Annotated in this window: 39 protein-coding genes and 2 riboswitches; all 39 genes read left to right on the top strand. The window is 30.3% G+C overall.

Going from position 1 to position 44104, the window contains the following annotated elements:
- The first annotated feature begins 154 nt into the window (after window positions 1–154).
- The 39 genes from FYJ83_RS12620 to eno all read left to right on the top strand — a co-directional run bounded on the left by FYJ83_RS12620 (window position 155) and on the right by eno (window position 43916).
- Window positions 155–994, top strand: coding sequence for an ATP-binding protein (locus tag FYJ83_RS12620; RefSeq protein ID WP_154441004.1), 840 nt, complete (start codon window positions 155–157; stop codon window positions 992–994).
- Between the two features lie 190 nt (window positions 995–1184).
- Window positions 1185–1391 (top strand): hypothetical protein, encoded by a 207-nt coding sequence (locus tag FYJ83_RS12615; protein WP_154441002.1) that lies wholly within the window; start codon window positions 1185–1187, stop codon window positions 1389–1391.
- Window positions 1392–1539: 148 nt separating this feature from the next.
- Window positions 1540–1776 carry a hypothetical protein gene (locus FYJ83_RS12610; RefSeq protein WP_154441000.1) on the top strand — a complete coding sequence of 79 codons (237 nt, stop codon included), beginning with the start codon at window positions 1540–1542 and terminating at the stop codon, window positions 1774–1776.
- A 72-nt stretch (window positions 1777–1848) separates the two neighbouring features.
- Window positions 1849–2856, top strand: coding sequence for a CPBP family intramembrane glutamic endopeptidase (locus FYJ83_RS12605; RefSeq protein WP_154440998.1), 1008 nt, complete (start codon window positions 1849–1851; stop codon window positions 2854–2856).
- A gap of 31 nt (window positions 2857–2887) precedes the next feature.
- A complete protein-coding gene (locus FYJ83_RS12600; protein WP_195837996.1) occupies window positions 2888–6118 on the top strand; it encodes a lantibiotic dehydratase in 3231 nt (1076 codons plus the stop codon).
- 1 nt (window position 6119) lies between these two features.
- Window positions 6120–7451 (top strand): lanthionine synthetase C family protein, encoded by a 1332-nt coding sequence (locus FYJ83_RS12595; RefSeq protein ID WP_154440994.1) that lies wholly within the window; start codon window positions 6120–6122, stop codon window positions 7449–7451.
- Between the two features lie 20 nt (window positions 7452–7471).
- Complete coding sequence (locus FYJ83_RS12590) at window positions 7472–8185, top strand: flavodoxin family protein (RefSeq protein ID WP_154440992.1); 714 nt, start codon at window positions 7472–7474, stop codon at window positions 8183–8185.
- 72 nt (window positions 8186–8257) lie between these two features.
- Window positions 8258–10093 (top strand): ABC transporter ATP-binding protein, encoded by a 1836-nt coding sequence (locus tag FYJ83_RS12585; protein WP_154440990.1) that lies wholly within the window; start codon window positions 8258–8260, stop codon window positions 10091–10093.
- Between the two features lie 270 nt (window positions 10094–10363).
- Window positions 10364–10564 carry a hypothetical protein gene (locus FYJ83_RS12580; protein ID WP_154440988.1) on the top strand — a complete coding sequence of 67 codons (201 nt, stop codon included), beginning with the start codon at window positions 10364–10366 and terminating at the stop codon, window positions 10562–10564.
- 188 nt (window positions 10565–10752) lie between these two features.
- Entirely contained in the window at window positions 10753–10884 is a 132-nt protein-coding gene (locus tag FYJ83_RS20315) for a hypothetical protein (RefSeq protein ID WP_268233525.1), read from the top strand.
- A gap of 179 nt (window positions 10885–11063) precedes the next feature.
- Window positions 11064–12071 carry a CPBP family intramembrane glutamic endopeptidase gene (locus FYJ83_RS12575; protein ID WP_154440986.1) on the top strand — a complete coding sequence of 336 codons (1008 nt, stop codon included), beginning with the start codon at window positions 11064–11066 and terminating at the stop codon, window positions 12069–12071.
- A 221-nt stretch (window positions 12072–12292) separates the two neighbouring features.
- Window positions 12293–13678 (top strand): IS1182 family transposase, encoded by a 1386-nt coding sequence (locus FYJ83_RS12570; RefSeq protein WP_154440984.1) that lies wholly within the window; start codon window positions 12293–12295, stop codon window positions 13676–13678.
- A 322-nt stretch (window positions 13679–14000) separates the two neighbouring features.
- On the top strand, window positions 14001–14189 hold the full coding sequence (locus FYJ83_RS12565; protein WP_154440982.1) for a GHKL domain-containing protein: 189 nt from the start codon (window positions 14001–14003) through the stop codon (window positions 14187–14189).
- 59 nt (window positions 14190–14248) lie between these two features.
- Window positions 14249–14743 carry a methylated-DNA--[protein]-cysteine S-methyltransferase gene (locus tag FYJ83_RS12560; RefSeq protein WP_216584987.1) on the top strand — a complete coding sequence of 165 codons (495 nt, stop codon included), beginning with the start codon at window positions 14249–14251 and terminating at the stop codon, window positions 14741–14743.
- Window positions 14744–14786: 43 nt separating this feature from the next.
- Window positions 14787–16028, top strand: a complete 1242-nt coding sequence (locus FYJ83_RS12555) for an esterase/lipase family protein (RefSeq protein WP_195837995.1) — start codon at window positions 14787–14789, stop codon at window positions 16026–16028.
- Between the two features lie 18 nt (window positions 16029–16046).
- Window positions 16047–16233, top strand: a riboswitch (cobalamin riboswitch).
- Window positions 16234–16335: 102 nt separating this feature from the next.
- Window positions 16336–17313 carry an ABC transporter substrate-binding protein gene (locus FYJ83_RS12550; RefSeq protein WP_154440976.1) on the top strand — a complete coding sequence of 326 codons (978 nt, stop codon included), beginning with the start codon at window positions 16336–16338 and terminating at the stop codon, window positions 17311–17313.
- Between the two features lie 13 nt (window positions 17314–17326).
- Window positions 17327–18370: a FecCD family ABC transporter permease gene (locus FYJ83_RS12545; RefSeq protein ID WP_154440974.1), complete on the top strand. Its 1044-nt coding sequence runs from the start codon at window positions 17327–17329 to the stop codon at window positions 18368–18370.
- 12 nt (window positions 18371–18382) lie between these two features.
- Window positions 18383–19162, top strand: a complete 780-nt coding sequence (locus FYJ83_RS12540; RefSeq protein ID WP_154440972.1) for a heme ABC transporter ATP-binding protein — start codon at window positions 18383–18385, stop codon at window positions 19160–19162.
- A 101-nt stretch (window positions 19163–19263) separates the two neighbouring features.
- Window positions 19264–20076 (top strand): Cof-type HAD-IIB family hydrolase, encoded by an 813-nt coding sequence (locus tag FYJ83_RS12535; protein ID WP_154440970.1) that lies wholly within the window; start codon window positions 19264–19266, stop codon window positions 20074–20076.
- A 15-nt stretch (window positions 20077–20091) separates the two neighbouring features.
- Complete coding sequence (gene trmL / locus FYJ83_RS12530) at window positions 20092–20559, top strand: tRNA (uridine(34)/cytosine(34)/5-carboxymethylaminomethyluridine(34)-2'-O)-methyltransferase TrmL (RefSeq protein WP_154440968.1); 468 nt, start codon at window positions 20092–20094, stop codon at window positions 20557–20559.
- A gap of 88 nt (window positions 20560–20647) precedes the next feature.
- A complete protein-coding gene (locus FYJ83_RS12525) occupies window positions 20648–22267 on the top strand; it encodes a Na/Pi cotransporter family protein (protein WP_154440966.1) in 1620 nt (539 codons plus the stop codon).
- A 144-nt stretch (window positions 22268–22411) separates the two neighbouring features.
- Window positions 22412–22515, top strand: a riboswitch (glycine riboswitch).
- 299 nt (window positions 22516–22814) lie between these two features.
- A complete protein-coding gene (gene trxB, locus FYJ83_RS12520) occupies window positions 22815–23753 on the top strand; it encodes a thioredoxin-disulfide reductase (RefSeq protein ID WP_154440964.1) in 939 nt (312 codons plus the stop codon).
- 36 nt (window positions 23754–23789) lie between these two features.
- Window positions 23790–24110, top strand: a complete 321-nt coding sequence (gene trxA, locus FYJ83_RS12515) for a thioredoxin TrxA (protein WP_154440962.1) — start codon at window positions 23790–23792, stop codon at window positions 24108–24110.
- Window positions 24111–24197: 87 nt separating this feature from the next.
- Window positions 24198–25484 (top strand): glycine/sarcosine/betaine reductase component B subunit, encoded by a 1287-nt coding sequence (locus FYJ83_RS12510; protein WP_154440960.1) that lies wholly within the window; start codon window positions 24198–24200, stop codon window positions 25482–25484.
- Between the two features lie 82 nt (window positions 25485–25566).
- Window positions 25567–26040, top strand: coding sequence for a glycine/sarcosine/betaine reductase complex selenoprotein A (gene grdA, locus FYJ83_RS12505; protein WP_154440958.1), 474 nt, complete (start codon window positions 25567–25569; stop codon window positions 26038–26040).
- 43 nt (window positions 26041–26083) lie between these two features.
- Complete coding sequence (gene grdB / locus FYJ83_RS12500) at window positions 26084–27400, top strand: glycine reductase complex selenoprotein B (RefSeq protein ID WP_154440956.1); 1317 nt, start codon at window positions 26084–26086, stop codon at window positions 27398–27400.
- Window positions 27401–27529: 129 nt separating this feature from the next.
- Window positions 27530–29068 carry a glycine/sarcosine/betaine reductase complex component C subunit beta gene (gene grdC / locus FYJ83_RS12495; RefSeq protein ID WP_154440954.1) on the top strand — a complete coding sequence of 513 codons (1539 nt, stop codon included), beginning with the start codon at window positions 27530–27532 and terminating at the stop codon, window positions 29066–29068.
- A 10-nt stretch (window positions 29069–29078) separates the two neighbouring features.
- Entirely contained in the window at window positions 29079–30266 is a 1188-nt protein-coding gene (gene grdD / locus FYJ83_RS12490; RefSeq protein WP_154440952.1) for a glycine/sarcosine/betaine reductase complex component C subunit alpha, read from the top strand.
- A 170-nt stretch (window positions 30267–30436) separates the two neighbouring features.
- Window positions 30437–31543, top strand: a complete 1107-nt coding sequence (locus tag FYJ83_RS12485; RefSeq protein WP_216584992.1) for a BMP family lipoprotein — start codon at window positions 30437–30439, stop codon at window positions 31541–31543.
- 77 nt (window positions 31544–31620) lie between these two features.
- Entirely contained in the window at window positions 31621–33147 is a 1527-nt protein-coding gene (locus FYJ83_RS12480) for an ABC transporter ATP-binding protein (protein ID WP_154441006.1), read from the top strand.
- Window positions 33134–34243: an ABC transporter permease gene (locus FYJ83_RS12475; RefSeq protein ID WP_154440950.1), complete on the top strand. Its 1110-nt coding sequence runs from the start codon at window positions 33134–33136 to the stop codon at window positions 34241–34243. The genes FYJ83_RS12480 and FYJ83_RS12475 overlap by 14 nt, the downstream gene beginning before the upstream one ends.
- Window positions 34236–35213, top strand: coding sequence for an ABC transporter permease (locus tag FYJ83_RS12470; protein ID WP_154440948.1), 978 nt, complete (start codon window positions 34236–34238; stop codon window positions 35211–35213). The genes FYJ83_RS12475 and FYJ83_RS12470 overlap by 8 nt, the downstream gene beginning before the upstream one ends.
- A gap of 126 nt (window positions 35214–35339) precedes the next feature.
- A complete protein-coding gene (gene rpoN, locus FYJ83_RS12465) occupies window positions 35340–36716 on the top strand; it encodes an RNA polymerase factor sigma-54 (RefSeq protein ID WP_154440946.1) in 1377 nt (458 codons plus the stop codon).
- A gap of 163 nt (window positions 36717–36879) precedes the next feature.
- Entirely contained in the window at window positions 36880–37911 is a 1032-nt protein-coding gene (locus FYJ83_RS12460; protein WP_154440944.1) for a sugar-binding transcriptional regulator, read from the top strand.
- A 48-nt stretch (window positions 37912–37959) separates the two neighbouring features.
- Window positions 37960–38964 carry a type I glyceraldehyde-3-phosphate dehydrogenase gene (gap, locus tag FYJ83_RS12455; protein WP_154440942.1) on the top strand — a complete coding sequence of 335 codons (1005 nt, stop codon included), beginning with the start codon at window positions 37960–37962 and terminating at the stop codon, window positions 38962–38964.
- A 114-nt stretch (window positions 38965–39078) separates the two neighbouring features.
- A complete protein-coding gene (locus FYJ83_RS12450) occupies window positions 39079–40275 on the top strand; it encodes a phosphoglycerate kinase (RefSeq protein ID WP_154440940.1) in 1197 nt (398 codons plus the stop codon).
- Between the two features lie 40 nt (window positions 40276–40315).
- Window positions 40316–41059: a triose-phosphate isomerase gene (gene tpiA, locus FYJ83_RS12445; RefSeq protein ID WP_154440938.1), complete on the top strand. Its 744-nt coding sequence runs from the start codon at window positions 40316–40318 to the stop codon at window positions 41057–41059.
- A gap of 12 nt (window positions 41060–41071) precedes the next feature.
- Window positions 41072–42604 carry a 2,3-bisphosphoglycerate-independent phosphoglycerate mutase gene (gpmI, locus tag FYJ83_RS12440; protein ID WP_154440936.1) on the top strand — a complete coding sequence of 511 codons (1533 nt, stop codon included), beginning with the start codon at window positions 41072–41074 and terminating at the stop codon, window positions 42602–42604.
- 19 nt (window positions 42605–42623) lie between these two features.
- The gene (gene eno / locus FYJ83_RS12435) at window positions 42624–43916 is read left to right on the top strand and encodes a phosphopyruvate hydratase (protein WP_154440934.1); all 1293 of its coding nucleotides are present in this window, start codon (window positions 42624–42626) and stop codon (window positions 43914–43916) included.
- Window positions 43917–44104 lie beyond the last annotated feature (188 nt).

Raw genomic sequence — 44104 nt, 5'->3', positions numbered from 1 at the left:
TCTTTAGGCTACATATCACCAATAAATTATAGAAATAAAATAGCTCTGGGAATAGTAGCATAAGTACATTTAAAGGGTAAATCTTTGTTCGAAATGAATTTGTCTAAAAAAGGGTTGCCTTTCCAATCAAAAAATATTATTTTCAATAATATTAATGCCTATTTCAAGCATTTTAGTACTATTTATTATTACTGAGAAGATTTTTGCCACTACAAATACATATATTGCTTTATTGATTGTTTTAACTATTTCATTATTAATTATAGCCAATATTTTTGTTTTTTATTTATTTGAAAAACAATTGAAGTATGAAAGTGAAAAGCTTAAACTTGAATTTTTCAGGCAGCAGATCAAAGATCAGAAAAAACATTTTGAAGAATTAACTGAAAATCAAAGAAGGATTAGCATAGCAATTCATGATACTAAAAATCAGCTACTAGCAATATTAGGATATATAGAGAATAATGAAAATAAAATAGCCATAAAAAACTTAAAATTATTATGTAAGGATATTGTTGGAGGCCAAGGTTTCATTAATACTGGTAATGTAGCTGTGGATTCATTAATAAATGCAAAGATAAAAAGAATAAATGAATTAGGTATAAATTTAGAGACTTCTATTCTCTTAGAACAAAATACTCAAATAGAAGGAATAGATTTATGCATAATACTAGGTAATCTATTAGACAATGCTATTGAGGCTTGTGAAAAGATACAACTGAAAGATAATAAAAAAATTCAAATTAAAATTATTCAGGTAGAAGAGTATTTATCAATAAAGATAAGTAATTCAATATTTAACAAAGTTAAAATTCATAAAGGCAAAATTCCTACTACAAAAAAAGATAAGCTATTTCATGGATTTGGACTAGAAAGTGTAAAAGAAATGGTAGAAAAGTATAATGGACATATAAATTATGAGCAGAAAGAAAACAATTTTATAGTTAATATATTATTGCAAAATTCCGCAACGAGTCCAATGTTGCAGAAATAATGCCCAGTTTTGCAGAGTATATTGAAAGGAATATAACAAAATGATACTTTAATAGGCAGGAAGAGTAATTGAATTAATTACTTAAATGCCAAATAAAGTATCATTTTTTATACCTTATTTAACTTAGTAGGAAGATTTGTAAAAAAATATGATGAAATTACATTTCAGAGCTAAAAAGGAGATATATTAAATGAAGGACAAATCTTATATGCCTATAGTGGTACTTATAATAACTTATATAATTACTCGTGTTATTTATAAATTAATAGGATTTAGTTATAGTTTTTCTGAAGGAATATTAAATATAAAGCTGTTAATAGACCTAAGTTTATGGATTATAATATCTGTATTGATTAATACCATTTTAAATAAGATATTATTAAAATTTAAGGAGTAATTTAAAAATAATAAAGAAAAATAGTAGAGCTATTGACATTTTATATAACAAGATTGGATTTTAAATAAGATAAATATATGTTTTTAAATGTGTGAGCTGTAATAAGAGGATATTAATTAAATTTTCTATGTAAAAAAAGGAGGACGCTATGTCAAAATATGATGAATTTGATTTAGATGTGAAAAGTATAGGAATGGGTAATGAGTATAGTGTAAATAGTTGGAGTGATGGTTGGAAGTGTAAAGCTTCAGAGGAAATTATAAAGTATATTACAGAAAAGGTAACAGATGCTGCAATTGAAAGTGTGAAACAAGGTTGTGGTTCAGATAATTGTCATGGGCCTAGAACATCTATGCATAGTATAGTTATAAGAGAATATGAATAGTATATTTGTAGGAGAATAAGCGAAAAAAAATTACAGCTTTACACATTTAATTTTATAGATAAGGAGAATAACATGAGTTTGTATACATTAAACGAAATGCAAAAAGATTTAAATGAATTAGGATGGGTTTATTTAAAAGGTAGATCTATGATTTTGGTAGTAGATTTTATATTTTCTTTAATTAGTGCATTATTATCCTCAAGTGGAAGATTATCAGTAATAGAAAGTAGTTATTTTATTAATATTCGTATTAATATATCCTTTTTATGCTTATTTTTAATGCTATTATTTCATTATAGAAAGGAAAATATATTATCTAAAGACATATTTAATATTGAAGGCATAGGATTAATGACCATAATTAAAGCTTTTATTATTAGTTATCCTATTATGATGATAGGAGTTTATATAACTGATCTAATATTTACGCTTCTAGAGTTATTAGGAGTTACATTTGTATTTGACCCTGAAATATTTTCATCAGATAACATTACATCTATAGCAACAATAGTTTCTACTTGTTTAGTAGCCCCTATTTTAGAAGAATCTATATTTAGAGGGATAATATTAAATATTCTTAGAAAGTATGGAGATAAATTTGCAATCATCACTTCAGCATTATTGTTCGCACTTATTCATGGAAATATATTTCAATTTTCTACAGCTTTTACCACGGGGTTATGGTTAGGCTATTTATTTATAAAAACTAAATCTTTAACCTTAACCATATTAATGCATGCCTTATCTAATTCTTTTGCTTTGTCTTATGGAATATTTGAGATACCAGTGATTATTAATATAGCAATTAAAATAGGATTTGGATTAATAGCAATTGCTATATATTTTTATTCAGGCAAGAAGTATAAGTTGGGTAAAAATATCATACTTTTAGAAAAAAATGACCCGATTTTCTGTAGAACTAAGTCTATTGAAAAGAAACAAGAGAAACAATATCAATCAGAAATTCCTTTAGAAATCACTAGTCCATATGAATGTTTTTATGGACAAGTACCTGTTAGATTATCGCTAATGATTGATATTGCCATTATTATAATAGTTACTTCATTTTCTACGAAATAACCGATTTTTTAAAGTTATGGAGGGATTGAATATGTTTGATAAAATATATAATTGTGGAGATTTTTATATGTTGCGAACTCCAATTTTAGATTCGTCAATTTATTTAGGTTTAATGGATATTCTAAGTAAAGAAGACACATTAAATAGAATATCTCTATCCAATTTTAAAAATCATGAAGTGATAAAAGAGTCTTTAGCTATAGCAAGCTTAGATTTATATCATGAAATAAAGAGAACATATGATAAGAACATAAATAAATTGAATCAAAATCTAAGTAATTCTATTATGAAATACTTAATTCGAATGTCAACTAGACCAACACCATATGGAACTTTTTCAGGTGTTACTTGTGGAACATTTTCTGACAATACAAATATTATGTTAGCGTCTTCCAATGAACACATAAAAAGAGCTAGAGCTGATATGATATGGATATATGGAATTGTAAAAGAACTAGAAAAAGATAAGACAATACTTAATAATATTAAAGTAAGATTTAATAATCAATGTTATAGTCATGGTAATCGTATGAAAAATCCATATCGAACCAATTATGGTCAAACATATAATCAAAATGAGAACGATTCCAAATTTGATAAATCTAACATTAGATATACACAATTAGTAAAATTTGTACAAGAGTTTTGTAAAACACTTGTAGGTTACAAAGATTTGTGCAGTTCAATATTAGAAAAATATGATGATGTACCTATTGAAATAGTTGAAAAATTTCTAAGAGGGTTAATTGATAATGAATTTCTAATAACAGAGTTACGACCACCGATTTATTGTAAAGATCCATTAGATTATATTATATCATTGTTGTCTATGATGGATTCTAAAAATAATATATTACATAATCTAAAAATAATTCAATATAAAATAAATAAATTTAATCAAGAAAAGATAGGGAATGATTTACAAATATATCTTGAAATAATTAATCTCATGGAAAGTATGTATAAATCTAATTCATATTTACAGATAGATATGTCGATTGCCTGCATAAATAATTCAATTTCTAGTACTGTAAAGCAAGAGTTAGATAATTTATCGAAAGTTTTGACTATGATAGCTGAAGAATATAATGAACCTTCATATCTAAAACAGTATAGAGAAAAGTTTATGGAAAGATATGGTGTGGATACTGAGGTTTCTTTACTTGAACTTACTGATAATGATATAGGATTGGGTTTTCCTGATGATTATGATTTTAATTATTCGTATATAAGAAGTAATAGATTATTATCTCGTAGAGAAGAAAGGTTTAAAAAACTAATTAATGATAAAATTATAAAAACAATCCAAAAGCAAGATAAACAAATTAATATAACAGATGAAGAACTTAAATATGTCAATGAGGAATTTAAGGTAGATAATCTAAATTTTTCTAAGTCATTTGAATTAAATGTAATAATTACTTCGGAATCTCAAGAGGAAATAGATAAAGGAAATTTTCAACTTAATATTGGACCTAACTATGGATCAGATAAAGCTGGAAACATGTTTAGCAGGTTTAGTGATTTGCTGGAAGAGAAATACATTCAGAAATTAAATAATTTATATGAATCTGAAAAAAAGGATTGTAAGGATGACTACGTCATTGTAGATATACATGAAATGTATAGAAATGGAAGAATAAACAATATATTAAATAATAGTAGCAATCATGATTACCATATTGTATTATCAGCAAATACAAGTTCTCCTGATAGAGAACTAGATATCAGCGATATTTATATAGGGATTGATGAGAATACAAATAGATTTTATGTAAAATCAAAAAAGTTAAATAGCAAATTAAAGGTAATATCTGATAATATGCTAAACACTGCATCATGCAGTAAAATAAATAGATTACTTAGGGAAATATCAAACGCTTATGAAGTACATATAGTGAATAGACTAATAAATATAACAAATAAAGACTATAAATATATTCCTAGGATTGTTTATGGCAAAACAATATTATCAAGTGCAAGATGGACAATCTATAAAGACGACTTTAGAGAAATAGATAACTTGTCTAGATTTAAAATAGAGATACAGGAATTCATAAATAGTTGGGAGATACCAAGATATGTTTATGAAACAAAAAGTGATAATAGATTATTACTAGATTTGAAAAAAGATGTGCATATAGAGTATCTCTATAAGTTATTAAAGAATTCATTTAATCCTATTATTCTTACAGAATTAGAAGGTAACGGTTTTGATAATTTATGGGTGAAAGATAAAAAAAATATGAAATACTTTTCGGAGATTGTTGTACCATTCGTTTTAAGTAAAAAATCAGTGAAAGGGTTGCATCCAAAAGAAAATAGAAATGTATTGGAAACGAAATCCAATATAGGAATAAATAAGAATACAATATCTATTATTGATGATAAGCGATTAATATGTCCTGGAGATAATAATTGGATTTATTTTAAATTATATGGTACGAGGACAAGGATAAATGAATTAATAGGGATTTATCTAAATGAATTTTTAGAACCCTTATTGGAAAGTGGCTCTATAGATAAATATTTCTTTATTAGATATGCTGATCCTGAGCAACATATTAGATTAAGAATAAATGGGTCATCTGATATTAGCATATTTCAACTACTTCCACAAATTATAAAATGGATTAAAGATATGCAAAGAGATGGCTTGGTATCTAGATTTACCATTGATACTTATGAGAGAGAGTTGGAGAGATATGGTGGAGTGGAATTAATAACTTATGCTGAAGAAGTATTTTTTAGAGACAGCATGTTAGTTTCAAGAATATTAGGATTAAAAGAGAGAAAAAACTTTAATATAGAAGACGATATTCTAGGAATCATAGGAATTATGACGTTAATAGATAAATTTATTGATGATGTAGAAATGGAGGAAAACTTTTTATCAAGAGTTATTCAAAAAAATGAGTATAGGGATCAATTTGTAAAGGAAAGAAATAAATATATTGATACTGTAAATTCTATATTAGATTGGCAGGAGAGTAATGATTTAATTGAAATGAATGTATTAAGAGATCTTTTGATTTTAAGAAATGATAGTATTTTGAAGTATAGGAAAATGATTAATGAGGTTGATGATCTTGGCAACTTAACTAATACAAAAGCAAATATTCTTTTAACTGTTATTCATATGTTTTGTAATAGATTTATGGGGGATCGAAACTGGGAAAGAAAAATTCTAGCATTAACTCGACATAGCTTATATGCTATAAATGCCAAGAAAAGAAATATGAAAAAGTTGGTGGGAGGATAAAATGAACATAAAGCAATTAGTTATTAAAGAAAGTTGTTTTGAACTAAACGATAGCCAGCTAAAAAAGATTGATAAAATATTGAATAGATATTTTGATGATTTATTAACATCTGTTAATAAATCAGTTATAAATCCCTTAGAATTGAATGAATATATAATGACAATTGCGGAAGCTTTTCCGTTGTTTGAGGATAAAAATAAATGGTTGGAAATATCTTATATTATTATGAATGATATAAAAAGAGAGCTAATAAATCCTACTATTAACAAATCAATATCTTTATTTGGTGGACTTTGTGATACAGGATTTGCTACGTACTTGCTAAATAAGAATACTGGACATTATGGTAAATTTTTAGATAGTATAAATAAATTAATTTTTAATTATATAAAGCAGTATTTAGATTACTGTAATTCTAACTTTAACGAACTAACAATGCAACATTATGATATAATATCTGGTTTAGCAGGAATGGGATACTATATGTTATTAATTCATAAAAATGAACAAGAAAATGAATTACTTCATGATGTAATGCGATATTTGATAAAATTATCAGGTAAGCATTTAGTAGAAAAAGAAATGATACCTAATTGGCATATTAAATCAAGAAATCAAATTAGAAATGATGAAAAACTAAAGTTTCCAAAAGGAAACTTTAATTTCGGATTAGCTCATGGAATTGCAGGTCCCATGGTTACACTTTCAAAAGCTTATAGTCAAGGAGAAATTCTAGAGGGGCATGGAGAAGCAATTGAAAGTTTTATAGAGGAATATAAAAACTATTCCATTACATCCCAAGATGGAAGTATATTTTGGCCAACTCAACTAAGTTTTGAAGATTATATAGCTGGAGTGGCCAATGACGAACTCAGACCAAGAATCGCAAGCTGGTGCTATGGGAATATTGGTATCTCAAGATCTCTATATGTGGCATCAAAGAATATAGGTGATGAAAAAATGATGAAGTTTTCATTTGAAAATATAGAGAAGATAGCTTTAATGAATATATTGGATTATAATCTGGAGTCGCCAATACTTTGTCATGGGTATGCAGGGTTACTATCTATACTAAATTTAACTTATAAAGAGACTAAAAATGATAATATTAAGAATGGTATGTATAAGATAATAGATGAATTACTTAGCCTATACGTGGAAGAATCACGATTTGGTTTTAAAAATAAGGAAACTTTATATGAAGACGGAAAGATTGTTAAGAGAGCTACTGAAAATAATAGCTTTATGGAAGGGACATCAGGAATTGTATTGTCATTAATTTCAATAGTTAAAGATAAAACAGATTTTGAAAATCATTTAATAATAAAATAAATTGAAAAGAGGTTAATATAATGAAAAAGGTATTTGCTTTTACAGCTTCAAATTCAAGGAATTCGATTACCTTCCATTTATTAAATGAGATATTGAAGAATATGCAAATTTTAGACGCTAATATAGTTTACGATATATATCACAGTGGATTTATAGATTTAAAACCATGCCTAGGATGTGGACGGTGTTTTAGACAAGGAAAATGTCCTTTGGATAAATTAGATGATATGAGAATTCTTAAAGAAAAAATGTTAGATGCTGATATTATTATATTTGCGTCACCTGTTTATGCTCATAATGTATCAGGAACAATGAAGAATTTTATAGATAGAATATCATATTGGCTTCATTTATTACGTTTAAGTGGTAAACTTGGTGTAGTTTTTATTTCAACTAGTAATAATGGGTCTGAGTATGCTGAATCATACTTAGTAAAGATGTTAACCTATTTAGGGACAAACGTTATTGGTAAATATAGATATGAAACTATTAATAAAAATGCTAGAGAGATAGAGTTTGTTGAGTCAGTATCTAGTAGATTAATTGAATCAATTAAAATAAATAAAGGAAAATCAAACCAGGCATTAGAGAAGATATTTAACTCATTTAAATCTACGTATTCCTCTGTTGATAGAGACATATTAGAAGAGTCAGAAAATAGTGAAATAAGATACTGGGTAGATACTGGGTTGATTTCTTATAATAGCTTACAGGAATACATATCAGAACTGTAATCACCCAAATATGAAAAAATAATTAACAGAAAAGAGTACTAGTTTCATAAGTATTGACCAAAGGAGGAAACCATGAATCAAGAAATGTATTCATTTAATTTAAAAGATGCAATAAAATCCTTCAAATCATTTCCAAAGGTATTTAAACTATTATGGAGCGTTAGAAAACTTCATCTAATATTAATTAGCATGTTTTATATAATAAATGGTATGCTTCCTGCAGTTTCCATACTTGCCACACAATCCCTTTTAAATGCCATACAAACAAGTAGAGACAAGGAGTTTATCTATGTATTGTATCCATTAATAGTATATTTAGGTTTAAATTCATTTGGATATATAATTTTACAATTAAACTCATATCTACAAAGTATATTTAGAATAGATTTAAATTATAAAATGAGTGTAATGATACTAGATAAGGCAAAAACTCTTAGCCTAAGTGACTTTGAAAACTCAGAAGTCTATGACAAACTAAGAAGAGCACAAAATGAAGCCATAGAAAGACCCTATGCAGTATTTTCCATAGTGCTAAGTCTAATAAGCCAATTTTTAGGGCTTATATCATCCTTAGCTATACTATTATATTGGAAACCTTGGGTAATACTTCTAGTAGTAATTATTCCAATTATATCAACAATTTATATGGCTAAAATGGGACATTTACAATATAAAATAGAGTATGGAAGATCACAAGAAAGAAGAAAATCTTGGTATCTTAATTATCTAATGACCAATGATATAGCATTTAAAGAAATAAATATATATAGATTAGGAGATTATCTTATTGAAGGATATAAGAAACTAAATAAAAAGTTTATTAAACAAGATAAAAAAATAATCAAAAAGAGAACATTAGCATCATTTATATTTGAGATATTAGATCAAATAGTGGGAGGATTTATACTATACCTAATAGTGAAATCTGCTTATATAGGAGAAATCCTATTAGGAAATACAGTTGCGTACATAAGAAGTCTTTCAAATATAAAAGGAAATATGGAAGGTTTACTAAGCTCAATATCAGCAATGTACCAAAACAATCTATATATAAAACAACTATTTGACTTTCTAGAAATGCCAGTAAAAGAAGAACTATCAATATCAGATAGTATACAAATAGAAGAAATAAACACAATAGAACTCATGGATGTTAGTTTTAAATACCCTAATAGACGGGAATATGCCTTAAGGAATATAAGTTTTAAAATAAGAAAAGGAGAAACAATTTCTTTAGTAGGAGAAAATGGTTCAGGAAAATCCACATTGATAAAGCTAATATCAGGATTTTATCATGATTATGAGGGAGAAATATTAATTAACGGAGTATCAATAAAGAAAATAAATAAGGAAGATTTAGGCAGTAAAGTAGGGATTATATTTCAAGATTTTAATAGATATGAATTAACCTGTAGAGAAAATATAGGATTAGGAAATATAGATTTAATAGATAATGATATAAAACTACAAGAGGCAATAGATAAGGCTTATGCAAGAGAGATGGTTAGTAATTTGCCAAAAGGAATAGATACACAGCTAGGAGTATGGTTTGATGAAGGAGTTCAATTATCAGGAGGACAATGGCAAAGAATAGCATTATCTCGAGCATTTCTAAGAAATGCAGATTGTTACATATTAGATGAACCAAGTGCATCCTTAGATCCAGTATCAGAACATGAGATATTTCGAAGAACTTCCGATTTAGCAAAAGATAAGATAAGTATATTTATATCCCATAGATTATATAACCTAAGAAAGATCTCATCTAAGGTACTTGTATTAAAAGAAGGTAAATTAATAGAAGAAGGAACACATGAAGAATTAATGAATTTAAATAAGCATTATAGATACCTTTATGATTTACAAAATGCCATTGATTTAGTAGATGATATTGAATCCATTGCATAGAAAATTAAATTTACTTATGATATTGCGAAGTTATTCAAGTTCTAATTATAAAATACTATGATAGAAGAAATAAGAAATGATTTGAGGTTTAGACTAAATAAAGATTTGCAGTGAAATCTCATAAAGACAAGAATATCATAGTGATTTTTATAATGACCAGGTAATTTGAATGTATAGATAGGGCTAATACTCTTTAAATTGTTTTTAAATGTGTAGGGTATGATAGGGGGTACTAATCAATAAAATTTATAAGATAAAAAGGAGGATACTATGTCAAAATATGATGATTTTGATCTAGATGTAAAAAGTCTTGGAGTAGATAATACTTATAAGCAAATAGATTTACCATGTATATCTGCTTCTGCTTCAGTTACTTGTGAGATATTTAAAAGCATAATTGAAAGATGTGTATCAGATAATTGTTCAGTAGGGCCTTGTACATCTATGAATAGCATAATTGTAAGAGAATAAAAAAATAAAGTTAAATTAAACCCACAGCCCTACACTTTTAATTTTACAATAGCTTTATCTAGTTTAGATATTACCTTAGCAAGTTTGACATTATATTTACTTTATATCATAATATATCATCTTTGCAAGGAGTAATGAATTAAATGTATTTATCACCATTATATTTGAGAATTTAAGGAGGGGATAGAATGAATAGATATGATGATTTTGATCTAGATTTACAAAATATTAAGATTGAAATTAATAATTCTAATAAAATTGCAACTATGCTGTGTACAGCAAGTACATGTTCATGCATATCATGTGGTATATTATCCTGATTGCGTCCTGTTAGGTTATATTATAGATTTATGTTCCCCAAGATTTAGATTGTGAACTTAAATTACAAATAGTCAATAATAGGTATATAATTATTTAATCCAAATTAACGGTGAAAGAGAGATCAAATATAGAAACTTACAGCTTCACACATTTAATTTTATAAATAAAGGAGAATAACATGAGTTTATATTCATTAAACGAAATGGAAAAAGATTTAAATGAACTGGGGTGGGTTTATTTAAAAGGTAGATCTATGATTTTGGTAGTAGGTTTTATGTTTTCTTTAATTAGTGCATTATTATCCTCAAGTGGAAGATTAGCAGTAGTAGAAAATAGTTATTTTATAAACATTCGTAGCAAAATATCATTTCTGAGTTTGCCTTTAATACTATTATTTCATTATAGAAAGGAAAATATATTATCTAAAGACATATTTAATATTGAAAGTATAGGGCTAATGACTATACTTAAAGCTTTTATTATTAGTTATCCTATTATGATGATGGGGGCTTATATATCTAAGATAATATTTACGCTTCTAGAGTCATTAGGAGTTACATTTGTATTTGAACCTGAAAAGTTTTCATCAGATAACATGACATCTATAGCAACAATAATTTCTACTTGTTTAGTAGCCCCTATTTTAGAAGAATGTACATTTAGAGGAATAATACTAAATATTCTTAGAAAATATGGAGATAAATTTGCAATCATTACTTCAGCATTATTGTTTGCACTTATCCATGGAAATATATTTCAATTTTCCACAGCTTTTACAATGGGACTATGGTTAGGCTATTTATTTATAAAAACTAAATCTTTAACCTTAACCATATTAATGCATGGATTATCTAATTCTTTAGCTTTATCTTATGGAATATTTGAGATACCAGTAACTATTAATAGAACAATCGAAATAGGATTTTTATTAATAGCAATTGTAATATATTTTTATTCAGGCAAGAAGTATAAGTTAAGTAAAAATGTCACACTTTTGGAAAAAAGTGGCACGATTTTTTGCAGAGATAAATTTATTGCAAAGAAACAAGAGAAACAATATCAATCAGAAATTCCTTTAGAAATCACTAGTCCATATGAATGTTTTTATGGACAAACACCCATTATATTATCGCTGATGATTGATATTGCCATTATTATAGTAGTTACTTCACTTTCTATGAAATAACTAATTTTTTAAGCATTATAGATACCTTTGTGATCTACAAAATACTTTTGATGCAACAAATGATATTTAGCTAACTCTTAAAATATAAAAAAGTTACTTTAAAATTAAAGTAACTTTTTTATATTGAGTTCATCGAAAAAGTAAAATATTTTTAAGAAAATCCTAAATTCAAAAAGGATTTTCTTTTTTTATGTCGTATATAGTATATGAGGTGATATATTATGATGACAAGAGGCAAAAGAAAGAATCAACAATTTGAATTGGAATTAGTAATGTTAGAACAGTTAGTAAAACCAGATCATGACTTAAGAAAAATAGATAAACACATTAACTTTGACTTTATCTATGACTTAGTTGAGCCATATTATGCAGAAGATAGAGGTAGACCATCAATTGACCCTGTAGTATTGTTTAAAATGTCACTTATTCAAGCACTTGATGGCATCCGTTCCGAAGAAAAGCTAGTAGATGCAATACATCATAATATGGCTTACCGTTGGTTCTTAGGATATGGATTAACTGAATCCATACCAGACCATTCAACCATAAGCCATAATAGAGCAGTAAGATTCAAAGATTCAACAATATACGAAGATATATTTAACGAAATAGTACTAATGGCTATAGACCACGGATTTGTAGAGGGAAAAATTGTATATACCGATTCGACACATGTAAAGGCTAATGCTAGTAACTCAAAGTTTGAAAATGTAACAGAAGAACGTGTAATAGAAGAAGATGAGTCGTTACTAATGTTAATAAACGATAAGCGAATTAGTAAAGGTCAGAAAGCCTTAAAGCCAGCAGATTCTAAAATAGAAGTTCATTCAAGAAAAGTAAGTAAGACCGATCCTGATAGTGGATATATGCATCGAGACAGAAAACCAATAGGATTTTATCATTTGGTTCATGGCACAGTTGATAGCTCAAATAATATACTACTAAGTGCACACGTAACACCAGGCAATGTTCATGATAGCACAGTATATATAGATAACCTAGAGGACATGTTTAAAAAACTAGATTTAGCTCCAAAGTATGCAGGTGCAGATGCAGGATATTTTAATCTAGATATAATAGAAGAACTAAGTACTAAAGGAATAACACCAGTAATTGGACCAAGAAAATATGCAGGAAAAAAAGGTAAAAAATCAAAGTATTGGTTTGAATACTACCCAGAAGAAGATATATATCGTTGCTTTGAAGGAGAAGAATTAAAATATAAAACTACAACACGACAAGGTTATGTGGAGTATGAAAGTGATAAAAACATTTGTAATAAATGTCCTAAACGCGATAAATGTTTATACGAAAGTAATACCACAGGAGAAATTTCCTCAGAGCAAACAAGGATAATTAGACGACATATCAAAGAACATTATGCCGATGAAGTTCGCTCTTTCATGAAGACAGAAAAGGGCAAAAATCTTTATCAACGAAGGAAAGAAACCGTTGAAAGGGCATTTGCAGATTTAAAAGAATTGATGGGTATGAGATATGCACATTATCGTGGGTCACATGCAGTAAAAGCTCAAGTCCTAGTGACAGGGGCTGCTTATAATGTCAAAAAGATTGCAAGACTGCTGGACAAGCAGGAAAAGGAATAGTGATAATACCAGAAAAGCCATTAAATATAGGGTAACTTCAATTAAAATTTAATAAATTTAATTATATAAGGAGAAAAAAGCCTAATTTCTTACTTTTCTTAAGAAATTAAGGCTTTTTTCGATAGTCTCAATATAAAAAAGTTACTTTAAAATTAAAGTAACTTTTTTATATTCTGATTCCTTCAAAATTTGATAAAATATTTACTATATCTATGATATATTTAAAGATATGGTAGAGATGAAGGTCAAAGTAGTAATTATTCTTTTATTTATTAAAAGATACTATTGTAAGAATACTTATCAATATAAATAAGGAATTTTTTTGATAAAGCTAGAATTGAAAAAGACAGGATTTGACTACAAAAAAGACAAGCTGTTTCACGGATTTGGTTTGGAGAATATAAATAAAATAGTAGATAAATATAACGGGTATATGAATTATGAACAAGTTGAAAATACATTTATAGTTAAAGTATTGTTACAGAATTCCTTAACTAGTCCTATATCATAAATAAAATTTATGATAAAATACTTATAAGATTTAAATTTAAATACTAGGAGATGAAAAAAATGAATCCAAAATATTACTCATTTAATTCACCCATAGGAAAACTAACAGTATATTTTATTGAAGAAGGAGTTATAGGTCTTTCCTTTGCAGAAGAAGGGGACAATTTGAAATATATGAAAAGATACTACGGTACTCCTGTAGAGGTAGATAAAAATGATTATAATTATCATGATGAAATAATTAAGTATCTAGAAGGAAGTCTAAAGGAATTTACTATACCTTTTTTATTTAAAGGAACTCCTTTTCAAGAAAAAGTATGGAAAGAGCTAATAAATATTCCCTATGGTGAAACTAGAACTTATAAAGAAATGGCTGAAATAGTAGGATGTCCAAAGGGACCTAGAGCTGTAGGAAGTGTATTAAATAAAAATCCTGTGGCTATAATTGTACCTTGCCATAGAGTAGTTGGTACTAATGGAAAGTTAGTAGGATTTGCAGGTGGAATAGATTTAAAAGAAAAATTATTGAATCTAGAAAAGAATAACATTATATAATTAACTTGAATATCCTAATATAAAAACAGAAGGGAGAATGATTATGGATTATCCTATTGTTTTTATACCAGGACTTTTTGGCTCCATGGGCGATGATGTAATAAATGGAACTGGAGATTTTTCCTTTGGATTTGCAGAGAAAATCTATAGACCATTTATTGGAATACTAAACTCTATGGGTTATGAAGAAAATAAAAACTTATATATATCCTATTATGATTGGAAAAAACCTGTATTGGAAATAGTAGAAAGGTATTTGATTCCCACTATTGAGGAAGCCAAAAGAAAATCAGGAATGGATAAGGTAATTCTTATAGGGCATAGTTTAGGTGGATTAGTGGGAAGAGCCTATATGTGCTATATATATCCTTTAACTATAGATAAACTAATTATGATAGGTACTCCAAATTTAGGTTCTGTAAATGCCTATTATTTTTGGAGTGGAGGGAAATTGCCTTATTCTAAAGTAGAAGATAATATTTTATATAATGCAGTGAAATTTGGGTTTATATTATACTATAGTTTGTTTCATAGGGTAAACTATATAGAAGGTTTAAGAAAAATATTTCCAGTGGTACAGGATTTACTTCCAAGTTATAAATATGGAGACTATTTATTATTTAAAGATAAAGAAGTTATGAAGACGGTCTCTGTCGAGGATATGATTGTTAGTAATCCATTTTTAAATGGACTGGAAAATATTATAATGGATAAAAATAAAACGTTCATTGTAAGTGGTACAGGAGTAGCTACAAATAATGAGTTTATAGTAAACATAAATAAAAGAAAGAAAGTATTATGGTCAGATGGAAAGCCTATAGATACAATTAAAACAAGTTATGGAGATGGCACAGTAACTACAACTAGTACATTGGGATATTTAGGTGGGAATCATATAGTATTAGAAGGAAATCATACAAATATCTTATATAAATCCAAGAATTATTTGGAAGATATATTAGGAAAAGTATCTTCAATGGAAGAAATAACTGAGGAACAAGTAGAAAAGGTATATTTTATTATAGCTGACAACTGTAATGCCATAAATATTCAAACTTCAGAGTCCAATCAAGTGTCTAGTAAATCAATAAACATTGTTGATGATAAAATTCAAGCTATAAAACTGTCCCCTAATAGATTTATGATAATGATTGCAGGAGATAAGGATTTAAGTTTTAAAATCAATATAGATTCATATATAAAATCTAAGGCTGAAATTCATATGTTTATTGTTGATAATAATGGTATTAATATGGAAAGGGACTACTTGAAGTATATAATGTAATATGATATTATTTTTTTACAATGTAATAGCTTTATAGGTGTTTCATACATTATTATGAAACTTAATAGGGAAAGTGGTGAAATGCCACTACAGCCCCCGCTACTGTAAATGGGTACGAAACCAAAATAGCCACTGGGAAACTGGGAAGGCATTGGAACTAGGATGAACCATAAGTCAGGATACCTGCCTATATTTAAGCCTCGGAGGGAGGGATGAGATATAAAAAACTTATCCTTAATAAAGGCTTAAGTTTTTTTGTTTTCAAAGAGGCAAGTTATTGTAGATAATAAAAAACAGGAGGAAGAAAATGAGAAGAATTAAAGGGTTAGCATTATTATTATCATTGTTATTAGTATTTTCAATAGTTGGCTGTACTTCTAAGGAAAAACCAAATGAAGAATTGTCATTAGAAGATATAGATTCACAGGGTAGTGAAGTAGATGAAGAGATAGTATCTTTTCCAGTAGAAATAGAAGATAGCTTTGGAAACAAAGTAACTATAGAAAAAGAACCTACTAAAATAGTATCTTTAGCACCAAATAATACAGAAGTGTTATTTGCTTTAGGATTGGGAGATAAAGTAATAGGAGTAACATCTTATTGTGATTACCCAGAAGAAGCTAAGACTAAGGAAGTTGTAGGAGATTTTAGTGGAAATAATTTGGAAAAAATAGTGGAGTTAAACCCAGATTTAGTTTTAATTTATGGTGCTGGAAATGAAGAAGATAATAAGATACTAAAAGAGGCAGGAATAAAAGTTCTTGGATTTATGCCTGAAACTATAGATGCTGTAATGAAGGATATAGAAACAGTAGGAAAGGCTACGGGAAAAGATAAAGAAGCATCTGAATTTATAAAATCTATGAATAATAAGAAGAATGAAATACTAGATAAGGTAAAAGATCAAGAAAAAATTAAAGTATTTTATGAAATATGGCATGATCCATTAATGACAGCGGGTAAAGGTTCATATATAGATGAGTTAATTACTTTATCTGGAGGAGAGAATATAGCACAAGATGCAGATGGTGCATATCCACAATATGATTTAGAACAATTAGTTGAAAGAAATCCAGAAGTTTATTTAACATCAGCAGATACTGAAGATAAAACTGTTGAATCTATAAAATCTAGACCAGGTTATGAAAATATATCAGCCATAGAAAATGATAGAATCCATATCTTTGAAGGAAATGAATCAAATATCATGTCTCGACCTGGGCCAAGAATAATTGAAGCATTGGAGTTAGTGGCAAAATCCATTCATCCAGAATTATTTAAATAAAGTTGGGGTTTAGATGAAAAAAGACATAAGTAAGACAAGATATAGTTTGATTATAGTTATATTAATATTGATCCTAACATTTGCCATAGCTTTTTTTTCCGTAATAGGTACTGCAAATATTGGTGTAATAGATACATTTAGAATTGTTATTTCAAAGATACCTATTATAGAAAGATGTATAGATATTTCAGATATTTCTAAGTCACATGAAACTATAATTTGGTCCATAAGACTTCCTAGAGTATTGTTAGGAGCTTTAGTTGGTGCTAGTCTATCTATGACAGGTGCTGCTTTCCAAGGAATATTTAAAAATCCAATGGCTGATCCTTATGTAATAGGAATTTCATCAGGGGCTGCACTTGGTGCTTCCATAGCAATAATACTTGGAATAAATATATCCTTTATGAATTTATCAACTATATCTATATTTGCATTTATTGGGGCCTTATCTGCAGTTTTTACAGTATATAATATAGCAAGAATAAAAAACAAAGTTCCTGTAACTACTTTACTTTTAGCAGGTATTGCCATAGGTCAGTTTTTAACTGCAATAATGTCTTTTTTAATGGTTATTTATAGTAAAGATATGGCAAAGATAATATACTGGACCATGGGAAGTTTGGCGGGAAAAGGGTGGACACCTTTAATAAGTATAACTATTCCTGTAGTTATATCAATGACGGGTATCGGCTTTTTTGCAAGAGACTTAAATATTATGCTAATAGGAGAAGAATCGGCCCAAAGTCTAGGGATAGATGTGGAGAGAACGAAGGTATATATACTTATACTAGGAAGTTTCTTGGTTTCCATGGTAGTATCTGTATCAGGGATCATAGGATTTGTAGGACTTATTATACCTCATATAGTGAGAATAGTATTGGGGCCAGATAATAGAATATTACTTCCATCATCGGCTTTAGTAGGAGCTATATTTATGATATTTGCAGATACCATAGCTCGTACAATAATTTCCCCAGTAGAAATTCCAGTTGGAATAATAACTGCTTTATTTGGAGGTCCATTTTTTCTATATTTGCTGCGAAAGAGTAAGAAATAGTGAGGTGTTGCTATGTATACTTTAGAAGTTAAAGATTTAAGCTTTAGTTATGGAAAGAAAGCAGTATTAAAGAACATATCTCTTAATATAGAAAAAGGAAACTTTATAAGCATAATAGGTCCTAATGGTTCTGGGAAATCCACTCTTTTAAAAAATCTTAATAATTTATATAAACCTGATAATGGAAGCATATTTTTAGATGGACTAAATATAAAGAAAGTAAAACCTAGGGAATTGGCCATGAAAATAGCTTTAGTGCCTCAAAATACTGTTATTGATTATGACTTTACAGTGGAAGATATAGTTCTTATGGGAAGACATCCTTATAAGGGAAGATTTCAAAAGGAAGATGAAAGCGATTATAGGATTGTAAATGAAGCAATGGAAATGACTAATACCCTTTATTTAAAGGATAGGATAATTACAGAGATTTCAGGTGGGGAAAGACAAAGGGTTATAATAGCCAAGGCTCTAGCCCAAAATCCTTCTATTATACTATTAGATGAACCTACTTCTCATTTAGATATAAATCATCAAATAGAAATACTAAATCTATTGAGAAAATTAAATCAAGAAAAAGGTACAACTATAGTGGTAGTAATCCATGATATAAATCTGGCATCAAGGTATTCTGATGAGATTATTCTGATAAAGGATGGTCAAATAAAAGCTACAGGTAGTCCTCAAAAGGTTATAACGAAGGAAAATATTGAATTTGCATATAATATTAACGTTGAAATAGACATGAATAAGTATTCAAATAGTTTATATTTAACACCAATTAATGAGTGAAGATTAAATATAAAAAAACAAACTAGTTTAAACTAGTTTGTTTTTTTATATTTAATTTTTTTATTTGTTATGTTATATTAAATAATTGAGGAGTGATAAAAATGAAATATAAATTAGTTGCAATAGATATGGATGGAACACTTTTAAATAACAATAATGAAGTTTCTGAAAGGACAAGGAAAGCTATAGACAAAGCCAAAGAAAAAGGCGTTCATATTGTTATATCTACAGGAAGGGTTCTCAAATCAGCTTTATACTATGGGAAGTCATTAAATTTAAAAGCCCCAATAATTGCATGTAATGGTGCCATTATTGCAGATGAATCAGATAATATTATTTATAAAAATTCTATAGATAAAAATTTAATAAAGTCAATAATTGATATTGCAAAAGAGAGAAATATATATTATCATTTCTATGATGAATCTAGATTTTATTCTCATGTTAAAGTTGAAGAAGTATTGAAATTTTATAATGAAGGAAACAAAGAAAATAGTATAGATATAAAAGTATTTGAAAATATAGAAGAAATTATAGAAGATAAAGATTTGAATGTATATAAATTTATATTTATAGATGAAAATAAAGATAATCTACAGAATTTAAGGCGAGAATTGGGTAATATAGATAATATAGGTATATCCAGTTCGTGGGCAAACAATATAGAGGCAATGGGATGTAATGTGTCAAAGGGAGAGGCAGTAAAAGAATTATGTACAAAGCTTAATATTAAACCAGAAGAAGTAATAGCCATAGGTGATAGTGAAAATGATTTACCCATGTTACGTTTTGCAGGTTTAGGAGTTGCCATGGGAAATGGAAATGAAATAATAAAAAAAGAGGCTGATTATATTACAGATACAAATCAGGAAGATGGAGTAGCTAAGGTAATAGAGAAATTCATACTAGAATAGGAGAGTAAACAATATATGTCATTAAATATAGTACTTGTGGAACCTGAAATACCTTCAAATACAGGAAATATCGCTAGAACTTGTGCTTTAACAGGAACGGTACTTCATTTAGTAAGACCTTTAGGTTTTTCAGTAGATGATAAGGCACTTAAAAGAGCTGGACTTGATTATTGGAATCTAGTGGAAATCCATTATTATGATAATTTTTTTGAGTTATTGGAAAAATACCCTTATGGGGATTTTTATTATGCCACAACTAAGGCTAAAAATAACTATACAGAATTTAACTACAATGATAATTCATTTTTTGTTTTTGGTAGGGAAACGAAAGGGTTATCAAAGGAAATATTAGAAGATAATTTTGACAAAGGTATTAGAATACCTATGAAGACAAATATAGCTAGATCTTTAAATTTAGCTAACTCAGTAAATATAGTATTATTCGAAGCTTTAAGGCAATTGAATTTTCCTAATATAGAATAAAGTTAAAAAAAACGATAATAACCACAATAAATGTGGTATTATATATTTAGAATAAATAGGTTAATAAATTTACTTAGGAGGTTAACTTATGGATATAGCTCTGCCAGTACTTGGTGGACTTGGATTGTTTCTTTATGGAATGAATCTAATGGGTACAGGTTTACAAAAAGCAGCAGGTGAAAAATTAAAGAAATTAATTGAAGTTTTAACTAATAATAGACTTATGGGCGTAATTGTAGGAGCACTTGTAACTATGGTTATTCAAAGTAGTTCTGCTACTACAGTTATGGTAATAGGATTTGTAAATGCAGGTCTTATGTCGTTATCTCAAGCTGTTGGTGTTATTATGGGTGCTAATATAGGTACTACAGTGACAGCTCAGCTAATTGCTTTTAATTTAACAGATTATGCACCTTTAGCAGTGGCAATAGGTGTAGGGATTTGGATTGCAACTTCAAAGAAAAAAGCTAAGGATATTGCTGAAATACTTATTGGATTCGGTATTTTATTTATTGGTATGGACATGATGAGTGGTGGTCTAAAGCCATTGGCAGATTTACCAGCTTTTACTAATATTATGATTAGCTTAAATAATCCTGTTCTAGGTATGCTAGTAGGATTAGGACTTACTACTATTGTTCAAAGTAGTAGTGCTTCAATAGGTTTATTACAAGCTTTGGCTAGTCAAGGATTACTAAATATCAACATTGCATTTCCAATTCTTTTTGGAGACAATATAGGTACAACTACTACAGCTATGATTTCATCAGTTGGAGCTAATAAGACAGCAAAACGTGCAGCTATAATACACTTTTTATTTAACTTAATTGGTACAATTATATTTATGACAATTTTAAAAAATCCGATACAAGATTTGGTAACTAAAATATCTCCTAATGATGTTCAAAGGCAAATAGCCAACGCCCATACATTCTTTAACTTAATAAATGTAATTATTCAATTACCTTTTGCTGGATTACTGGTTAAGGCTGCCACAGCTATAGTGCCAGGAGATGTAAAACAGGATGCTCAAGAATCAAAATTCCTTGATTTTAGAATTATAGAAACTCCTTCTATAGCATTAGGACAAGTAAGAAAAGAAATTGCAAGAATGGGTGACTTTGTAGAAGACAACTTAGATAAAGCTAAAAAGATATTTGTAGATAATAAATATAAGGAAATTGACTCTGCTTTAGAACAAGAACAAAAAATAAACAAACTCCAAAGGGAAATTACCGAATACCTAGTTAGGCTTTCTAATGCTCCTATATCTGATGAAGAACATAAACAACTAAATGTACTTTTCAATAATATAAATGATATCGAAAGAGTAGGGGATCATGCTGAGAATATAGTAGAGCTTGCCCAAGAAAAAATGGAAGGTAATATGCAGTTTACAGAGGAAGCTATTGAAGAACTAAATGAAATATTTGGTAAATGTCAAACTGCATTTAAACAATCTATGAATGCTTTTAAAATCAATGGAGAAAAAGAAGCTAGAGAAGTTTTAGTTTTAGAAGATGAAGTAGATGCTTTAGAAACAAAAAATAGAACAAATCATATAGATAGATTGAACAAAGGATTATGTTCTACAGGACCTGGGATAATTTTTCTAGATTGTATAAGTAATTTAGAAAGAATATCAGACCATTGTTCTAATATAGCCTTATATGTATTAGATAACTATAAGAGTAAGCCTAAACATTAATAAAAAAAATTAATAGTTAAAAGGGTTGTATAATTATATTTTATGTATTATAATACTAATTGGATGTGAAAAAAGTATCAAAATAACTGATTTTGCATACCATAACATTAAAGAAAGACATAATTTTAAAATTTAATTGTCTGGATGATTAATGCGGAAGAGACCATATATTATGGCGCCGAAGGAACAAGTTGATGGGTTAGCCGATCCACAATGAAACTCTCAGGCAAAAGGACCGTATTATGACAGAACTCTGGAAAGCGCAAGCACCGAAGGAGCAACCCCAAAATGGGAGAATCTCTCAGGTAAATGAACAGAGTAAGTAGGCCTTATAGACCTATTTATTCTGTTTTTTATTTTTGTATTTCTAGAGAAAGTATAAAAAAATATTGATTTTTTAAATTTGTATGACTATAATTAGGGTAATATGTTAATATGGCGGATAATATTTCTTTTAACCATAAAATTTTAGGGATATTATTAGTGATATTTGGCAAAAATGCAATACTAGACAACTACATAAATATATATTAAGGGAGGAAAACAAATGATTTATGATGTAATAATCATAGGAGCAGGTCCAGCAGGATTAGCAGCAGGTCTTTATTCATCAAGAGCAAGACTTAACACTTTAATCATTGAAAAAGATGGAGATGGAGGACAAATAGCTACTACTGATGAAGTTGCTAACTATCCAGGTTCAATTGAAAATGCAAGTGGACCATCTTTAATTGCAAGAATGGTGGAACAAGTTAATGAATTTGGTGCTAAAAAAGTAAATGATGAAATTAAATCAGTAGAATTAAATGGAGACATTAAAGTTTTAAAAGGTGCAAAAGAAGAATATCAAGCTAAAACAGTTATTATAGCTACAGGCGCTACACCAAAACCAATAGGTTGTCCAGGAGAGAAAGAATTAACAGGTAGAGGAGTTTCATACTGTGCTACATGTGATGCAGCTTTCTTTGAAGACCTAGAAGTATTCGTAGTAGGTGGAGGAGATTCAGCAGTTGAAGAAGCTATGTACTTAACAAAATTTGCTAGAAAAGTTACTATAGTTCATAGAAGAGACGAGCTTAGAGCAGCTAAATCAATCCAAGAGAAAGCATTTAAAAACGAAAAAATGAACTTCATGTGGGATACTACTATTACTGAATTAAAAGGTGATGGTATTCTTGAATCAATGATAGTTAAAAATGTTAAAACTGGTGAAGAAAAAGAAATATTTGCAGATGAAGATGATGGAACATTTGGAGTATTTGTATTCGTAGGATATAACCCAGCTACAAAATTATTTGATGGCATAATTGACATGGAAGATGGGTATATAAAAACTGACGCAGATATGAAGACAAATATACCAGGAGTATTTGCTGCTGGAGATAACAGAGTTAAATCACTTAGACAAGTAGTTACAGCTACAGCAGATGGTGCAATAGCAGCAGTTCAAGCTGAAAAATATATAAATGAGCATTTTGAAGACTAATTTAGATTAAAATTAAATTTAGGAGGTATAATAGAAATGTTAGAACTAAACAAAGATAATTTTGAAGAAGAGGTATTAAAAGCAGAAGGTTATGTTTTAGTTGATTACTGGGGACCAACATGTGAACCATGTAAAGCACTTATGCCACATGTTCATGCTTATGAAGAACAATATGGTGATAAAATTAAATTTACATCATTAGATATTACAAAAGCAAGAAGACTTGCAATTGGACAAAAAGTTATGGGATTACCTGTAATTGCTATTTACAAAGATGGAGAAAGAATAGATGCTGTAGTAGCTGATGATGCTACAAAAGAATCAGTAGAAGAGTTAATTAAAAAATATTATGCTTAATTAACTAAATTGACATTGGTTTTAATTCTGGGCTAAGGCCCAGGGTTGAGATATAGATATTTGCCAAAATAAGAGGAGGTGAATTTTATGCGTCTGGAATTAGGCCATGTGCTAATTAAAGATGTTCAGTTTGGTAATGAAACCAAACTTGAAAACGGGGTGCTAACAGTAAATAAAGATGAATTAATCAACTTGATTAAGGAAGATGAGCACCTTGCATCAGTAGACGTTGAAATTGCAAAACCTGGTGAAAGTGTTAGAATTACACCTGTTAAGGACGTAGTAGAACCAAGAGTTAAGGTTGAAGGTCCAGGAGGAGTTTTCCCAGGAATATTATCAAAGGTTGATGTTGTAGGTTCAGGAAAAACTAATGTATTAAAAGGTTGTGCTGTAATGACAACTGGAAAAATCGTTGGTTTCCAAGAAGGTATAGTAGATATGACAGGACCTGGAGCAGAATATACTCCATTCTCCAAAACTATAAACTTAGTTATGAAATGTGAACCAATAGAAGGATTAAAGCAACACGATCATGAAAAAGCTGTTAGATTTGCTGGATTTAAAGCTGCTGCTTATTTAGCAGAAACAGCAAAAACATTAACTCCAGATACAGTAGAAGTATACGAAGTAGATACATTCTTAAAAGGAATTGAAAAATATCCAAATCTTCCAAAAGTAGGATATGTTCAAATGCTTCAAACTCAAGGATTACTTCATGATACTTATGTATACGGAGTAGATGCTAAGCAAATAGTACCAACTATAATGTACCCAACTGAAATAATGGATGGTGCAATTGTAAGTGGTAATTGTGTATCAGCTTGTGACAAGAATACAACTTACCATCAAATGAATAACCCAGTTATTCATGACCTTTTAGCAGCTCACGGTAAAACAGTAAACTTCGTAGGTGTTATAATCACAAACGAAAACGTTTACCTAGCTGATAAAGAAAGATCATCAAACTGGTCAGCTAAACTTGCTGAATATCTAGGACTTGATGGAGTTATAATTTCACAAGAAGGTTTTGGTAACCCAGATACAGACCTTATTATGAACACTAAGAAAATAGAAGCTAAAGGTATCAAAACTGTAATCATCACTGATGAGTATGCAGGTAGAGATGGTGCCAGCCAATCTCTAGCAGATGCGGATCCTTCAGCTAATGCAGTAGTTACAGGAGGTAATGCTAACGAAATAATCGTATTACCACCAATGGATAGAGTAATTGGTACTTTAGATTATACTGACATCATTGCAGGTGGATTTGATGGAAGTTTAGCTGAAGATGGTACAATTACTGTAGAAATCCAAGCTATTACTGGAGCAACTAATGAAGTAGGCTTCAACAAAATGTCAGCAAGAGGATTTTAATTTAAACATATAAATATATATGTGAAAAATACGAATTATATACTAATGAAGAAGAAATAAAATTAAGAAAGGAAGTGGCGAAATGTCAATATTTAATGAAAACTCAAAAGTTATCATTATCGGGGACAGAGATGGTATACCAGGACCAGCTATGGAAGAATGTATAAAAACCACTCCTGCAGAAGTAGTATTTTCAGCAACAGAATGTTTTGTCTGAACGGCTGCAGGCGCAATGGACTTAGAAAATCAAAAAAGGGTTAAAGATTTAACTGAAAAATACGGTGCAGAAAATATGGTCGTATTAATTGGTGGAGCAGAAGCTGAATCAGCAGGATTAGCAGCTGAAACAGTTACAGCAGGAGACCCTACTTTCGCAGGTCCATTAGCAGGAGTTCCGTTGGGACTTAAAGTTTATCATGCAGTAGAACCAGAATTCAAAGAAGCAGTAGATGCTGATGTATATGATGAGCAAATTGGTATGATGGAAATGGTTCTTGAAGTTGATGAAATCGTTTCAGAAGTAAAAGGTATGAGAGACGAACATACAAAATATTAATATATAATATCCCGATACGCAATACATGAGAGGAGGGAAACAAATGGGGAAAATTAAAGTAGTACACTATATTAACCAGTTTTATGCTGGAATTGGTGGAGAGGAAATGGCAGACCATAGACCAGAAGCAAGAGAAGGTGCTATGGGACCTGGTTTAGCTATTCAAGCAGGATTTAAAGACGAAGCAGAAATCATAGCTACGGTTATATGTGGTGATGGATATTTTGGCGAAAATCTAGAAGATGCAAAAAAAGAAGTACTTGAATTAATTAAACAATATAACCCAGACCTAGTTATAGCTGGACCAGCATTTAATGCAGGTAGATATGGAGTTGCAGCAGGTACAGTTACAGAAGCTGTACAAAATGAACTAGGAATACCAGCTGTAACTGGTATGTATATAGAAAACCCAGGTGCTGATATGTTCAAGAAGTCAGTATATGTTGTTTCTACAAGAAACTCAGCTGCTGGTATGAGAGATGCAGTTAGTAAATTAGTGCCATTAGCACTTAAAGTAGCTAAGGGTGAAGAAATAGGTTCTCCAGAAGAAGAAGGATATTTAGAAAGAGGAATCAGAAAGAATTACTTCACTGATAAGAGAGGTTCTGAAAGAGCAGTTGATATGCTTGTGAAGAAACTTGCAGGAGAAGAATTTGTTACTGAGTTCCCTATGCCAAACTTCGATAGAGTTGATCCAAACCCAGCTATAAAAGATTTATCTAAAGCTACAATAGCAATTGTAACTTCAGGTGGTATAGTTCCACACGGAAACCCTGATCACATTGAGTCATCATCAGCTCAAAAATATGGTAAATATGATATTGAAGGTGTTGATGATCTTAAAGAAGGAGAATGGGAAACAGCGCACGGTGGACATGACCCAGTATATGCTAATATAGATGCAGATAGAGTTATTCCAGTTGACGTTTTACGTGAAATGGAAAAAGAAGGAAAAATTGGTAAACTACACAGATATTACTATTCAACAGTAGGAAATGGTACTGCTGTAGCAAGCTCTAAGAAATTCTCAGAGGAATTCTCTGCAGAAATGAAGAGAGATGGAGTAGACGCAGTTATCTTAACTTCTACGTGAGGCACTTGTACACGTTGCGGTGCAACAATGGTAAAAGAAGTTGAGAGAGCTGGTATTCCAGTAGTTCATATGTGTACAGTAGTTCCAATATCATTAACAGTAGGAGCTAATAGAATAGTTCCAGCTATAGCTATTCCTCATCCATTAGGAGATCCAAAATTAGATCCTAAGGAAGAGAAAGCTCTTAGAAGAAAATTAGTTGAAAGAGCATTAGAAGCTTTAACAACTGAAGTAACAGAACAAACTGTATTTGATGTTAAAAAATAATTAATAAAAATTATAAAAGGGTGATTTCTATCACCCTTTTATAAGCAAAGTACTAAAAAGTAAAATTAAGGTATCTTTGCTTGAATTCACAGAAGACAATTACATACCAAAATTTATGGAGGTGGACATATGAATTATTCAGTAGTAAAAGGAACATCTTATGTTCTAATGCAAGCACCAGATATGATTATTCACAATGGTACAACTCAAACAACAGAGAGATTACTACACCCAGATTCAGAATATTTAAAGGAATTACCAAAGCATATTCGTAAATTTGAAGATGCTGTTAACTATTTACCAAACCAAGTTTACATTGGAAACCATAAGCCAGAAGAGCTTAAAACAATAGAACAACCATGGTATGATAAAGATGTTCAAGATGCAAAAAGAGATGGTAAATTTGGTGAAATAATGCCACAAGATGAATTTATAGGTCTAATTAAAATAGTAGACGTATTTGATCTTGTGTTATTATCAAAAGAATTCACAACAATGGTTAAACCAAAACTAGATGCACATCCACTAATTAAAGATGAATTTGTTGCAAAATTAAAAGATGGTGCAGAAATAGCAGATATTGAAAAATATATTAACGAGCAAGGTGCAGAACCACTATATCATGATGAAAAAGTAGTAGGTTGTGTAAAGAGAGCTCACGATGTAGACGTTAACTTAACAGCTCACGTTATGTTTGAAAACTTAGTTACAAAAGCATCAGGAGTATTAGCTGCATTACATTGTTTAGCTAAAAATGATTTAAATCCTGAAGAAGTTGAATATGTAATTGAGTGTTCAGAAGAAGCTTGTGGAGATATGAACCAAAGAGGTGGCGGTAACTTTGCTAAGGCAGTTGCAGAAATGGCTGGACTTACAAATGCTACAGGTTCAGATTTAAGAGGATTCTGTGCAGCTCCTGCTCATGCTATAGTATCAGCAGCTTCATTAGTTCAAGCAGGAACTTATAAAAAAGTTATGGTTGTTGCAGGTGGATGTACTGCTAAATTAGGTATGAATGGTAAAGACCATGTTAAAAAAGATATGCCTATATTAGAAGACGTTATTGGTGGATTTGCAATGATAGTTGCAGAAAATGATGGCGTAAACCCAGTTCTTAGAACTGACTTAGTTGGTAGACATACTGTAGGTACTGGTTCATCACCACAAGCAGTTGTTACTTCATTAGTTACAGCTCCACTTGATAAAGCAGGATTAAAAGTAACTGATATAGATAAATACTCAGTAGAAATGCAAAACCCAGATGTTACAAAACCAGCGGGAGCAGGAGATGTTCCAGCAGCTAACTATAAAATGATAGCAGCTCTAGGAGTTAAGAGAGGCGAAGTTGAAAGAACTGGTATAGACGCATTTATTCAAAACCATGGTATGGAAGGATGGGCACCAACTCAAGGACATATTCCTTCAGGAGCACCATATGTTGGATTTGCTAGAGAAGAAATGTTAGAAGGTAAAATGAATAGAATGATGATCGTAGGAAAAGGAAGTTTATTCTTAGGTAGAATGACTAACTTATTTGACGGTACATCAATAGTAATGGAAAGAAATACTGGAAAGTTAGATGACAATAAAGGTGTATCAGAAGAGGAAGTTAGAACACTTGTGGCAGAAGCTATGAGAGATTTTGCTTCTCATCTACTTCAAGATTAGAGGTGATAATATGTCAGATAACAATATAAAAGACATGATTGGTAAAGTCTTTAATGATATTGCCGATGCCATGCAAACTGGACAATTTGGCGAAAGAGTTAAAGTAGGTATTACAGTAGCAGGTTCAGAATTAGGAATTGACAATATAGTAAAAGGTGCTGAAATGGCTCAAGCTAGAGATAAGAGCATTGAGGTAGTATTAATAGGACCTAAAGTTGATTCAGCTCTTACTCAACATAACGTTGAAGGTGAAGATGCTCAACATAAGAAAATGGAAGAACTATTAGACAGTGGAGAAATTGGAGCTTGTATTACAATGCACTATAATTTCCCAATAGGGGTTTCTACAGTAGGTAGAGTTGTAACTCCTGGACAAGGTCGTGAAATGTTCTTAGCTACAACTACAGGAACATCATCACCACACAGAGTTGAAGCTATGGTTAAAAATGGTATATATGGTATTATAACTGCTAAAGCTATGGGGATTAAAGACCCAACAGTAGGTATCCTAAATGTTGATGGTGCAAGACAAGTAGAGAGAGCTTTCAAAGACTTAAATAGCAAAGGCTATCCAGTTAATTTTACAGAATCAGGAAGAGCAGATGGTGGTTCAGTAATGAGAGGTAACGACCTTTTAACAGGAACACCAGATATTATGATAACTGATACATTAACAGGTAATCTTTTAATGAAAGTATTCTCATCTTTCTCAACAGGTGGTTCTTATGAAGCACAAGGCTTTGGATATGGCCCAGGAATTGGTGAAGATTACAATAGAACAATTCTGATTCTTTCAAGAGCATCAGGTACTCCAGTAGTGGCTAATGCAATAGCTTATGCAGCGTCTTTAATAAGAGGAAATGTAACTCAGATTGCTAAAGAAGAATTTGAAAAAGCAAATAAAGCAGGGTTAAAAGATATATTAAAAGGTCTTACAAAAGACACTAAAAAGGTAGAGGCTAAAGAAGAAGAAGTTGTAGAAGCTCCACCAGCAGAAACTGTAACAGGAACTATAAACGGTATAGATATTATGGAACTAGAAGATGCTGTTCAAGCACTTTGGAAAGAAGGTATCTATGCTGAATCTGGAATGGGTTGTACAGGACCAATAGTAATGGTAAATGAAGCTAAGTTAAGCGAAGCTATTAAAGCATTAGCAAAAGCTGGCTATGACGTAGGCGAATCCGATCCATGCTAAGATTTAAGGCTCCAAGGAAACTTGGAGCTTTTATATTGAAAAAAAACTGAATATACATTATAATGTTATTGTAAGAAAATTTGCCTAAAGGGGTAATTATATAATATTATTTAAATAATATTATATAAACAATATTATTTAAACAAATAAAAATTTGGGGGTAATGAAAAGTGAAAAGAAAATTATTAGCATTATCATTAGTCTTAGCATTAGTTTTATCCTTTGCACTAACAGGATGTAAGCCAACTGAGAAGGCTCCGACAGATGATAACAATGTAACAAATGAAGATACTAATACACCAGATGACAATGATGCAGAAGCTACAGATATTAAAGTTGGTATGGTTACAGATGAAGGTGGAGTAAATGACCAATCATTTAACCAATCAGCTTGGGAAGGTTTAGAACAAGCACAACAAGAATTAGGAGTTACTGCAAAATATCAAGAATCACATCAAGAGGCAGATTATGCACCTAACTTTGAAACATTATTAGATGCAGGTAATGATTTAATTTGGGGAATCGGATATAAACTAGCAGATGCTGCATTAGCTGCAGCTGAAGCCAATCCAGATACTAAATATGGTATAATTGACTCTGCTTATGGAGATGATACACCAGAAAATATGGTAGGAGTATTATTTAAAGCAGAACAACCATCATTTTTAGTTGGATACATTGCAGGTAGAATGACAGAAACTAATAAAATAGGTTTCGTTGGTGGTATTGAAGGAGAAGTTATTGGTTCATTTGATTATGGATTCCAAGCAGGAGTTCAATATGCAGCAAAAGAATTAGGAAAAGAAATTACTGTTTTATCACAATATGCTGATTCATTCTCAGATGCAGCTAAAGGTAAATCAATAGCTACTAATATGTATCAACAAGGTATGGACGTAGTATTCCATGCAGCAGGTGGAGTAGGCGATGGTGTTATTGAAGCAGCTAAAGAGCAAAACAAATGGGTAATTGGAGTAGATAGAGACCAAAGCGATATGGCTCCAGACAATGTTTTAACTTCAGCTATGAAACGTGTAGATATAGGTGTATACAATATAGTTAAAGCATTAAAAGATGGAAATTTCCCAGGTGGTACTACTGTAACATATGGTTTAGCAGATAATGGTGCTGTAGATATAGCTCCTACATCAGATAAACATGTTCCAGCTGATATATTAACAAAAGTAGAAGAAATCAAACAAGATATTATAAATGGCAAGATAGAAGTTCCAGTTAATCAAGATACTTATGATGTATTTGTAGAAGGTTTAAAATAATAAAAATAAAGCAGCTCAGGCTATAGTCTGAGCTGTTTAACTCTAAATAGGAGGGAAACCTGTTGACCACTGAAAAAATGGATATAAAAGCAATAGAAATGAAGAATATAACTAAAAAATTTGGTGATTTTACTGCTAACGATAATATAGATTTAACAGTCCATAAAGGTGAGATTCATGCCTTATTAGGTGAAAATGGTGCAGGAAAAAGTACTTTAATGAATGTTCTTTACGGACTTTATACACCAACTTCAGGTGATATTTACATAAATAGTAAGAAAGTAAACATTACTAACCCTAATATAGCAATAAAAAATGGTATAGGAATGGTACATCAACATTTTATGCTAGTAGATACTTTTACAGTGGTAGAGAATATTATTTTAGGTATGGAAACCACAAATGGTGCTGTATTAAACATAAAAGAGGCAACTAAAAGAGTAGAAGAAATTTCTAAAAAATATGGTTTACTAGTAGATTGCCATGCAAAAATACAAGATATTTCTGTAGGAATGCAGCAAAGAGTAGAGATACTTAAGGCTTTATATAGAGGTGCTGATATTCTAATATTAGACGAGCCAACAGCAGTTCTTACACCTCAAGAAATTGATGAATTGATTAATATAATTCATTCCTTAGCAGATCAAGGTAAAACTATAATTATAATTACCCATAAATTGAAAGAAATCAAGGCAGTTGCTGATTACTGTACAATCATTAGAAGAGGTAAAAAAATTGATACAGTAAAAGTTGAAGATGTAAACGAAGAAAATTTAGCAGAAATGATGGTAGGTAGGGAAGTAAGTTTTGTTACAGATAAAAAGCCTATAAATAGAGGTAAAAAGATATTAAATATAAATAATGTTCTTATAAAAGATAATAGAAAATTAAATGCAGTAAATGGATTATCCTTAGAGCTTCATTCAGGAGAGATACTAGGAATTGCTGGAGTAGATGGAAATGGGCAATCTGAACTAATAGAAGGTATTACGGGACTTAGACATATTGAGTCTGGAAATGTAATCCTTGATGGAAAAGATATAACAAATAAAACTCCTTTTGAAATAATAAACTCTGGTTTAAGTAATATTCCAGAAGACAGGCAAAAAAGAGGTTTAGTATTAGACTTTACAATTGCAGAAAATATGATATTGGAAAATTACCATAAAGAACCTTTTTCTAAAAAAGGTAGGTTAAATCATAAATCTATAGAAGATTTTTCAAAGAAATTAATAGAAAAATTTGATGTAAGACCAAATAATCCAAGCCAAAAAGTAGGTGCATTATCTGGTGGTAATCAGCAGAAAGTAATTATAGCCAGGGAAGTAACAAACAATCCAGAAGTGTTAATTGCTGCTCAACCAACGAGAGGACTAGATGTTGGAGCTATTGAATATGTTCATAGATATTTAATAGAACAAAGGGATAATGGAAAAGCAGTACTTCTTATTTCCTTTGAACTTGATGAAGTAATAAATCTTTCTGATAGAATAGCAGTTATTTATGAAGGACAAATAGTAGATATAATAGATGCTAAAGATGCAGATGAAAGAAAACTAGGTCTTCTTATGGCTGGAGGAGGTGTAAATAATGAAAAAAAATAACAAATTTATAGTAACCTTATTCTCAATATTTTTAGGACTAGTAGTGGGAGCTATAATCTTATTTATATCAGGATATAATCCAATAGAGGCTTACCAAGTAATGTTTATGGGCATATTTGGTAGTCCAAAATATATTTCTTATACAATAGTTAGATCTACCCCTATAATAATAACTGGTATATCAGTGGCATTTGCTTTTAAAACAGGATTATTTAATATAGGAGCAGAGGGACAATTTATAATAGGTTCAATATTTGCAATGATAGCAGGATATTTATTTAAATTACCTCCAGTAATTCATGGTTTAGTGGCTATTCTAGTAGGAGCACTGGCAGCAGGTATATGGGCAGGAATAGTTGGAGTACTAAAATCTAAATTTGGGATAAATGAGGTAATTTCATCTATAATGTTAAACTGGATAGCTTTATATATGAATAATTATTTTTTAACATTTCCACTTCTAAGAAGACCGAATTCAGATGCTTCATTTAAAGTATTAGATACAGCAAAAATAAACTTTTTAGGACAATGGAAGGTATCAGAGGCAGGAAAAGCATTTTTGAAGGATAATAAATTTTTAAGAGAATTATTGAACCCACCAGTAAATTATGGTTTTTTAATAGCCATATTATTAGCCATACTAGTATGGTACATACTAAAGCATACTACATTAGGCTACCAACTAAAAGCTGTTGGATATAATAAAGATGCTGCTGAATACGGTGGGATAAATATTAAGAAAAATATAGTAGTATCTATGATGATTGCAGGTGCAATATCTGGGATTGCAGGTGCTACACAGGTTCTAGGAGTAGAACATCAAATAGGAATTCTTGCTGCATCTCAAGGATATGGATTTAATGGCATGGCAGTATCTTTAATTGCAGGAAATAATCCTTTAGCCACTATACCAGCAGGATTATTATTTGGTGGATTGACTTATGGTGGTGGAAAACTTAATTCTTTAATTGGAGCACCGTCAGAAGTAATAAATATAGCCATAGGTTCCATAGTATTCTTTGTGGCTATGCCAAAACTATTTGAAATGTTTGGTAAAATCTTTACTAGAAGAAAAAGAGGTGAAAATCTTGATTAGTATAATCAATAATCTAGGAATTATAATAGGAATATCTTTAATGTATTCAGCACCTCTTATATATACTGCCCTAGGTGGAGTTATATCTGAAAATGCAGGTGTAGTTAATATAGGTCTTGAAGGTATGATGACTATAGGTGCCTTAGTAGGTGCAACAGTAGGTTATTATTCAGGAAACCCTTGGTTGGCATTTTTAGCAGCAGGTATTGCAGGAGGAATTATGGCTATACTCCATGGTATCGCGTCTATTACCTTTACTGCTGACCAAATAGTATCTGGTATAGCAATTAACTTTATAGGACCTGGACTAGCTTTATTCCTTTCAAGATTGTTTTTTGAAGGAGCAACAATGACTAAACCTATTCCATTAGATAATAAAATGCCACAGCCATTTAAAAATATTTTACCAGAAGTTACACAGGTAGAAACCATAAAAGATGCTATGATAAACTTCTTTAGAAATGCAATTTTTAATCAATATATAACGGTTTTTATTGCTTTTATATTAGTATTTATAGTATGGTTTGTATTATATAAGACAAAACTAGGTCTTAGAATCCGATCTGTAGGAGAACATCCAAGAGCAGCAGATACATTAGGTATAAATGTATATAGAATCAAATATATAGCAGTTATTTTATCAGGCGTATTTGCAGGATTTGGTGGTGCTGCAATGAGTATAGCAGTAGTAGCAAACTACAGAGCAACATTAATATCTGGTCAAGGATTTATAGCTTTAGCGGCTATGATATTTGGTAAATGGAAACCTCAAGGGGCTATGTGGGCTTGTTTATTATTTGGTGCAGCTCAAGGTATTGCAATTTATCTTGGAGGTACAGCAATTAAAGTGCCATCAACTTTACTAGCCATGACCCCTTATGTAATTACATTATTGGCATTGATATTTGTAGTTGGAGAAGGAAATGGACCTAAAGCTAATGGACTTCCTTATGAAAAAAATCAAGGTTAAATAAATTATATATTTCAAAAAAGACTTCTTTAAATGATTTTATGGAAGTCTTTTTTTATTTTGTACTTTGTTAATATTCTGATATAATATAATTAAATACAATTTTATTTAGGAAGGTTGAATTTTATGAGACTTAGCTATGATTTAATCCTTGAACAATCTCAAAAGTTAATAATGACTCCAGAATTAAGACAAGCTATAGAATTATTACAATTTAATAGCTTGGAATTAAAAGAATATATTACCAACGAATTAGAAGAGAACCCTATGCTTGAATCAGCAGGTGCCAATGAAGAATTTGAAAACCTAGATAAGTATAAAGATGATAATGATATTGACTGGAAAGAGTACCTAGAAAAGTATGATGATATTAGTTATAGAGCCCAAGTAGATAAAAATGTAAAGGAATATAATTATGAATCCTTTATAAGCCATGGACCTACATTAAGGGAACATTTACTATCACAACTAAGCCTTATTTCCCTGGAAAATAAAGAATATAAAATAGGGGAAAACATTATATATAATATTGATGAAAACGGATATTTAAGTACTTCCATAGAAGATATTGCAAAATTTATGAAATCAAATATAGAAGAGGCAAAAATATTATTAGATATTATACAAGCCTTTGATCCAGTAGGAGTAGGAGCTAGGGATTTGAAAGAATGTTTATTAATTCAATTAAGAGATAGAAAAGATGTTCATCCCTGTACTCAAACAATAATTGAAGATTATTTAGAGGACATAGGATATAATAGGGTACAGAAAATTTCAAAGGAGTTAGGTCTTGAACTTGTAGAAGTGCAAGACATCTGTGATTACATAAAAAACTTAGAGCCTAAGCCAGGTAGGACATTTAGGGGAGAAAGTGGGGATGCAAGATATATAACTCCAGATGCTGAAATCAAACTTGTAGATGGAGAATTTGTTGTTATAATAAATGATTCTACAGGTCCTAAACTTAATATCAATAATTATTATAAGGAACTTATGAAATCAGAAGGAGATAAAGATACGATAGACTTTCTTAATGAAAAGTTTAATTCAGCAATGTGGGTAATTAGAAGTATAGAACAAAGAAGATCAACTATTAGAAAAGTAATTGAGTCTATATTAAAGTTTCAAATGGATTTTTTTATAGAAGGAGAAAAATCCCTAAAGTCTCTTACATTAAAGGATGTAGCAGAAGACATAGAAATGCACGAATCTACCATATCTAGAGCTACAAATGGAAAATATGTGCAAACTCCTAGAGGATTGTTTGAGCTAAAATATTTTTTTTCATCTGGAATATTAAGTGAAGAAGGAGAACTATCATCTACTAGTATAAAGGTTACATTAAAGGAAATTATAGATAATGAAAACAACAAAAAACCTTATAGTGATCAAAAAATAGCTGAGTTATTAAAGGAAAAAGGAATAAATATTTCAAGAAGAACTGTTGCAAAATATAGAGACGAATTAAATATACCTTCCTCAACAATAAGGAAAAGATATTAAATGAATATATTATTTAATATTGCATAATATATAAATGTATTATATACTAGAAGTGGTAGAATTTTTATTCTACCATTTCTTTAAAGATACTGGGACTAAAAATGCACTACTGGGACTAAAAATGACCAAGTAGGATAATACTTCCAATTAAGAGGTGAATTATATGGAAATGCTAGAATTATTAAAAAAGATAACTCCAGAAATAGTCGATATAATTGAAAAAAGATATCTTATTTTAAGGGCTATTTCCTATAATCAACCTATAGGAAGAAGAGCCTTGTCTACAGAATTAGGTTTTAAAGAACGAACTGTAAGAGACGAAGTAGGAATACTTAAAAATCAAGGGTTGTTAAGCATTGATTTAATGGGTATGTATATAACCCATGAGGGGAAAAATGTGTTATCAAATCTACATTCAATATATGGCAATCTAAAAGGTATTCCTAAAATGGAAGAAAGATTAAAAGAAGTTTTAAAAATAAGAAAAATAATCATATCACCAGGTAATTTGTCAGAAAACAGCATGGTTCTAAAGGATATGGGTAAAATTACAAATAGGTTGTTAAAAGAATCTTTGTTGGCTAAAGAGGTAATAGGTATTACTGGAGGAAGTACTATGGCAGCAGTAGCTGATGAAGTTACTTCTGATAACAAAATAAGAGATGTAATAGTAATACCAGCTAGGGGAGGATTGGGACGTGAGGTAGAGACTCAATCAAATTCCATAGCAGCAAAACTAGGTCAGAAATTAGGAGGTTCCTATAGGTTATTATATGTACCAGATGGGCTGGAAGAAAAAGCTTTAGAACTTATGTTAAAAAATGAAGAAGTTAAAGAGTCTATGGAGCTAATTGATAATATGAATACCCTTGTATTTGGAATTGGTAGGGCAGATACTATGGCAAAGAGAAGAAATTTATCTGAAGAAAAAATAGACGCATTAATTAAAGCTGGTGCAGTAGCTGAAGCTCTTGGACATTATTTTGATATTAAAGGAAATGAAGTTTGGGAATTTAAAACCATAGGATTATCCCTTGGAAAATTTAAGGCTTTAAATAACCTTATTGGAGTAGCAGGTGGAGAAGAAAAAGCTGAATCAATAATTGCAGTATCTACATTAAATCAAAATATGACTTTGATAACAGATGAATCTGCTGCAAAAAAGATATTGGATATAGTAAGTAATGCTACATAGTAGCCAAAATATATAAATAAAAAAATATAATAAATAGGAGGAAGAGTTATGTCAATGAAAGTTGGATTAAGTGGATTTGGTAGAATAGGTAGAGACGTATTAAGAGCTTATGCAGAAAATGGTGTAGATGAATTTGAAATAGTAGCAATAAATGCTTCAGGAAGTTTAAATGATTTAGCACATCTATTTAAGTATGATACTATGTATGGTAAATTCAATGGTACACTAGAAGTAGTTGAAGATGGATTTATTATTAATGGAAAAAAGGTTAAAGTAGTGGCTCATAGAGATCCATTAGAAATACCTTGGAAAGACCTTGGTGTTGAATTAGTAATAGACTCTACAGGAGCATTTAGAGATAGAGATGGTCTATCTAAACATATAAAAGCAGGTGCAAAAAAGGTTATCATAACTGCCCCAGCTAAGGATGAAGACATTACCATAGTACTTGGAGTAAATGAAGACAAATATGATCCAGCTAATCATCATATTATTTCAAATGCTTCATGTACAACAAACTGTTTAGCACCAGTGGCTAAAGTTATACTTGAGAAATTTGGCATTAAAAAAGGTCTAATGACTACAATCCATGCTTATACAAATGATCAACAAATTCTAGATAAAAGACATAAAGATCTTAGACGTGCAAGAACAGCGGCACAAAATATTGTTCCAACAACAACAGGAGCTGCTAAGGCAGTAGCTTTAGTACTTCCAGAATTAAAAGGAAAACTTAATGGTTTCTCAGTAAGAGTACCAGTTCCTACAGTTTCTATGGTAGATGTAGTGTTTGAAGTGGAAAATAAAGCTACAGCAGAAGAAATAAATCAAGCATTAAAAGAAGCCAGTGAAGGAGAATTGAAAGGAATACTAGGTTACTCTGATGAACCATTAGTATCATCAGACTATATAGCTGATCCTCGTTCATCAATTGTAGATGGATTATCAACTATGGCTATAGATAATATGGTTAAAGTAGTTTCTTGGTATGATAATGAGTGGGGATATTCAGAAAGAGTAGTAGACCTTGCAAAATTAGTAGCAACTAAATAGGCTTACGCCAATTATGAATGTTGAATTTTAAATTGTGAATTAAAACAACTAACAATTTGATACTGAGTATCAGATTGTTAGTTGTTTCATAAATATTGGTGAAGAGGTGTTAATATGTTAAATAAAAAATCGTTAAAGGATTTTAATTTTGCAGGAAAAAGAGTATTAGTTAGATGTGATTTTAATGTTCCAATGGACGAAAATGGAAATATTACAGATGATATAAGAATTACATCATCATTACCTACTATAAATTATTTAATAGAACAAGGGGCTAAGGTAATATTAATGTCACATCTAGGTAGACCAAAAGGTGAAGCGAATAAAAAATATACATTAGAAGCAGTTGCCAATAGACTTAAAGAATTATTAAATAAAGAAGTAATATTTGCAGATGATGATAACGTAGTGTCTAATGCTGTAAAAAAACAAGTAGAGGCTATGGAAGACGGAGATGTTTTATTACTTCAAAATACTAGATTCAGAAAAGAAGAAGAAAAAAATGAAGAAAATTTTGCTAAAGATTTAGCATCCTTGGGAGAGATATATATAAATGATGCTTTCGGTACTTCCCATAGAGGTCATGCATCTAATGTAGGGGTGTCTACATATTTACCATCTGCTGTGGGATTTTTAGTAGAGAAAGAAATATCTATTATGGGTAAAGCCTTAGAATCACCAGATAGACCTTTTGTAGCAATACTTGGTGGTGCAAAGGTATCTGATAAAATAGGAGTAATAGAGAATCTTATAAATAAAGTAGATGCCATAATAGTTGGTGGTGGCATGGCTTATACCTTCCTAAAAGCACAGGGATATGAAATAGGAAAATCCTTACTTGAAGAAGATAAAATTGATTTAGCAAAGAATTTATTAAAAAAAGCAGAAGATAATAATGTAAAGTTAATGTTGCCAGTAGATGTAGTAGCTGCAAAGGAATTTAAAAATGATACTGAATTTAAAACAGTTAAAATAGAAGAGATTCCAGAAGATATGATGGGATTAGATATAGGTGAAGAATCCATAAAATTATTTTCAGCTGCAATTAAAGAAGCAAAAACTGTAATCTGGAATGGACCAATGGGAGTATTTGAAATGGATAATTTCAAAAAAGGTACAGATGCCGTAGCAAAAGCTATGTCAGAAACAGAAGGTATAACCATAGTAGGTGGAGGAGATTCTGCATCAGCAGTTGAAAAATCAGGCTTCGCTGAAAAAATGACTCATATTTCAACAGGTGGAGGAGCATCACTAGAGTTACTTGAAGGAAAGATTTTACCTGGAATTGATGCAATAAGTGAAAAACAGTGAATAGTTATTAGTTGTTAACTAAAGAAATGGAGGAGATATAATGCGAACTCCTATAATCGCAGGAAATTGGAAAATGAACAATACAATTAAAGAAGCCTTGGAGTTAATAGAAGAAATCAAGTCCTATGAATTAAATAAAGATGTGGAAGCTATAGTTTGTGTACCTTTCACATGTCTTTCTGATGTTAAAAAATCATTGGAGAACACAGAAATCAAACTGGGTGCACAAAATATACATTGGGAAGAAAATGGAGCTTTTACAGGTGAGATTTCTCCTAAAATGTTAAATGAGATGGGAGTTGATTATGTAATAATAGGTCACTCTGAAAGACGTCAATATTTCAATGAAACAGATGAAACTGTAAACAAAAAAATAAAATCTTCTCTAAATCATGGTCTTAAACCAATAGTTTGTGTAGGAGAGACATTAGATGAAAGAGAATCTGGTATAGAGAATGATATAGTAAAAAAGCAAATAAACAAAGCTTTTGAAGGTATAGAAGAAAAGGATTTAGACAATATAGTAATTGCCTATGAGCCAATATGGGCAATAGGTACAGGAAAAACAGCATCTGCAAGTGATGCAAATAATATGCTAGGATTCATAAGGGAAACTATTGGACAAAAATATGGAGAAAAGAAAGATCATATTAGAATACAATACGGTGGAAGTGTAAAGCCTAGCAATATAAAGGAATTAATGGATAAAGAAGAAATAGATGGTGCCTTAGTTGGTGGAGCTAGTTTAGTGGCTAAGGATTTTGTAGATTTAATAAATTTTTAATTGGAGGATAATATGAATAAATCGCCAGTTATGTTAATAATACTAGATGGTTTTGGTGTGGGAAAGACATACGAAGGAAATGCAGTAAAACTGTCTAAAACTCCTAATATAGATAAATTATTTGAACAATATCCTAATACTACTTTGGATGCCTCTGGTTTCGCGGTAGGTCTTCCAGAGGGTCAAATGGGAAATTCAGAAGTCGGACATTTAAATATAGGCTCAGGTCGTATAATATATCAGGATTTAACTAAGATAACTAAATCTATAGAAGACGGAGATTTTTTTAATAAAAATGAGTTTTTAGAAGCCATAGAAAATGCTAAAAAGAATAATTCTAAAATTCATCTAATGGGTTTAGTATCATCAGGTGGAGTTCATAGCCATAATAGTCATTTATATGGATTGTTGGAATTAATGAAGAATCATGATTTCTACAATGTTTACATACATGGAATATTAGATGGAAGAGACGTACCACCAACATCAGGTAAAGAAGATATAAAGGAATTAATAGAAAAGATTGATGAAATAGGTGTAGGGCATATTGCTACAATATCTGGCAGGTATTATGCTATGGATAGAGATAAAAGATGGGATAGAATTAAATTAGCTTATGATGCTTTTACTTTAGGTAAAGGCAAAGAAAGTGAGAATCCTTTAATAGCAATAGAAAACTCTTATAACGAAGGAGTAACAGATGAGTTTATCATACCTACTGTTATTAAAGAAGAAGGTAAGCCTGTAGGAACTATAGATAGTGGCGACTCTATTATATTCTTTAATTTTAGACCAGATAGAGCTAGACAAATTACAAGAGCCTTTGTAGATAAAGATTTTGATGGTTTTGAAAGGGAGAAAATAGTGGATACTTTCTATGTAACTATGACGGAATATGATAGGACTATAGAAAATGTTCATGTAGTATATACTGATGAATCTCCTATAAATACATTGGGAGAATATATAAGTAATAAAGGATTAACACAATTGAGAATTGCTGAAACTGAAAAATATGCTCATGTGACATTTTTCTTCAATGGTGGAATAGAAGAACCTTATGAAAATGAAGACAGAGCACTTATTCCATCACCAAAAGTGGCAACTTATGATCTTCAGCCAGAAATGAGTGCTATGGAGGTAAAGGATGAGGTACTAAATAGGCTCAGTATGGATAAATACGATTTAATTATATTAAACTTTGCAAATCCAGATATGGTAGGTCATACAGGAATAGTATCAGCTACAGTAAAAGCTATAGAAACTGTAGATACTTGTTTAGGTGAAATAATAGAACTTCTAATTAAAAAAGGTGGTAAAGCACTAATTACAGCAGACCATGGAAATGCAGAGATGTTGATAAACGAAGCTGATGGTAGCCCTATAACATCTCATACAAATAATAAGGTGCCATTGATTCTAGTGGGAGCAGGAGATGTAAAGTTACAAGAAGGAATATTAGCGGATTTAGCACCAACAATACTAGAACTTATGGATTTAGAAAAACCAAAAGAAATGACAGGGAAATCATTAACTATTTGCTAAATAAAAAGGAGGAATTGTTTTGAGTATAATAACAGATGTATATGCAAGAGAAGTATTGGATTCTAGAGGAAACCCTACAGTAGAAGTAGAAGTATTAACAGAAACTGGGTCTTTCGGTAGAGCATTGGTTCCATCTGGAGCATCTACAGGAGCTTTTGAAGCTGTAGAATTAAGAGATGGAGATAAAGAAAGATTTCTAGGCAAAGGTGTTATTAAAGCAGTAGAAAATGTTAATAATATAATAGCAGAAGAAATAATAGGTTTAGATGTGTTTGAACAAACGGCAATAGATAAATTGATGATTCGCTTAGATAATACACATAATAAAGGGAAACTAGGGGCTAATGCAATTCTAGGGGTATCCTTAGCAGTAGCAAGGGCAGCAGCAGATGAATTAGGTATGCCATTATATCAATATGTTGGTGGAGTAAATGCTAAAACTTTACCAGTTCCTATGATGAATATTTTAAATGGTGGAGAACATGCTGATAATAATGTGGATATTCAAGAATTTATGGTAATGCCCGTGGGAGCAAAGAGTTTTAAAGAAGCTCTTAGAATGGGAGCTGAAATATTCCATAACTTAAAATCAGTTTTAAAATCTAAAGGATTAAATACTGCTGTAGGAGATGAGGGAGGATTTGCACCAAACTTATCTAGTAATGAAGAAGCTTTAAAAACCATAGTAGAAGCAATAGAAAAAGCTGGATATAAACCAGGAGAAGAAATAATGCTTGCATTAGATGTGGCTGCTACAGAAATGTATGATACAGATAAAAAAGTATACAATTTAGCAGGAGAAGGAAGAGTTCTCACAGTAAATGAAATGATTGATTACTATGAAGAATTAGTAAATAAATATCCTATTATATCTATTGAAGATGGATTAGCAGAAGATGATTGGGATGGCTGGAAACTATTAACTGAAAGACTAGGAAATAAGATTCAGTTAGTAGGAGATGATTTATTTGTTACAAATACTGAAAGATTATCTAAAGGAATAGAATTGGGAATTTCAAATTCAGTATTGGTTAAATTAAATCAAATTGGTACTTTAACTGAAACCTTAGATACTATAGAAATGGCTAAGACTCATGGTTATACTGCTGTAATTTCTCATAGATCAGGAGAAACTGAAGATACTACTATTGCAGATTTGGCTGTTGCAATGAATGCAGGACAAATAAAAACTGGTGCTCCATCAAGAACTGATAGAGTAGCAAAATATAATCAATTACTTAGAATAGAAGATATGCTAGGAGAAGAAGCGGTATACAAAGGAATTAAAACTTTTTATAATCTAAAAAAATAATATTTAAACATAAGAAGATTTCATTGTATTTAATGAAATCTTTTTTTATTTTATAGAAATTGGTAGTGTAAAATAATCTGTGCTTTTGCGAAATAAAATTCTCTTTTCTGGCAAGAATCAAAATATGATTTAAACCAGAAAGGAGAATTTTTTATGTCAACATTACCAAAAGAAATTTTAAGAAATAT

This window comes from Tissierella pigra, from assembly GCF_009695605.1.
GTDB lineage: Bacteria > Bacillota > Clostridia > Tissierellales > Tissierellaceae > Tissierella > Tissierella pigra.
This window is presented reverse-complemented; position numbering and strand designations above follow the sequence as displayed.

Bases quoted from the DNA above. Each gene is read 5' to 3' on its own strand.
- grdC (WP_154440954.1), top strand. From the start codon at position 27,530: ATGAATTATTCAGTAGTAAAAGGAACATCTTATGTTCTAATGCAAGCA.
- FYJ83_RS12475 (WP_154440950.1), top strand. From the start codon at position 33,134: ATGAAAAAAAATAACAAATTTATAGTAACCTTATTCTCAATATTTTTA.
- FYJ83_RS12595 (WP_154440994.1), top strand. From the start codon at position 6,120: ATGAACATAAAGCAATTAGTTATTAAAGAAAGTTGTTTTGAACTAAAC.
- FYJ83_RS12615 (WP_154441002.1), top strand. From the start codon at position 1,185: ATGAAGGACAAATCTTATATGCCTATAGTGGTACTTATAATAACTTAT.
- trxB (WP_154440964.1), top strand. From the start codon at position 22,815: ATGATTTATGATGTAATAATCATAGGAGCAGGTCCAGCAGGATTAGCA.
- FYJ83_RS12480 (WP_154441006.1), top strand. From the start codon at position 31,621: ATGGATATAAAAGCAATAGAAATGAAGAATATAACTAAAAAATTTGGT.
- FYJ83_RS12535 (WP_154440970.1), top strand. From the start codon at position 19,264: ATGAAATATAAATTAGTTGCAATAGATATGGATGGAACACTTTTAAAT.
- FYJ83_RS12570 (WP_154440984.1), top strand. From the start codon at position 12,293: ATGATGACAAGAGGCAAAAGAAAGAATCAACAATTTGAATTGGAATTA.
- FYJ83_RS12550 (WP_154440976.1), top strand. From the start codon at position 16,336: ATGAGAAGAATTAAAGGGTTAGCATTATTATTATCATTGTTATTAGTA.
- FYJ83_RS12610 (WP_154441000.1), top strand. From the start codon at position 1,540: ATGTCAAAATATGATGAATTTGATTTAGATGTGAAAAGTATAGGAATG.
- FYJ83_RS12510 (WP_154440960.1), top strand. From the start codon at position 24,198: ATGCGTCTGGAATTAGGCCATGTGCTAATTAAAGATGTTCAGTTTGGT.
- FYJ83_RS12575 (WP_154440986.1), top strand. From the start codon at position 11,064: ATGAGTTTATATTCATTAAACGAAATGGAAAAAGATTTAAATGAACTG.
- trxA (WP_154440962.1), top strand. From the start codon at position 23,790: ATGTTAGAACTAAACAAAGATAATTTTGAAGAAGAGGTATTAAAAGCA.
- rpoN (WP_154440946.1), top strand. From the start codon at position 35,340: ATGAGACTTAGCTATGATTTAATCCTTGAACAATCTCAAAAGTTAATA.
- FYJ83_RS12585 (WP_154440990.1), top strand. From the start codon at position 8,258: ATGAATCAAGAAATGTATTCATTTAATTTAAAAGATGCAATAAAATCC.
- FYJ83_RS12590 (WP_154440992.1), top strand. From the start codon at position 7,472: ATGAAAAAGGTATTTGCTTTTACAGCTTCAAATTCAAGGAATTCGATT.
- FYJ83_RS20315 (WP_268233525.1), top strand. From the start codon at position 10,753: ATGAATAGATATGATGATTTTGATCTAGATTTACAAAATATTAAGATT.
- trmL (WP_154440968.1), top strand. From the start codon at position 20,092: ATGTCATTAAATATAGTACTTGTGGAACCTGAAATACCTTCAAATACA.
- FYJ83_RS12555 (WP_195837995.1), top strand. From the start codon at position 14,787: ATGGATTATCCTATTGTTTTTATACCAGGACTTTTTGGCTCCATGGGC.
- FYJ83_RS12525 (WP_154440966.1), top strand. From the start codon at position 20,648: ATGGATATAGCTCTGCCAGTACTTGGTGGACTTGGATTGTTTCTTTAT.
- grdD (WP_154440952.1), top strand. From the start codon at position 29,079: ATGTCAGATAACAATATAAAAGACATGATTGGTAAAGTCTTTAATGAT.
- FYJ83_RS12580 (WP_154440988.1), top strand. From the start codon at position 10,364: ATGTCAAAATATGATGATTTTGATCTAGATGTAAAAAGTCTTGGAGTA.
- FYJ83_RS12460 (WP_154440944.1), top strand. From the start codon at position 36,880: ATGGAAATGCTAGAATTATTAAAAAAGATAACTCCAGAAATAGTCGAT.
- gap (WP_154440942.1), top strand. From the start codon at position 37,960: ATGTCAATGAAAGTTGGATTAAGTGGATTTGGTAGAATAGGTAGAGAC.
- FYJ83_RS12620 (WP_154441004.1), top strand. From the start codon at position 155: ATGCCTATTTCAAGCATTTTAGTACTATTTATTATTACTGAGAAGATT.
- FYJ83_RS12560 (WP_216584987.1), top strand. From the start codon at position 14,249: ATGAATCCAAAATATTACTCATTTAATTCACCCATAGGAAAACTAACA.
- FYJ83_RS12600 (WP_195837996.1), top strand. From the start codon at position 2,888: ATGTTTGATAAAATATATAATTGTGGAGATTTTTATATGTTGCGAACT.
- FYJ83_RS12545 (WP_154440974.1), top strand. From the start codon at position 17,327: ATGAAAAAAGACATAAGTAAGACAAGATATAGTTTGATTATAGTTATA.
- tpiA (WP_154440938.1), top strand. From the start codon at position 40,316: ATGCGAACTCCTATAATCGCAGGAAATTGGAAAATGAACAATACAATT.
- FYJ83_RS12450 (WP_154440940.1), top strand. From the start codon at position 39,079: ATGTTAAATAAAAAATCGTTAAAGGATTTTAATTTTGCAGGAAAAAGA.
- FYJ83_RS12605 (WP_154440998.1), top strand. From the start codon at position 1,849: ATGAGTTTGTATACATTAAACGAAATGCAAAAAGATTTAAATGAATTA.
- gpmI (WP_154440936.1), top strand. From the start codon at position 41,072: ATGAATAAATCGCCAGTTATGTTAATAATACTAGATGGTTTTGGTGTG.
- FYJ83_RS12540 (WP_154440972.1), top strand. From the start codon at position 18,383: ATGTATACTTTAGAAGTTAAAGATTTAAGCTTTAGTTATGGAAAGAAA.